This window comes from Pseudoflavitalea sp. G-6-1-2 (genome assembly GCF_012927185.1).
Classification (GTDB): domain Bacteria; phylum Bacteroidota; class Bacteroidia; order Chitinophagales; family Chitinophagaceae; genus Pseudobacter.
Map to the genome: position 1 here is coordinate 1,499,453 of NZ_JABBGB010000001.1, position 57,671 is coordinate 1,557,123.

Here is a 57,671-nt window from a genome sequence, read left to right on the forward strand (position 1 = left end):
ACGGAGGGAAAATATATCGCATACCCGTAGACGGTAGCAAGCCACAACAGATTCCTTTCACTGCCGATGTGCAGGTTGAGATGGGACCGCGCCTGCAATTCAAATATCCGGTTTCCGATACAGCCTATGCACTGGCAACACAGATCAGGGATGCCGTCCCCTCTCCCGATGGAAAGAAACTGGCATTCACGGTGCTGAACAAATTGTACGTGATGGACTATCCCGGAGGAACGCTCAAACGTCTTACCACTAACAATTTCACAGAGGCAGAACCGGTTTGGTCGCCCGATGGCACTCAGCTTGTATTCACTACCTGGACGCCCAACGGAGGACATCTTTACAAAGTAACAGTTAACGGAAAAGCACCCGCACAGCAGCTTACAAAAGTTCCTGCGCTCTATGCAGAACCGGCATGGAGTTCCAGCGGAGATAAGATCGCTTTCATCAAAACCAGTTTCCAACGTTATCAGGAGTCGATCGGGCCATCAGCCAACGGAGCAGAAAACGAAATTGGCTGGATCAGCGCCAACGGTGGTGATGTGAATTTTGTAGACAGAGCGCAAGGCAGATCCAATCCGCATTTCATCAAAGGCGACGACCGGTTGTATCTCAATAACGGCGGAAGCCTCGTGTCGATCAGACTCGATGGAACCGACGAAAAAACAATTGCGCGCGTAAGCGGCATCACTACATACGGCATCAGCAACCTCAACGAACATGGTCACGATCATGCATTCGGTGCAGAGAACAACTGCATGCTGTCCGAGAAAACAGCCGCTGCCATGGAAGTGCAGACACCTGCACCTGCCGCACTGGTACTGCTTTCTCCAACAGGCGACAGAGCATTGGCACAAGTGAACAACGATATCTTCGTTTTCACTATTCCAAAAACCGGTCGCGCAGTGAATGTGTCTGTAGCGGATGCAGCATCATCCAATTTCCCTGCGTGGAAACTGACAGAGATCGGAGGCGAGTTTCCAACATGGGAAGCAGACGGTAAAAAAGTTCACTGGAGCATCGGTAATGCACATTTCGTGTACGACCTCGATGCTGCCAAAAAATTCGAAGACAGTACAGCCCTCGCTAAAAAAGAAGCAGAGAAGAAAAAAGCAGATACCACATCAAAAAAAGACAGCACCGATAAAGCGCTGGCAGCAAAGAAAACACCTGCAGAAGATGCCACCTACAAAGCAACTGAAACACAGGTGAAGATCTATTTTGAAAAAGATATGCCGCAGGCATCTGTTTTGCTGAGCGGCGCACGCATCATCTCTATGAAGGGAAATGAGGTGATTGCCGAAGGTGATGTACTGATCGTAAACAACCGCATCAAAGCAGTAGGAGCAACAGGTACATTGCAGGTTCCTTCGGGCACCAAAGTGATCAATGTAAAAGGAAAGACCATCGTACCCGGATTTGTGGATACGCACTCGCATATGTGGCCGCAATGGGGCATTCAGAAAACCGATTCATGGATCTACACTACCAATCTCGCATACGGAGTAACCACCACGCGCGATCCGCAGACGGCCACCACAGATGTACTCACGTACAGCGATATGGTTGATGCAGGTAAAATTGTTGGTCCCCGTGTATACTCAACCGGCCCCGGTGTTGGCTTCTGGATGTACAATATCAAAGACTCCGCACATGCGAGCTCTGTTCTGAAGCAATACAGCAAGTATTACCATACGAAGTATATCAAAATGTATATGGCTGGTCCGCGTCAGGTTCGTCAGTGGATCATCAAAGCCGCAAAAGATCAGCAGCTGATGCCAACTACAGAAGGTGGATTGAACTACAAGATGAATATCACCAATATGCTCGATGGGTATCCTGGTCATGAACACTCATTGCCGATCTATCCTTTGTATAAAGATGTAACCGGATCGATCGCTGAATCTAAAATGTGTGTTACACCCACGCTGCTGGTGAGTTATGGCGGCCCATGGGCAGAGAATTATTACTACGAAACAGAAGCGCCTTACAACGATAAGAAACTGGCATATTTTACGCCATACGAAGAGCTGGCCGCAAAAACCAGAAGACGCAATGCCTGGTTCATGCCCGAAGAGCACGTGTTTCAGAAGCATGCAAAGAGCATGAAGAGTCTGGTGGAAAAGGGATCACTCGCCGGCATCGGCAGTCACGGTCAGTTGCAGGGGCTGGGTTACCACTGGGAGCTCTGGAGTGTGCAGAGTGGCGGCATGAGCACGCACGATGCGCTGAAAGTGGCTACCATACTGGGCGCTGAAGGATTGGGCCTGGATCACGATCTCGGATCGATAGAGCCCGGCAAGCTGGCCGACCTCATCATCCTCGATAAGAATCCGCTGGAAAATATCCGCAATACCAACAGCATTCAGTCCGTAATGAAAAATGGCAGACTGTACGATGGCAATACCATGGATGAGATCTATCCTACTCCGCGCAAGCAGGTAAGAACCGAATGGAATTATCCTGGTCCCGTTAACAATACAGGTGTAAAAGAATAGCCGTAAACGGCTACCTTTGTTTCCGCTTGTAATTATTCGTTCATTACCTAAAAAATCAATATGCGCAAATTTCATTTCATTCCCGCACTGATGATCCTGGGAGTTGTTGCCTGCAACGATGCAGCAACTGATTCGAAAACTCCGGCCGCAGACACTACCAGCCATGCTGGTCATGATCATGCCAGTGCTCCCGGAACAGAGATTGCTCCAGTACCAGAAATCCCTGCAGGCGCTAAAGTATATTTCAAGAATCTGAAAGATGGCCAGACTGTTACTTCTCCATTCAAAGTTGAATTCGGAGCAGATAACCTGTCTGTAGATACAGCTAACGGAATCATCAAACCCGCATCTGGTCACCATCACGTGCTGATCGGTCTCGATTCGATTGCCTCCGGTACTGTAGTTCCGAAAGATTCAGTTCACCTGCATTTTGGAAATGCTCAGAAAGAAACAGAACTGACACTCGCACCCGGTAAACATAAAATTGCTTTGCAGTTTGCTGATGGTCTTCATCGCTCATATGGTTCAAAACTGAGCGCAACTATTACGGTTGAAGTGAAGAAATAAGCAACCAAAGAAGTCAGACAGCTAATAACAACGATCCCGGTTTTCGAAAGAAGACCGGGATTTTTTTATGGAACCGGCACAGTTACTCAATCGTATATGCCCGATCAGGAAAAGAAAGTATTTTGCTGCCGGAAATTCCCTAATCAACAACCAACATGACAAAGTTCATTTTTCGTACTCTCGTAACCATGGCTGTGGCCTGGTTATTCCCTATGTTCCTCCATGCCCAAAAAACCATCAAACCCGGTATGTTTTGGCGTATCACCGGAAACGGGCTCAGCAAGCCCTCTTATCTGCTCGGTACCATGCACCTGAAAGATAAGCGCATCTTCAACTTCCCTGATTCAATGTATGCAGCCATCGAACAAACAGAAGGGATGGCCATTGAAATGGCGCCTGTAACCGGAACGGACAGTGCTGCGGCAGCGGAAGAAAACCTGCTGCTGAAACCCCTGCTCAGTGCGGCTCAATTCAGACGGATAGAGCAAAAGCTAAAAACAGCCTTTGATAAAAAGCCGGAAGAAGTCACCTTCTCTGAGTTTGAAAGCTATTGCAGGCTGCAGGTGATAAACCTCGATCCCAAAAACAATATGTCGTCTGTGATGGACAACTATCTCTATGCCATCGCTTCGCGGAAAGGCAAATGGATGGGGGCAGTAGAAGAAAGGCATGATGAGGCAAGAAGCAATCCCAAACAGGAAGCCGTTTCCTATATCGATGGATTTCTGAAAACCGATAAAGAACTCAGAGCCGGTATCGACACAATGGTGGAAATCTATAGCAGCAATGATCTGGACAGAATGATGAAACGATATGGCAGTGTTGCTGACGACAAAGTAATGGTGACCAGAAATCAGAATATGGTAAGGAGAATCGATAGTCTGATACGTGTAAGAACCATGTTCTTTGCTGTAGGAGCTGCGCATCTCGGACAGGATGTAGGATTAGTTTCCCTGCTTCGTCATAAAGGCTACACCGTTGAGCCGGTAGTATCAGGCAAGCGTATTCCGATGGAAGAGCACCTGTTCAGTCAGACAGCACTGGCAGAATCCTGGATTACCGTAAATGGATTAGACAGCCTCTACTCAATCAGAATGCCCGGCAAACCTTCCGAGGTGTTGAATAAACCCGATGCGGAAATGCTGGTGTTTGCAGACGATCTCGCAGGTATGGCTTATCTCACCCTCGCTTCAGGCAAAGTATATGGAATGGGAATTGAAACGGTAGCGAAAGGTACATTCAGATCCATGAAGGCAGAAGTGAGATCAACAAAGAAAATAAGCAGATTCGGTGTGGAGGGTATGGAGTTCACTGCATATAATGCTGAAGACAATTCCATGGTGATAATGCAGATGTTCATCATCAATGGACGATGCTTTGCAGTTGGCATGGGATATCCTCAGGGCATGGAAATGCCGGAAGCCAGACTGAAAGAATATTTTGATAGCTACAAAGTTTTCGAGAAACCAGACACCACAGGCAACCAGCTTGTAAAGTCATATGAATTAACTGACAACAAACTGGGCTTTAGCGTATGGTTCCCCGGCAAACCGGTTACCGACAGCGTCAGTGAAACTGAGTCTGCTTATGTGAGGCAGATAATGGTATCGGATGATGCAAACAAGGCGATGCTGATGTGTATGGTTGAAACGCTCAGGAAAGACTATACACGGATATCCAACAAAGATAAATTTGAATCTTATGTAGAAAACCTGAGGAACAATCCCAATATCCGCATAGATTCTACCACAGAATTGCAATGGAACGGATATCCGGCATTCTGGGTAAAGTATCAGCTGACAGCCAATAAAGACAGCATCTTCTGCAATACCCTGAACATCCTGAAAGGCAATCAGAGTTTCTATTTCATGACACTGAATTTTTATGAGCCAGGAAATGGTGAACTGATGAATAAGTATTTTTCATCCGTCAAATTCATTCCTAAAACTGAAACGCCGTGGGGAAACTATCAGTTGCCAGACGGATCTGCTGCCACCTGGGCTCCACAGCCATTCGAAATTTATCAGGATACTGCAAAACAATACAATAGCAGTCAGATCAGAATGCTTTCATATGATAGCATTACACCGGCTACCATTGAAATAGTAAAGGCGAAGCTCAATCCATATTTCTGGGAAAAGAGTGATACGGCAGTACTGCGCAGATCAGCCATGAAGCATGTGCATGAAGTGGATACCTTATTGTCTTACAACCTGAGAAAGCAGGGACCGTTTGATGCGGTTGAGACAATGATCAAAAGCAATGCAACCGGCAACGCAAAGCGAATATTGTATATGTTGCACAGCGATAGCCTGGTTACAGTATTTGTAAATGGCGACAGCAGCACCATATTCAATTCCAATTACAACAAGTTGTATGCATCGTATCAACCGGCTGCAAAAGTGATTGCATCGGGGCTGAGCAACAGAAAACCCGAAGACCTGTTCACTGCACTGAAATCTTCCGATTCTGCAACACTCGGCAAAGCATATGCAGCCATGGAAATGGTTGAGTTCAAAACTGAACACCTGCCATTGCTGCACAAAGCACTGGCTGTTTCTTATTATGAAGGACTAACAGAAAATGCAGCGCCGGCATTGATCTGTGATGCGATAGTTGCGATCAAAGACCCATCTTCATTGAATGAAATGGCCAAAGCCTATGCACAGCTGGCTCCCGCAAATGATAATACAAGGAATGTTATTCTGAACGCGCTGATAAAGTGGGGAACAGACAGCTCATACCAGTTGGTGAGCAAACTGGCGAATCTTAAATTTCCTGCAACGGCAGAACCGTACAGCTGGCTGAGGGGATATGCAGACAGCGCTTCATTGGCAGCAGCACATATTAAAGATCTGTTGCCCTTACTAAAAGATACAATAGCAGCACAGCCGGTGATGCGGTATGTAAATCGTTTACTGGAAGAGAAAGCAATCAACAAATCTATACTTGCTCCATTTAAGGAAAGCATTTACAAATACGCAGACCATCTTGCTTTGAAAGACAAAGATGAGCCCAGAGTTTTCTGGAATCAGTACAATACAGCACAGGTACTGGGAGCAATGAAAGATGCTGGTGCCGTGCAGGGTTTAAGGAAGTTGCTGCAAAATAAATCCACCAATGTAAAGATGCTGGCAGTGAATGCCCTGCTTCCTCTGAATCAGACAATTCCTCCTGCAGAGCTGCTGAAAATAGCTGCGGACAGGAATAGCAGGGTTTTTCTCTATGATACACTGGCTTCACTGAAGAAGCTGGCTGTATTCCCCAAACAATACCTGAATCAGAAAGCAATTGCAGAGAGTGAATTGATTTCAGAGGTTGATGAAGACGAATATGAAATCGATCAGTTTGTATTTGTCGGAGAGCGGGTAGTGAACTTTAAAAATGCGAAGAAGAAATTCCTGCTGTTCAGGTTAACTTTCAAAGGTTCGGAGAGTAGCAGTTATCTGGGAGTTGCAGGGCCGTTTTCTATCACGCCGGGAGCGCCAGTAAAGCGCAGAGCAGAAGCCACATCGATGCTCTACGAAAAAGAATATGATGCCACTACCCTGGATGATGATCTGAAGCAGTGGCTGCAATCAATAGAAGAAGGAGCAAAAGAAGAATAAAGAGCAGTTCATTGTGATGAACGCAAAAAAGAAAAAGGCATTCCGGTAAAGGAATGCCTTTTTGTATGTTGAATGATATCAGTTAGAATGCGAGTTTGAAACTGAAGAACACCCCGAACTTCTTCACCTGTTCTTTCGGCAGCGGTGTGGGTGATACTCTCCAGAGAAAATCTACTCTGAAGAGCTTGAAGATATTATCCACCCCTGTTCCGATCTCCACATAAGGTTTGCCATCGAGTGATTCAAAAATATACGGTGAGCCTGCTGGCATATTGTATTGTCTGTTCTCTTCGCTTAATCCTCCCCACAGTGCTTTGGCGCTCCAGAACTGACGGAACTTGAATTTGCGCGTCAGCGGAACAAAGCGGAAAATGCCGGGACCGATATTGTGCTCCACATTGATACCTGCATAGCGATCGTGCAGATACTCGTAGCGGTTCATGAGGTTGAATGCATACTTGTTGTAGTAGTAGATCTCATTACCGGGAGCTACATCGAGCAGCATGTAAGGAAGCTTACCATAAGTGCGGCCTGCAAACACATTGTAGTACAGGGTGCCGAATGGTGGAATCTTGGTGAAATCAGAAATGCTTGCACTGATCTTATGATAGTCGAAACGGCTGTCGAGCACACCACTCACCCCGCGGGTATAGCGGAACTCAACAATCGGATATTTGCTTCCGAGGCTGAAACGATTGAAAGTGCTTTCGAGGAATTTCTCCAGATAAGCATATCGCAGTTTGATAGTGAACTCAGCAGTTTTGATGCTGCTGTCTGCTGCTGTTTTTGCGAAATGCGTTTTGTATGGCAGGTTCGCTACAGGATCGTAGTCTTTATGAGCTCCCGATACAGAAACGGAGAGCCCTATTTTAGAATCACGGAAAAACTCTACTCTGCGTTCGTCGAGCATCAGGAATTTGATGGGCACACCGCTCTTGCGGATGGCCAATGCAAAGATGTTATCCTGGCTGATCTCATCATAATACTGCTGCCCTCTGTCGAAATCGTGACGCACCATCCATGACACATATGTTCTCGGATTTCTGTTGAAGAAATATTTGCCGTCGAACTGATATTTGAACTCCTGGTCTTTGAATCCGTATGCGAGATAACCGTGCAGGAAGAGATTCTTGTTAAAATGTTTGTTGGTACCGAGATCGAACCTTGTTCTGAAACCTTCCTGCTGGTTGTAGGTGATCCAGTTGTACCATGGGCCAATCTCGAAGTTGCCTACATTGGAATAACCGGTAACCAGGAAATTGATAGTTTTTGTTACGCGTTTGAATGCAGGGAGCGACAATAAGGTATCGATGGTTTTGTAGAGCGCTTTCTCGTTCTTGTTGAGTTCTTCGTGCCTGCTTTCAACCCAGAAAGAATCCGGTTGTTTGGTTACCTGCGGAGGAAGAATGGTCTCTTCGATCAGCGAGTTCTTGGCAAGTTCATTGGTAACGCTGGTATCGTTGACTACAATGTTTTCGTAGGTGGTGCTCTTGCGTCCGATGGCGGAGAGATGTTTGTCGCCGGTGAGACTCATATCCACCACAAACTTATCGCGCGCGAGGAACCAGGTGGTATCGTTGATGAGCTTGAACTCCTGAATGAGACTCAGTTTGTCAACGAAATTGATATTCGCTTCTTTGGTGAGGCGGAGGTTCATTTTCTGAATGGCCCAGGTGGGATCGTGCACCCAGCAATCGCCTTCGAATGTGAGTTCTCCTTTTCTTTTTGGGGTAAAGCTCAGGTGAATCAGTCGCTGCTTGTTCACGTACTGAGTGTCGAGTACGCGGTAGCGATAGTAGTTGTCACCATTATTGCTGATGGGGCTTACGAAGAGTTTGTCGAATACCGGGATGAAGTTTTCGTAGAAGTTGAGGTTCTGATCCATCCCACCCAGGAGTTTGGCCACACTTTCGTTGTTCACACCAAGTGTTTTAACGCCTTTGAACACCTCGCGGCGTTTTTTGGGGCTCGCCTGATAATAGTAATCGGAGATAGCTTCAGTTAAATACACGGGGAGGAAAGTGCTTCCTTCTTCTGTGGTATCGATATTGTTGAGTACAAACTTGAACTGGCGAACAAACGGCAGTTTGCCGAACTTGTCTTTTTTGATGTTCTTGAGATCGATCTCCAGTTTGTTGTACAGTTCGTAGGAATAGTTCTGAAAACGGTAGCGATCATTTTTGGGTTTATGTTTCACTATGCGTTTCCACATGAGGTAACCTCTGTCGATTTTCTGGCGAACAACCACCTCGCCGGTGTATTTGCCCCTTTCGAGTAAAATGGAGAGATCAATTACGCCGTTCTTTTCTTTGCTCACAAGTGCGGAGTCGATAACGAGCAGGAAATCCTGATAACCTACGTAGGTAACGCGGATGGTATCTGCGGGCCATTGATCGAAACGGAATACGAATGCACCGGAGGAGTCGCTCAGGCGACCGGTACCACTTTTAACCAGTTGCATAGACGCAAATGGAATACGTTCATCGCTGTGTACGTCTTTGATAATTCCCTTGAGAACTTTCGTTTGTGCATGGGTAATACCCGGTAAGCACACTAATAAAAGAAATAACAGTTTCCAGCCTCTCATACTGATTTTTTCCACGGACTTGATTTGATCTGTATTCAAAAATACGCCAATGCCTCAAATACACTCCTGTTAAATATTACAGAAGCAGCGCATAGCTTCTTTTAACATTTTGTAAAGAACCGGGCTGAGCCTCTGAACGCTGTGGGGCGGCTTTTAGTATAACAGTTGAGAGCAGCTTTACCCTCACATTCAACAAAAAAAACTTGCAGAAATGAAAAACTTATTGCTACTTTGTAGTACAAAGTGCTTTTTATGACATCGCAAGACCAATCCCTCGATACGATAAAGGACATTAAACGGATGATGGAACGATCTTCCCGTTTTATTTCATTGAGTGGCTGGAGTGGCGTCAGCGCCGGAGTCTGCGCATTGATCGGCGCTTATTTCGCCAATAAGCGCATACATGAAATGTTCAGCAATGGATTGCCGGACCAAAGCTACGATGGCATTGGCATGAGAAGCATCTTTCTGTTCAATGATCTGATCGTAATTGCCGCCCTCACGTTTATCGGCGCACTGATCACCGCCTTTCTGTTCACATTTCTTCGTACACGCAAACATGGAGTTCCATTGTGGGACAGAACCGTGCAGCGGCTGGTGTGGAATACTTTTTTGCCGATTGCTGTTGGCGGACTGGTACTTTTGCGTGCCCTCAGCCTGGGATACTTTGAATTGATTGCACCTGGTTGCCTTATTTTTTACGGACTGGCACTGGTGAATGCATCGAAGTACACACTGGGAGAGATCAGGTACCTCGGGTACGGACAACTGATTCTGGGTATTTTTAATTTATACGATTTTCACAACGGCATTATGTACTGGGCCCTTGGATTTGGGGTACTGCATATTGTGTACGGACTGGTGATGTGGTGGAAATATGAACGTGTAAGTCAATAAGGAATACATGAAGAATCCTATTGAACATCTTAATAAAATTTTTGATAACCGTGTTCGCCTGGGCGTGATGAGCGTGCTGATGGTGAATGAGGAGATCAATTTCAACGACCTCAAGCAAATGATGGATGTTACCGATGGTAATCTCGCATCCCACCTCTCCACACTCGAAGAGCATGCATACATCAGGGTGCATAAGGGCTTCATAGGGCGGAAAACAAATACCACCTATGCCATCACCAAAGCAGGAGAGAAAGCTTTCAAAGAACATATCGAGGCACTCGAAAACATGATCAAAGGCATACGGTAATTTTTTTTGTCTAAACACTTTGAAATACAAAGTACTTTTAAATATCTGAAATGAATTTCCTTCAAAGACTTCGGTCAGACAAACTTTATCTAACAGGGCTGGGACTGCTGGCAGTATCCGTTTTTCTTGCCCTGCTCCCTGAAACTACCCCCGGTTCTGGTTTTTCATTTTTTTTGATGTCTCATGTTGCAGCCACTATTTACTTTATCCTTATCTGGACATTGGGCCGCCTGAAAAAAGGAAGGAACGGATTGCCTTTGATTTTTGTGTTGCTGGTGATGATGCTGAATGGTTGTTATCTGCTTAACCGTGATGCACATCTTTTTTATGAATCCACGGGTTGGCTGACAGTATTGCTGGTGATTTGCAGCATCAACTACCTGCTTGTATTTTTTTATGATCTGCTGCCACGATGGGCACAGGCGCTGCACTTTTTTGTGATTGGTCTCAGTGGCGTCTTATTCTTCTATCTCGTGATGTATCTTTTACCGCTACATTTCTTCAGTGCTCTTTTGTGCTGGTTTTTGGGCATTCCTGTTTACACATTCGTTCCTTTATTCTTCCTGTTGTTTTCCATTCGTTGGATGGTTCGCTCCAATGCAGGATTGTTCTGCCGGATCAGCGCAGGCTGCGGAATGCTTGCCGCATTTGGATTTGTAGTTGCTTACATGATCTGCTGGCAGGTACAGTCCAATAACATCAACAATGCATACAACGATGCAGGAAATACAGATCTTCCCGAATGGGCCAATGCTGCTGCGAAACTGAAGCCAGACCTGTTCACGAAAAAAATACTCAGCGCTGATACCCGTTATCGCACTATCGGTTGGGAAGAAAACCTGAACAACACATTTGGATTTGCAGGAGTGAGAAGAGATCCGGATATGCGGCACGATCCGCTGATCTCCATCGCAACACTGGCAGGGGTAAGATTGCAGCCATCAATGGAAGAAAAACGAAAAATACTCCAGGCCATTTCCGATGTGAAATTGCAACAGGAAGAAAGACTCTGGTCAGGTGACGGATTGTTTACCGAAGACGTCGATACACGCGTACAGATCTGGCCGCAATACAGAATCGCTTACACCGATCAAAAGATCACCATCCGTGCCGGTAATGCAGACAGTTGGTTTAATGATCAGCGGGAGGCCATCTATCAATTCTATCTCCCCGAAGGAGCCACCGTTACTGCACTCAGCCTCTGGATAGATGGGGTGGAAGAACCCGGCATTCTCACTTCCCGATCAAAAGCAGACTCTGCCTATACAACCATTGTAGGCCACGAAAGACGCGACCCATCTGTGCTTCACTGGCAGGAAGGGAACCGGGTTTCTGTAAGAGTATTCCCTGTAGTGGATGGCAGCAGCAGGATATTCAGAATCGGATACACCTCTCCGTTAACACGTAACAAAAACAAACTTTCCTATGCCGCAGGTTATTTTTCCGGTCCTTCTACCAGAAATACAACCGGACCTGTAAGCGTTGAAATAAAGGGAGATGCCAAAGAAGTTGAAACTTACGGAGGCTTCAAAAAACTAAGCAAAAATGAATACCGGCGTTCAGGAGAATACAACACTGCCTGGCGACTGACACTGCAGTCCGATGAAGTGGACACTGCAAGCGGTTTTCAATTCAATGGAAACAATTATCAGGTAAGCGATTACCAGCATCAGCGTTCAGCTTTCAAACCTGGCAGCATTTTTCTCGATATCAACAACAGCTGGTCGGAAGATGAATACAATCAATTACTCAGAATGCTGGCGGCTGAGAAAGTGTATGCTTTTTACAGGAACAACCTTGTTGAGCTCAATAAAGAGAACCAGCAGAAAATATTTGAAGATCTCTCCGAACTACAATTCAGTCTTTTCCCTTTTCATGAAATTGAACGTCCGGATACTGCACTGGTGATCACAAAATCCGGCATCCATTCTCCCAATCTCAATGAGATCAAGGGGTCTGAGTTTCATGATGCGTTGCGCAGGTTCTCCGCTTCCGGCAAAAAGATAAGGGTGTTCAATCTGGGCGATACCTTATCACCCTACCTGGCCAGCCTTAAAGAATACAGATTGTTCAAATACGATCAGGGAAGCCTCGATGATTGCAGTCTCCTGCTTGCACGGAAAGAATTCTCCGATGATACAGAAGATGAAAACAAAATAGTGATCGATCAAAGTGGTATCGTCATCACGCGAAGCCAGAACAGTACTGCAGCGAATGCACCTGATCACCTGATGCGGCTCTTTGTGTACAATCAGTTGATGCATCAGGCCGGCACCGGATTGATGAATGGTGAATTACCCGCAGACAGCCTCGTTGCTCAGGCCGCAGAAGCGCATGTGGTTACTCCGGTGAGCAGTCTTGTTGTGCTGGAAAGAAAAGCAGATTATACCCGATTTGATATTGAACAAAGCAAAAATGCTTTACAGAATGCAGGCCTCAATTCAAAAGGCGCAGTGCCGGAACCGCACGAATGGGCACTGATTATTCTGGCAGTAGTTATTCTCCTCACCTTAAAATTCGGTCCGGTATGGAAAGGAAGATTGAACTAAACAAGAGCCGACAAGTGTTGACTGGTGCAGGAAATATTCCGCTCTGGGTATGGTTGGCGTTCGCTGCCTACGGAGTTATTCTCGTCTGCTTTCTGCAAAACTTTGCCAGCTGGAAATCGCTGAATGTATTGCTGGGGCTGATTGCGCTGCCATTGGTAACCCGCGTGAAGGGTTTGAATGGTGTAGACTACCGGTATGGAATATGCGCTTTTGTATGCGCCCTGCTCACCTTTTTCGCTCCTGCCAATACTCTGCTGTATTGGGCTGTAGTATTTGCGCTGCTCTTTGTGATCGAGGCCGGCATTGGAAAACTGAACGGCATGCCACTGTTGATAGCATTGCTGATGTCGCCGATTGTTCGATATGCTGCAGATGTTTTCAGCTTTCCGATAAGGCTTCAGCTTACACGCCTGGTGGGCAATGCCATGCAGCTCGCCGGAATGGACATCACCGTTCACGGGAACATGATCATGCACAACGATAATGAGTTTGCCGTAGATCAGGCCTGCATGGGATTGAATATGCTGATCACTTCACTCATCATTGGCGTAATGATGCTGGCCATCTGTCAGCAACGATTCAATAAAACACTGGGCAACCGCTGGCTGATCCCTGTGATGCTGATAACACTGGTGCTGAATCTCGGCTCCAACGTAGTGCGGATGATCTGTCTGGTGGCATTCAACATACTTCCGGAGAATCCTATGCACGACTGGATCGGCATTCTCTGCCTCATTGCCTATGTGCTGCTGCCTTCCATCTGGTTAATGGGCTGGCTGGTGAAGCGATATGGTTCCGAAAGATCAGTTGCCATGCCTGTTGAGATTTCAGCCAGATTAAGCAGTCCGTTTATGCTGCTCGTACAACTGGCATTGCTGATCACTGTTTTCTTTGCTGCAACTGTTGTGCGAAAAGAAAAGGCAGCACTGCCCGATGATAGCAGTCCTGTACCTGCTGTAGCGGGTTTCACTGCATCCCGTTTCGATGCGGGCATCATCAAATTGCAGAGCCAGCAATCACTGGTTTACATCAAACATATTCCGGGTTTCTACAGTGCCGAGCACAATCCCATGATCTGCTGGCGCGGAAGCGGCTATGCATTCCGAAAGATCGAAAAGAAAAAAATTGCAGGCCATGATGTGTACACTGCGCTTCTCGACAATGGAAGCCATCAACTGTACACAGCGTGGTGGTACGATAACGGACAACGATCTACCATCGATCAGCTCAGCTGGAGATGGGATAACCTCAAGGGTAGCCATGATTACTCCTTGCTTAATGTGACGGCTGCCTCAACATCAGACATGATGGCGGCCGTCACCAATATCCTGAACCAAAAACCTTTCAACCATATCCTCAGCGGCATGTGATGCCCTGAGCCACCAAAAGAAAACACTGCCGGTGCGGCATGGCCGGCAGTAACTTTTAAAACCATCATTATGCAAAATAATTCTTCCCGGCTCCGCTGGGTGATCGCAGGCGGTGTTCTTTTCAGCCTCTTTTTCTATCACGAAAACATCGCTGTAAACCTCGCCATGTTCAATCTTTTTATTCTGGCAGCATTCTTCTATCTATACGCCGATGCCAGGCAAAACACTGCGGTGAGATGGCTTGCACTTGGCCATCTTACCTGCCTGGCGATGGTGGTGCTGCACAATACCGACCTGAGCATTCTTGCTTCCTGGGCTACACTCTGGTTAACGGTTTCCTATGGAATGTATGTGCATCGGTCGCCTTTGTATGCGGGTGTGTCGGCTGCTGCCAATTTTATTCTGAGCCCTTACCTGCTGGTGGTCTCTTTCTTCAGCTTGTCGAAAAAAGGGATGAAGAAAAGAAGGATAACAGGAAGGATTATACGCTTCATGCTTTTTCCCGCGGCTTTACTGCTGATCTTTACGATAGTGTATGCAGTAGGCAACAGCGCTTTTCAGGATGTGTTTGAGAAAGTTGCCATGAAGGTGGAACGAATACTGAATTATTTATTCCAGACTCTTTCATGGGGCAGGTTTGGTTTGCTGCTTCCCGGATTGTTGCTCAGCGCTGGTTTGCTGGTGCGCAGAAAGAGTTCATTCTTCAGCGATCTCGAAAGTAAAAAAACAGACAATCTGCAAAGAAAGCGCATCAGCTGGGTTGAAAGAAGTCATAATATATTGTACAATCTGCTGGAGACTTTCATGGGAAAGCTCACCACAGGAATGATGGCGCTGAAGAACGAAAACATCACCGGACTGATCAGTCTTGGGTTGCTGAACCTGCTGCTGCTGGTGGTGAACTTTCTCGATGTGAGCAATCTCTGGTTCGGTTATGAAAATGTGAAATCAAACATGCTGGTGAAGTTGCTGCACGACGGAACGGGCATTCTTATTTTCTCCATCGTGCTGGCGATGGCGGTGCTGATGTTCTTCTTCAAAGGAAACCTCAATTTCTACTCGAAGAACAAGTGGCTGAAATACGGCGCTTATCTCTGGATCTTGCAGAATGCAGTACTGGTTGTTTCTGTATTCCTTCGCGACTACTATTATATTCAGCATTACGGACTGGCACATAAAAGGCTTGGCGTGCTTTTCTTTCTCGCCATGGTAATTGTAGGATTGTTCACTGTTTATGTGAAGATCAGAAACAGAAAAACAAATTACTACCTGCTTCGCGTGAACTCCACAGCAGCAGTGGTTTTGCTGGTGTTGTCGACCACTGTTCACTGGGATGAACTGATTGCACGGTATAACCTCAGCCGCAGAGCAACCGTACCTGTGGATATGAATTTTCTTTTGTCGCTTTCCAACAAAACCATTCCACTGCTCGAAAAAAATATAACAGCTTTCGACAATGCGTTGCCGGCAAATAAGCATGATTCTTCTGTGAATGATGCTTTTCTGCAAAAGGATTTTTATCAATACGACACTATCGAAAATTTTAAGCGAAGATTGAAAAACAAGGAGCAACGTTTTTTGGAAGAGCAGGCGAAGTTTACGTGGCTTTCCTGGAACTATGCAGACCATTACGTGAAGCAATATTTAGCTTATCTTCCATGACACATTGTATCATTTCCTCAAATAATGTTGAATCATGAGAAAACACGTATGGCTGTTCACATTATTGGCGGGCGGTTCAACGGGCATGATGGCGCAGGAAAGCGCCCGGCCCGTTTTCCAGTCTATCAATACTGAAGTACTTGCTAACTCCAAAGCGTATGAAACGCTCAAAGAATCTTCCATCAAAATCGGTCACCGGTTAACAGGTTCTGCCAACGGAAAGAAGGCGGAACAATATGTATTCGATCTGCTGAAATCATATGGATACAGCAATGTAAAATTCCAGCCTTTTGAAGTGGAAAGCTGGAGCCGCGGACACGTGCATGTAGATTTGCTGGATGCATCGGGCAACAGGCTCGAAGAACTGAAAGCAGTGGCACTCGCGCATTCACCCGTGAAGGTGAACGAAACTGCTGAGGTGGTAGATATGGGCAATGGACTCGAAGAAGATTATCTCGCCAATCCTGAAAAAGCAAAAGGAAAAATTGTGCTCGCTTCATTATGGCTGCTGCCCGGAAGCAAGCAGGGAGCCCAGAATCTGCATCGTTCAGAAAAAACAGCGTTGGCCATCAAGTATGGTGCAAAAGGCATTTTGTTGTTCAATGGCGTGAAGAATGGTGTGCTGCTCACCGGAACTGCATCGGTAACAGGAAAGCTGAATCCGATTCCCGCAGTCTGCATCACCAACGAAGACGGACTTCGTCTGAAAGAGCAGCTGAAAGAAAAATCCTATTCGGTAAAACTCAGCATGCACAATTTCAGTGGGCCTATCAAAGCCAGAAATGTGATTGCTACAGTGCCTGGTACGAAGTATCCGAATGAGAAGATCATTGTTTGCGGTCACCTCGACAGCTGGGATCTGGCAACGGGGGCAACGGATAACGGACTCGGATCATTTGCTATCATCGATATGGCACGCACCTTCAAAAAACTGAATCTGCAAACCGATCGCACCATCGAATTTGTATTGTTCATGGGAGAGGAGCAGGGATTGCTGGGATCGCGCGCGTATGTAGAGCAGGCAGTGAAGAACAAAAATCTCGATCAGGTAAAATATGTTTTCAACTTCGATATGGCCGGAGCTGCCATCGGCTTTACTGCAGGCGGAAGAAAAGAAGCGGAAGAGTTTTTCAAATCAACAGGAGAAAGTATCAAAGCAATGGATACTGTTTTCGTAAACAAATCCAGTGCAGGCGGAGCGGGATTGCACAGCGATCATCAGCCGTTTATGCTGCAGGGAATTCCTACGGCTACTTCTGTGGGCAATATTCCTTCTGACGTGTATCGCTGTTATCATGCGGATTGTGATGGTATCGACCTGATCAACCGTCAGTGGATGGTCGACCAGGTTCGTTTCAGCGCTATGATGATCTATGCAATGGCAAATGTGCAAGTGCTTCCTGCGAAGCGAATGGACGATGCCAGTACCAAACAGTTTCTCATCGATAACAAGCTTAAAGAAGCTTTGCAGATCGCGGGAGACTGGAGATGGAAGGGTGAATAATTTTTAGAAATCGATACCCATCGCAAAATGCAGCATGGGTTTGCCCGCGAAAATGCGGCCCATTTCCCAGCCCGCATCGAGGCGAAGGAAATATCCCAGCAGCGTGCTGCGAACACCGAAACCATAGGAGCCTGCAAATGGTCCGATACCGCCAGCTTTGGTTTTTACGAATATCTCATCCGGCAACTGTTCATCAGGAACGTAAGTGATCTGTGGTCTGGCCATCTTGGAGATCTCTCCGCTCCAGGCTGTTCCCAGATCGAAGAACTGAATCAGCTGGAAGTTGCGCAGGAAGGCATTGTTGATCGGTTTGTTGAACAAGGTGGTGAATACCGGGAACCGGAACTCACTGTTCAGCACCAACGCATTGCTTCCGTTTGCGATATTCTGTCTGAAGCCACGCAGGTTAACTGCGAGCGACTGATAGGCGTAGGTAGGATCCTCTGGTTGAGGTCTTGTATAGTACTTGGGGAATAACCAGCCATCCTGGCCCCCCAGATAGTAGACGATCTTCTGATCTCCGAAACTCATATCTCCCGCGGCACGGCCTGCCCAGATGAAGTTTCTGAAGATAGGATAGTAGTATCGTGCATCGAAGCCGATATTGCTCATGAACCTTCCGGTTTTCTGCGTAGCAGTGGCCGTTGCGTTCGGCTTACTCACCATGGCGTTTGCATCGATATACAATTTGTAACGAAGACCATTCAGAATGTTCATTGCTTTCTGAACGGTATTGTCGTACACGTATTCCAATCTCGATACAACATAGTTCTGTTTGGATATCTCCGGTGAATCGAGTACGAACTCGTTATCGTATCTCCAGTCGGTTCTCAGCATAACCCTGTCTGTACGGAAACCAGCTGACAAACGCAGGCTGCGAACTCTGTCGAAGGGATATTTTACAATCGCCTGATACAGGTTGGTGAAAGATTTAGCTTCGAAGGTTCCGGATTTTCCGTAAGGATTGGGAACTGCTACCAGTTCGGTTTTGCGATAGTAAAGCAAGGAATAATCCAGTCGTTTTTTGAGATAGTCTATGCGACCGAACCATTCACTCCCTCCATCGAAAAGGCTTTGGTTTACGGGAGTGTAGATGGCTGCGCCGCCTGTTCCGATGCCCACGCCACCACCTGAACCGATTCCTCCGATCAGTGGAAGACGCATACCGCCGGTGAAGCGGATATCTTCAAAGAGATCGAAGATGGAGGCTTTGATCATTCCATTGAAAGAGCTTCCGTTCTGGAGGCTTACCGGCAATGATCCGGTGAATGGCTGATAACGGCTGATCAGTACATCGTTGTTGAAACCTCCGGAGAAATTGTCTACAGAGAATTTCAGTTTATAATCGAACAGTTTTGCTTTTCTGAGAATAGGTTCTTTGCCGGCAGGTGTTTCTTCTGCTGGCTCAAAGATATTGGCGATGCGATTGGCCGCTACTGCACTGTCTGTGGGGGTGATGGCCTTCTGTGGCTCAGTAACCGGAGGTTGGTTCTGCTGCTGAACCGGTGGCTTTTCTTTTTCGAAACCTGTTTCGAATGCATCGTTGTTGGTAGTGTCGCGGAGAGCCGGGTTCTTGGGAACAATGGCATGTCCGGCAGTGGACTTGGTTACATCCAGGCCCAGAATTCTTTTGCGGTAATCAGTTGGTTTAGGATTAATGTTTCTGCGTTTGAGCGCAACTTCATCTATGCGGAGACGATAGAGAAATTTGAGATTGCCCTGTTGACGGGTTTCGCTGATCAGTCCTTTATTGCCTGCGATCTTTGTTTCGAGCAGATTGCTGGCGTAGTTGGTGATGGGGAAGACATAGGCCGAATCGCTCGTCATGGAGAAAGAGAACATGCTGTCTGGCTGGCTCTTGCCCCATGCTTTGAGGGTAGAGTCGAGATCAGACGGATCGGGGTTACGGAGAATTTCATCTCCTACCATGTACACAGTGTCTACTCCTCTGCGTTGCGTATGGAAGAACCCGGCGAAGCGGTTGGCGATACCGGTCTGATCGCTCACGAAAGTGAAGTGAGATGTGTTGTATTGCATGGGATAGCGGGCATCACCATACTTCATGTTGGTGAGCTGGCTGATCTGCCTGAATTCGCTTTTGTTGAAATTATCTGCAAGGAAGATATTGTAACGGCTGTTGGGAACGGTGGTATCGTCAGACACTGCGTCTCCGCTGGGTCTGTTGGATGAGAAGATGATACCTGTTTTGCTTGGGAAAGCTACAAAGCTTGGATCGAGATCGGAGTAAACGTCGTTGGTTACCTGCTCGTAGCTGTCGGCATCGATCTTGTAAATGTAGATATCGGATTGTCCTTTTCTTACGGCGCTGAGAAGAAGGGTATTGTCGTCCAGACCGAATTTCACATCCACAATCTGTTCGAACGGCGTTATTTCCTGCTTAACTCTTTTGCGTTTGGTGATGAGGTCGTACACGAAGATATTCACTTTTCCTTCTTTCCAGTATACGCAGGCGAGTTTGAGGCCTTTGCCATCCCAGGCGAGGAGCGGATAGTTTGGATTTACTTCGTTCTCGTTGCTTTTTACACCACTTTTCAGCAGTACGTATCTGTCTACCATATTGTCCCAGAGAACAACCTGATGCAGACCACGCTTGTATTCTACCACAGCATAGGTCATGCTGCGGGGAGCGGGGTTGGGTGCAAAGCGGAAATAGTCTCTGTTGTTTCTGATTTCCTCCACCACGGTAGCATTGCCTTTGGGGGCGTCGCGGCGACCTTTGATGTCGGCGTAATATTTTTCGGAGGTTTTGGTCATGAAATCGCTGAGCACATCTTTGAATTTCTTCTTGCAGATGCGTTGTGAAGCGGTATTGGTGTTGCGGTATACGCGGGCGAGGTATAAAAAGTAGGTAACGTTCTCTTTTTTATAGTTCTCTGCGATATAGTTCCAGAAAGCATGGCCTGCCAGTTGTGGCTTCTCGAAAGCGAACCCATAGAAGTTCTTGTAATCGCCGGAGAGCATGGCAAGCTTGAGATCGTTGTCGAGTGAAGTGTTCCAGTTGTCGGCTGCGTAGGCAACATAACCGTCTGTGAGCCATTTGGGGAGATCGAGCAGGGCCTGATTGGCAGCGAATTCGCCGAGATCATCGCCGAAAAGGAGGTTGTCTACGAGAATGCGTGCGATACCCTGACGGATCTGTTTACGGAGATTTTCGAGATTGCCATCGTAGTACAATACCATTTTGTTGTTCACCAGTTTGGTGAGACCACCGGAAGTCTGCCAGTCGAGCGAGAGCCCGATATTGGACTGCTGCATTTCATCGAAAGTATTGTAGAGGGCTATATTGGCTTTGCGCTGAAGGCCATATTCAACAAATTGTTCCAATTGGGGAAGTTCTTCTTCAGCTACCTGAGCTACAAAATTGGCAATGGTTTTTCCATTTTCGTAGAAGTAAGTGTTGAAGTTATTTGATTGGTAGTATTGCCATTTGAATTTCCTGAACTGAACCCGGTTTTTTCCAAACTCCACGGTATTGACCTGAGCGGTCAGATTATCACACAGCAGCAAGGTTGCAAGGAATACGAAAAATACTTTTATCATTGGCTTAATCTGTTGAAATTCCATAGCCTCTCATTAATCTTTTAAAGTTAAAACAATCCGTATTACCGAAAAAAAATACAATTTGCGCAAAACCGCGCCCATATGCTTACTGTGAAAATGTTCACATTCAATCCGATTCAGGAAAACACCTATGTTGTTTACAATGATCAGCTCGACTGCGCAATTGTCGATCCGGGTTGTTATTTCGCCGATGAAAATGATGAACTGAAACAGTTTATTGATAAAAAGGGTCTACAGGTCAAATATCTGTTAAATACACATGGGCATTTAGATCATGTGTTTGGCGATCAGTTCGTGTTCGATACCTGGGGGCTTCAGCCGCATCTGCACGAAACCGAGAAGCAGGTATTCGACTATGCGCCGGTGTCTGCTCTGCGGTACAATCTGCCTTTCAAAGCCTATACGGGTTCCTGTATCTTTTTACGTGAAGGAGACACCATAAGGTTGGGTGAAGATAACTTAAAGGTGCTGTTTACCCCTGGTCATTCTCCGGGTCATATCAGCTACTGGTGCGAGGCGCAGCATTTTGTGCTGAGCGGGGATGTGCTTTTCCGTCAGAGCATCGGCCGTACCGACCTTCCGGGAGGAGATTATGAAACCCTGCTGAACAGCATCCGCAGTGAGTTGTTCGTAATGCCCGATGATACGCTGGTATACTCCGGGCATGGCCCGTCCACCACTATCGGATACGAAAAAAGGAACAATCCGTTCTTCAACCGGTAAGCGCCCGGCTATTACAGGAATTTGCCGATAAAGGGCAGCCGTTTCATTTCTTTCCGCTCCACTTTCAGGATCAGCAGGGTAAAGAGCCCGAAGAACAGCAGGCTGGTGCCATAGTAAGTTAATTTGTAATAAGAAGCTGTTTTGGAAATATTGCGAACGATCAGTTCGTGGAAGATATAGAACAGCGTTACGATCACGAGGTAGGTGATCAGCTTCTTTTTCGCATATGGGATGGGATAATATTTTTGTCCCAGCACATAACTGATGATCATCATAAATGCATAACAGCAGAAAGTGGCCCATGCGGCACCGGTATAATGGAAGGCTGGTATGAGTACTATGTTGAGTATGATGGTGATCACTGCTCCGGCAATGGTGATATACGCGCCGGTCATGTTTTTGTTGGTGAGTTTGTACCAGACGCTCAGGTTGTAGTAGATGCCGAGGAATACGCTGCCCATGCTGAGGATGGGTACAATATGGATGCCTTCGGCATATTCCGGATGTTTGGAGGCAATCAATCCCTGCCAGATTTCCAGAAACAGCGATACGCCGAGGAACATAAAGCAGCAGGCGATCACAAAGAATTTCATTACCCTTGCGTACATGCGCTGCGCGCCTTCGTGGCGGCTCTGATTGAAAAAGAAAGGTTCTGCCGCCAGCCTGAAAATCTGAATGAAAATGGTGATCAGTACTGCCAGTTTGTAGTTGGCCCCAAATACACCCAGTTCATATTCTTTCTGTTTAACCGGTGCATCCAGTACGTGCTGGTACACCAATCTGCTGAGCATTTCATTGATCATGCCACCCAGGCCCACAATGATGAGCGGGTAACTGTACTTCATCACATCCTTCCATAATTTGAAATCGAACTGGAACCTGAATGAGATGAACTCTTTATACAACAGCAGCAGGCTCACTGCGCTGGCAATTACGTTGGCTATGATGAAGTACCCGATGCCGACTTCGGGTCTGTACAATTGGGCCAGAAAAGTATAAGGATCGTGCTCGCGCGCGGGCTTGGCCACAAAATAGAAAAACAGGATGATGGCCACATTCAGCAATGCCGAGAACATATTGATGAATGCATATTTCCGGGGCCTTTCTTCCTGCCGGAGGCGGGCCATTGGAATGGTGTAGAGCGTGTCGAAGAAAACGATCCAGATCATCCAGGTTACAAACTCCGGATGTTTTTCCATGCCGATGAAACTGGTCATCGGTCCCTCGAACATAAACAGCAGCGCCGTTAAGAGGATAGTGGAAACGATAACGGAAATGTTGAGCGTGTTGTACAGTTTCTGACGGTCATGGTCCTGCGCAAACCTGAAATAACTGGTCTCCAGGCCATATGTAAATAAGATGTTAAGGAAGGGAATCACCGCATAGATCTGCGTGAAAGCATAAGAACCATTGGGGTCAAACAACCGGAATCCCAGCAGGCTTACACCAAAGCTGAGAAATCTGCTGAATATCCTCGGAACGCCATACCACAGGGTTTGACCGGCTAATTTCTTAATGCTCAAAAATCAAAATTTTTAGAAGTCAGCACCAAAATTAAGGTTTCAGTGATGATAATCTCGACGAACATACAATTGAATCTATTAATATTGTAACACGTTACTGTATTATTAACCGCTAACCCCAGTAGAAAGACTATGAAAAAACGATTACCCGTAATGGGCCTGATCGCAGCATCCCTGGTTATCAGCGCCGCTGCCAACGCACAAAGTGCTTCGGAAGGCAAGGTGGAACATTCGAATGGAAAGAAAGCTGCAGCTGTTATCGAGCTGCCTTATCCCGAAGATGAAGTAAGTGATGTAGTGGCAGATGCACTTGCCAGCAGAGGAGTGAAAGGAGAAAAGTCGAAAGGCTTTCAGATCTATCGCAATGTAAAGTTCAACGACAGAGATGCCGACCTCAACGATCTCCATTTTAAAATAGAGCGCAAAAGCCGCAAAGAGAAAGATATCACACTCGTTTATCTGCTGGTTGCCAAACCCAACGAGAACGTGGGTGCGCGTTCAGAATCCGACTATCATAAGATCGAGGAAGCCAAAAGCTACCTGAACTCCATGATCCCAAGACTGGAGGCGCATCATCTTGAGCTCCAGATCAAAGATCAGGAAGGCTCCGTGCAGAAAGCAGAGAAAAGATTTCAGTCGCTGGTAGAAGATTCCGTTTCTTATGTAGACAAGATCAGAGCGCTGGAGCAGAAAATGCAGACCAACAGAACTGACAGAGCTGCCCAGACTGAAGAAGTAAAAAAACAAAGGGCAACGCTGGAAGCAATGAGATCCAGAAGAAAGCCTTCACACTAATCAACTTATGGCTACACCTCGCGCTTCGCCTCAACGGTGAAGCCGATGGTGGTGCCGATATCGGGCGTGCTTCGGGCATGGATGCTCTGTCCATGCGCTTCGATGATATGCTTGCAGATGGCCAGTCCCAGGCCGGTACCGCCCTTGTCTCTGCTTCGCGCCGAATCGGTTCTGTAGAAACGTTCGAAGATGCGGCCGAGATGTTCTTCCTCGATTCCGATACCATCGTCTCCTATTTCAACCAGTACGTGTGAGTCGTCTGTTTTGTAGATGCTTGCTACGATGGTGCCATTGGGTTTTCCGTATTTGAAAGCATTCTCCACCAGGTTGATCAGTACCTGCTTTATCTTTTCCTTGTCTGCAAATACAGTGATGGGCGCTTCGCAACCTTTCTTGATGGAGGTTTTGATATTCTTTGCCTGTGTTTTGATGGAGAGTGAGTCGTATACTTCGCGGATAAGATCCTGAATAATGAAATTCTGCTTGTAGAGCCGCTGTGCGCCGCTTTCGAGGCGGGAGATCTCATCGAGATCGTTCACCAGGTTTACGAGGCGGTCTACGTTCTTGGCGGTATTCTCCAGAAACTTCTTTCTGATCACTTCATCTTCCATGGCGCCGCCGAGAAGGGTATCAACATATCCCTGGATGGCGAAGATGGGCGTTTTGAATTCGTGAGAGAGGTTCTGGAGGAATTCTTTCCGGAATGCTTCGTTCTTGCGGAGCGATTCGATCTCGCGGTTTCTTCTTTCACCCCATGCTTCCACATCTTCCCTTACCTCATCGATACTTTTCTGAGGAAGGATGTATTTGAAGTAAACCTCTTCTTTTTTAGTGGCCTTGGTTTGATAGATGAGCTTATAGATCAGCTTAATCTTGCGGTAGATGAACCGTTCGAGTGTGATGATGATCAGCGAATAGCTGCCGCCAAAGACCACACCGAGGGAGATCAGTCCGATCTTCCAATCCCGGGTGAGCAGTGCGATGCCGATCGCTACAGGAACGGACAGAATAGTTGCGGTGTAGGCGGCTAATTGCCGCGGAGAAAGGTTTTTCGTGGAAAGCATACCACAATATTACAGATCAAACTTATAACCTACGCCCTTAACAGTGGTAATGCAATCAACGCCGAGTTTCTGGCGAACTTTTCTGATATGCACATCGATGGTGCGATCGCCAACGATCACATCATTCCCCCACACATGATTCAGGATCTCATTCCGGAGAAATACACGTCCGGGACGGGATGCAAGCAGGTACAGCAATTCAAATTCTTTTTTAGCGAGTACGATGGAGTTGCCATCGACCTTCACCTCGAATTTTACGGGATCGATTTCGAGATTGTCGATACGGATCACCTTGTCTTCGGGCTCTTTGTTCACTCTTCTGAACAACGCATTTACCCGGCTCACCAGTACTTTGGGGCTGATGGGCTTGCTTACGTAGTCGTCCGCTCCTGTTTCCAGTCCTTTAATATGAGAGCTTTCATCGTTGAGCGCGGTGAGAAAAATGATCAGGGTGTCTTTGAAAGCAGGCTGGGCGCGAAGGATCTCGCATACTTCCACTCCGTTTTTCTTAGGCATCATAATGTCCAGTACAATCAGCTGAGGCTGTGCGGTTTTTGCCTTGGTGAGCGCATCATCCCCGTCTTTTGCGGTGATCACATCGTACCCCTCGCGGGCCAGATTGTATTGAATGATCTCCAGGATATCCGGTTCATCGTCAGCAATTAAGATCTTCTTTCCTTTAGAGTCCATGTTAACAATTAATTTACGCAAAGTTAATTTTCCGCCGCAAGCTGCATGTAGTTAAACGATTATGAAATTGTTAACTGATGTTATACCTCACATATTGATTTTCCGTTCTATACGGGCAATTGGTCGTATTTTTGCACTGTATCAACGGAGTATCCACCGTATGAAATCATTAATACCTATTTTTTTCTTACTGAGCCTGATCTGCTGCGCCTCTTTTGGCCAGGGACAGGTAGCCGCTAGTTATCAGATAGCCAAGGAACGTTCTCTATGGCACGATAATATCGATAAGGCCCAGCAAAAACTGGAGCAGCAATTCATTCGTGCACGCAATGGAGTAGATACTTCGTTGAAGCTGCAGATCGAAGATGCCATGGTGCGCAGGGTAGACGAAATTCAGCAGAACATAGAGCTGGATTCCAATCTCAACAATAACGACAAGGTTAAATATCTCCGGACGCTGGAATACATGGTGCGTGGTTACAACGACCGCCGTGGAAAGAAAGATTTTCCTGTTGCCATCGCACCCGCACTGGTGAAGGGTTTTGCTGAATGTCTCGATCTCGACATAAAAAGACAAAGTTTCAAAGATGTGATCGATAACGCAGAGTACGGAGTAGGAAAAATATTGGTGGATTGCTTCGATTTTTACTCATCCGACAATCCCGGAATGGCGGGAGCCAAAACAGCGCTGCTGCGAAAATATTGCGGCCTGCATCCCGAAGATATTCTCTCGTCGCTTCGCGACAATCCCAACGTATATTTTGCGGATAGCCTGATCTCTGTAGTGGCCAAGAACGATACCCGCAGGCTCTACGATTTTGCTGCCGCCCGAAACAAGCTGGGAGAGCGGATCCGCAACCATCCTGATACATTCGTGAACATGGTGGCAAGGATGGCCAACAGCAAAAGCGGTCAGTTGTATTTCCCCTTCCTCGATAATCTGCTCAAAGGAAAGATCACCATCGAAGAGATCGATGCGGTGAAGGAAGATGATTTCAAATATTTCCGTCTCATGGTGAAAACCCGGATCGATTATGCAGGCCGGCTGCTTCCGCCCGCACGCGATACCGCCCATGAGATGCGCGCCCTTCAGGCAATGATGGCCAGCAAAGCCAAACAATATTTCGTTCGTGAGATCAATGCCCTTCACGATGTGAGCAGCTCTGCTGTTCGTTTCAAAAGACTGGAAGGACTCACGCCGCAGGAGCTCTATTACATTGCAGTGCTCAGCGAAGACGAACTCTATACATCGAGCTACGTGAGTGGCGTGTATCCGCGCATATTCGAGCGTATGGCCACTCCGCGTGGTGATAGTCTGCTGATGAGCGTGAACGGAGATTACTTCCGCAAGTTCATCAAGATGGCCGCGGGGTACAATACCCTCAGCAATTTCCTCGGAACAATGGGTAAGGAAAATGCGGAGACCCTGATGCAGAGCTTTGTGATCGGCCTCGAAAAACCCAAAGCAAAAGACGATCTCGAAGATGCGGTGGATGTGGCAGACAGCTACAGCAGCATCATGGATAAAGACAAACCACTGGCGAGTTTCATACTCAATCAGGTCCGCTGGAGTTACGAAAAGAATGTGCGCGAGAACAACAAGCGCGGCATCGTGATCTACAACCTGCTCAAGATACTTTTCCAGAGTGCAGACACCACCACCAAAACAGACCTGAGTTCGCTGCTCGGCATTCCGAGCATCTACGATCAGAACTACAGAGATCTCACAGACGACAGTGGCCGCGTAATTCAGCAGGTGTTTTTTTATGGGGATGAAGACAAAGACGGACAGCTCAGCTTCATCAACTTCATGAATATGTTCCGCGGCAAAGCCGAGTGGAAGATCAACGAAAAGAATCCTGACTGGGTGACCATCACCTCTGCGAAAGGAAAACCGGTTTGGATCTTCGCCAACCGTCCGCTCCTCGGAGATGATGATCCGGACGATAAAGCGCAGAACAAACTGATCGACTATCTCTACGAACGCAATCTCAAACCAACCGTGGTGATCCACCGCGGGCATAGCTATCACCTCAATTCCACACTGAAAAAACTGCCGCCAACGGCTAAGATCGTAGTGCTGGGGTCCTGCGGAGGTTATAATAATCTCAATGAAGTGTTAACTATTTGTAAGGATGCGCATATCATTTCGTCCAAGCAGGTAGGTACAAAAGTGGTAAATGAACCTATCCTGCAGGCCATCAACAAGAACCTTGTGGCGGGCCAGAATATCGACTGGATCAGCATGTGGCGCGAACTGAGCGGACGATTCAGAAATGATGCCGCCGCCAAGGAAAAATTCGACGACTACATCCCCCCATATAAGAACCTCGGCGCCATTTTTATCAAGGCTTATCGTAATGCGATGGGAGAAGAGTAAAATTGAACTATTCTCTGCCTATCTTTGTTCCCTTGTATGCCAGAAAAAGGGAAGGAGAAAAAAATATTCAACGTTGGTTTGCTCCGCAGGGTGTTTCAGTTTGCAGCTCCCTACAAGAGAAGATTCTACATATCACTGGGACTGGCCATTCTCCTGGCCATATTGTCTCCCATCAGACCATATCTCATTCAGATCACCATCAATGATTTCGTAAAAGATGGCGCTGCCGCCGCATTGGTGGACAAGATAAAATTCATCGACATCGTAATCTGGGTAACGGTGATTCAGATAGGACTGCTGCTGATTGAGTCGGCATTCCGTTTCTGGTTCACGTTCCTCACAGCATGGCTCGGCCAGACGGTGGTGAAAGACCTGCGCGTGAAAGTGTATCAGAAAGTGCTGGGGCTTAACCTGAGCCAGTTCGATAAAACGCCGATCGGAACGCTTACCACCAGAACCATCAATGATATCGAAGCCATCAACGATATTTTCGCGGATGGACTGATCCCCATTATTGCGGATCTGTTGTCGATCATTGCGATACTGATATTCATGTTCGTTTCGGACTGGAGACTTACACTCATTAGTCTGGCGCCGTTCCCCATTCTGATAGCAGCTACTTATGTGTTCAAAGAGAGCGTGAACAAATCATTCATCCGCGTGCGCAATGCCGTGGCTGCGCTCAATGCATTTGTGCAGGAGCATATCACCGGCATGCCGGTAGTGCAGGCGTTTGCAGCGGAAGACCGTGAGTTCAGCAAATTCAAAAAGATCAACCGCGAACACCGCAATGCCAATATCAAAGCCATCTTCGCTTATTCTGTTTTCTTTCCCGTAGTGGAGATTGTACTGGCAGTGGGCACCAGCTTGCTGGTGTGGTGGGCAGCTACCCATGCCATGCAACTCGAAGGCAAGGCCGCGGAGGATCTGATCGGAAAAATGATTTCTTTCTATCTCTGTCTGAACCTGTTGTTCCGTCCCCTTCGTGTAATTGCTGATAAGTTCAACGTATTGCAGATGGGCATGGTGGCGAGTGAGCGTGTATTCAAAGTATTGGATAATGATGATTACATCAAATCCGACGGCGATTTTGCTCCGGCTACAGTGAAAGGAAAGATTGAATTCGATAAAGTTTCGTTTGCGTATGTAGATGATCGTTATGTGCTTAAAGATGTGAGTTTTAAAGCCCAGCCTGGCGAGACAATTGCGATAGTGGGGCATACGGGAAGCGGCAAAACCACCATCATCAGTCTCATCAATCGCCTGTATCATATTCAGAAAGGCGCCATACGTGTGGATGATGTGAATGTGGAAGAGTTTCAGCTCGATGCCCTCCGCAAAAATGTAGGCGTTGTACTGCAGGATGTATTCCTCTTTTCCGGATCGGTGCTGGATAATATCACGTTGCGTAATCCTGAGATATCGAGGGAGCGTGTGATAGAGGCCGCGAAGCTGATCGGCATGCATGATTTTATTATGCAGTTGCCGGGCGGGTACGATTACAATGTGATGGAGCGGGGAAGTTCTTTGTCGCTGGGGCAAAGGCAGCTGTTATCGTTTATCAGAGCGTTATTGTATAATCCTTCTATATTGATTCTGGATGAAGCCACTTCTTCGGTGGATACAGAAAGTGAACTGCTGATTCAGGAAGCGATCGATAAGCTGATTGCGGGTCGCACTTCGATAGTGATTGCACACAGGTTGAGTACTATCAGAAAGGCGAGTCAGATAATAGTGCTGGATAAGGGCGAGGTGAAAGAGGCGGGTAATCATGAGGAGCTGATGAAGTTGCAGGGCTGGTATTATAAATTGCATCAGATGCAGTTTGAGAAGCAGGTGCAGGGGTGATTTTTTCTGTTTGATTTATGTCAAGTGAATTTGTAACTTTCAAAAATGAAAGAACAGATTTCAGATGATAAAAGTGAAGCGCTTGACTCTGCAGTAAGACAAGTATTTCTGGAAGATTGGGAAGAAGTTCGTTTGCGTCGGAATATGAATCTGTCTGACATGGAAAAGCTCCGGCAATTTACTCGTATGCTTCGTCGCTCAAAGATGTTTGCTTCTGCAAAAATTACACATCATCCAAACTTGCCTGATCGTGGAATATAGTAGTGATGAATTGTGCAAGCTATGGAAAGAGTTTAGCGCGAAGGAAATTCAATATATAATAACTGGTACTGTTGCCATTCATTTTCATGGGTTCCCTATGGCCGACTCTTTTATAGAATGCTGGATAAAAGATAGCGAAGAGAATCGGAGGAGACTTGACGATGTTTTTCATACTTTGGGTTATACAACCGATTTCAGATTGAAGAAAGAGAAATTGCCTCCGGGAGCCGGGTATTTGGTTCCGATGGAAGATCTGGAGGTAATAATTTACACAGACGCCGATGGTGTGAACACTGATTTCGATAATTGTCTGAAACTATCCTCGGTTGCTGAAATTCAAGGAATCAGAATTCCGTTTCTTCATATCGACCACCTGCTTGATAGTAAGAAAATTTCCAAAAGAAGAAATGGTGACGCTATAGTCCGTGAGCTCGAACGCATCCGCAAAATCCGTGAACAAGAGGGGTGATTCCACACTTTATCCTTTATTTTAATAGGAGCTAATATCTTTCTAACACACTGCCGCTCATTCAAATCGCCCTCTTTTCCCCCAAATTCGCCCGATTTTTCGCCACTTTCAGCAAAATACTTTCATCACTCCTTCTTTTTTGACCGGCCCCGACGTATCTTTGCGGCAAATTTAACGATAGGTATGAAGGTTAGCAGTCTCAAATCCTTTGCTGTAGCGAGTTTCAGCCTTTTTATGATCCTTTTTTCTAATGTGTCGCTTGCAAATGACGACCAGCACGGCGATCAGGGCCATGCCGCTACTGAAGAAAAGAAAGGATTCGACGCCAATAAGGTGATCTTTGACCACGTACTGGATGCTCACGAATATCACTTTCTTGACATTCCCGGTGAAAATGGTCATTCTAAACCCGTGACCCTTCCTCTTCCTGTTATTCTCTATTCTCCACAGCGTGGATTCGATGTGTTCATGAGCTCTAAATTCGAGCACGGACATGCCATTCACAACGGATACAAACTGGTAGACGGCAAAGTGATCGCAGTAGATGCGGCCGGCGCAAAAGACGAATCAGTAAAAGTATTCGATATCTCCCTCACACGTAACGTAGTGCAGATGCTGGTTGCACTGATTGTGCTGGTATGGATCATGACCAGTGTTGCTAAAAAATACAAAAAAGGAATTGGTGTTAAGAAGGCACCTACCGGTTTGCAGAACGCGGTTGAACCTGTAATCACTTTCGTAAGAGACGAAGTAGCCAAGCCAAATCTCGGCCACAGGTACACTAAGTTCCTGCCGCTGTTGCTGACCATTTTCTTCTTCATTCTTATCAACAACATCTTTGGTCTGATCCCCGGATCTGCCAACGTAACCGGAAACATCGCTTTCACTGCAGTACTGGGAGTAATTTCCTTCCTGGTGATCATCTTCAGTGCCAACAAGCATTTCTGGAGCCATATCTTCAACCCTCCGGTGCCTGGTTTCGTGAAACCGATCATGGTACTGGTAGAGTTCCTCTCCATCTTCACAAAACCCTTCGCCCTCATCATTCGTCTTTTCGCGAACATGCTGGCGGGTCACATTATCATTATCTGTCTTATTTCACTGATATTCATCTTTGGTGGATTGAAAGCAGCGATCGGCTGGGGATTCTCACCTATCTCTATCGGATTCTCTGTATTCATCTTCCTGATCGAAATACTGGTAGCATTTATCCAGGCGTTCATCTTCACTAACCTGACAGCTGTGTTCATTGGTCAGGCTATCGAAGAAACACATCATGATGGTGAGCATCATGATCTGCCAGATGATGCAGTGATCATTTAATAACGTAGTTCATTTATCAATTCTAATAAAAACAGAAACATGGATTTTTTAAGCATTATGTTGAGCGAAGTAGCCTGGGCTAACGCCGGAGGCGCTATCGGTGCAGGTATGGCTGCAATCGGTGCTGGTATCGGTATCGGCCAAATCGGTAAAGGTGCAGTAGAAGCTATCGCACGCCAACCGGAAGCTGCTAACGACATCCGCGCTAACATGATCCTGACAGCTGCGTTCGTAGAGGGTGTTGCCCTGTTCGCGGTTATCGCAGGTATCCTGGCTATGTTCGTTTAACCAACATTATTACTGCATCCGGAGCAAAGGGCCGAGGATGCAGTAATACCTTTTACCCTTTGTATTAATTGTTGCTATTATAAAGCATAAGCATATATGAAATTACTTACTCCCGAATTTGGTTTGTTACTCTGGACGGCACTGGCCTTCGTAATTGTGTTGTACATTCTGGCGAAGTTTGCCTGGAAGCCCATTCTGAAATCTCTGAAAGAAAGAGAAACAGGCATTGCCGACTCTCTGGCTACTGCTGAGAAAGTGAAAGCTGAAATGGCACAATTGCAGAGCGAGAACGAAGCACTGCTGGCAAAGGCACGTGAAGAAAGAGCTCAGCTGCTGAAAGAGGCGCGCGATACCAAAGACAGGATCATCGCTGAAGCAAAAGAGCAGGCGAAAACCGAAGCCAACAAAATTGTAGCTGATGCACAAGCTGCTATTCAGCAACAGAAAATGGCTGCACTCACCGACGTTAAAAATCAGGTGGGTAATCTGGTGATCGAAGTAGCAGAAAAAGTACTGCGTCGCGAACTGGCCAATAAAGGCGAGCAGGAAAACTATATCAAGCAATTGGCAACAGAAGTGAAACTGAACTAATTTAATCTTTATTATGCCCAATCCACGTTTAGCATCTAGATATGCAAAGAGCCTGGTTGATCTGGCGCTCGAAAGAAATGCACTGGAGGAAGTATATAAAGATATGCTCTTCCTGCAGAAGGTCTGCAAGTCAAGCAAAGACTTTGTAACCCTCCTGAAAAGCCCTGTGATCAAGGCCGATAAAAAGGTGGCGATCCTCGAAGCAGTAACCGGAAGTGAGATCACTGAGCTGACTGCCGCATTCAACCGTTTGCTGGTGACCAAAGGCCGTGAATCAAATCTGCCTGAGATCATCGCTGCTTTCATTGAGCAGTACAAGCAACACAAAGGAATTCAAACTGTACGTCTCACCACGGCAACACCTGTAAGCGATGCGCTGAAACAGCAGATCGTAGATCAGGTTCAGAGCCAGATAGCTAATAAAACTATCGACCTTACTGCTGTAGTGAACGAAGATATACTCGGTGGATTTAAACTGGAGATCGGCGATACACTGGTAGATGCCAGCGTAGCGTATGATCTGAACAAGATCAAGGCCCAGTTCATGAACAACGACTTTATTTATAAAATCAGGTAAGTAGCAACTTACACACTCAATACAAACAATAAACAAGGTTATCATATGGTAGAAATTAAACCCGATGAGATTTCAGCGATACTGCGCCAGCAGTTGAGCAATTTCAACGCCGCCGCTGATCTTGAAGAAGTGGGTACTGTATTACAAGTGGGTGATGGTATCGCCCGTGTATACGGATTAAGCAATGTTAGCTCTGGTGAGCTGGTGGAGTTTGAAAATGGCGTAAGAGCCATCGCCCTCAACCTCGAAGAAGACAACGTGGGTGTGGTATTGATGGGAGAGAGCGGAGACATTAAAGAAGGCGCCAAAGTACGTCGTACCGGCAAAATCGCTTCTATCAATGTAGGCGAAGGAATGCTGGGCCGTGTTGTAAACACGCTCGGTGAAGCCATCGACGGTAAAGGCCCTATCACAGGTGAAAGATATGAGATGCCCCTGGAGCGTAAAGCACCTGGTGTTATCTTCCGTGAGCCTGTAAAAGAGCCACTGCAAACCGGTATCAAAGCTATCGACGCGATGATCCCTGTGGGCCGCGGTCAGCGTGAGCTGATCATCGGTGACCGTCAGACCGGTAAAACAGCTATCGCAATCGATACTATCATCAACCAGAAAGAATTCTACGAAGCTGGTAAACCTGTATATTGTATTTATGTAGCGATCGGCCAGAAAGCATCTACCATTGCCGGTGTGATGAAAACGCTGGAAGATGCAGGTGCAATGCCATACACTACCATCGTGGCGGCTTCTGCTTCTGATCCTGCTCCACTGCAGTTCTACGCTCCATTCGCTGGTGCTGCCATCGGTGAGTTCTTCCGCGATACCGGACGTCCTGCACTGATCGTATATGATGACCTTTCAAAACAAGCGGTAGCATACCGTGAGGTATCTCTTCTGCTCCGTCGTCCGCCAGGCCGTGAGGCTTATCCTGGTGACGTGTTCTATCTCCACAGCCGTCTGCTCGAGCGCGCAGCGAAAGTAATCAATGACGATAGCGTGGCTAAGAACATGAACGACTGCCCTGATTCTATCAAACACCTCGTTAAAGGTGGTGGTTCTCTGACGGCACTGCCGATCATCGAAACACAGGCCGGTGACGTATCTGCATACATCCCAACAAACGTGATCTCCATCACCGACGGACAGATCTTCCTCGAAGGTAACCTGTTCAACGCCGGTATCCGCCCTGCGATCAACGTAGGTATCTCGGTAAGCCGTGTGGGTGGTTCTGCTCAGATCAAGTCGATGAAAAAAGTATCCGGTACCCTGAAACTCGATCAGGCCCTCTATCGTGAGATGGAAGCCTTCTCTAAATTCGGTGGTGACCTCGATGCTGCTACCAAACTGGTACTCGACAAAGGTGCACGTAACGTAGAGATCCTGAAACAGCCTCAGTACACTCCATTCAAGGTTGAAAAGCAGGTTGCTATCATCTATCTGGGTACACAAGGTCTTCTCCGCGAAGTTCCTGTTAAACGTGTACGTGAGTTTGAAGATCATTTCCTCATGGAGATGGACAACAAACTGCCTGATGTTCTCGCTGAGTTCAAGAAAGGACAACTGAACGACGACAGCGTGAAGAAGATGGTTGATCTCGCAAACAGCATCATCCCTCAGTACAAATAAGCAGACAGGAAACTGTCTCAATCATAAAAAAAATCCTTCCGGTTAATTCCGGAAGGATTTTTTTATGCGCTGGAAATCAGTGTGGAATAAGCTTTTTAACGATTCCTGCACAAAAAACTTTCTGTAAGCACTTGCACAATTCAGATTTTGTCTTTTACTTTGCTTCACAATTCAGAACACACTCTCCAAATCCCCTGTAACAACCGTACTCTTTTCTCCATCCAATTTGTCTTTTGTAATCCACGATTACCAATTCCTCCGAAAATGACCTTTTAGGTTCCAAATTTCCTGTGGGCTTCCGCATTCATTTGTTATCCCTTTAATAGAAAATATATGAAAGCGTACCCAATGGCAATCGTATTGCCAAAATTAAACACAATTAAATCAGTTTTATTTGGTTCAATTTTTACTCTGATTTCATTTTTCGGTTATTCTCAAGAGTTAGTATTTAAGAACGGAGCACTCGATGTTACTTCCCCTGTTACTGCAGGAAAAGACGGAGCTATCTATCGCTTCCCTAAAGTAACGGCAAAAGGTGATGTAGATGCACTGGTAACAATCATTGGCCGTTATGCCAATGGTGGTAATTCAAGCAAGGTGGTACTGAAGAGTATCGACTATACTCAATCCGGCTATGACGTTGCGTTTCAGCCTCAGGTAATCTTCAACGGTGGTGAAACTCCCAAAGGAAATTCAGACTGGTATATGGAGTTCGACATCACGTTTGTGCAGAATGGAAAGAACATTCCTGTTGCTGTAGAAACTGCTGATGTAACAGCACTGGATATCGACGGTAATGATGAGTCTCTGAAAGAATCTGTTACACTCTATGCCCTCAGTACTTATGTTGTTGCAAAGAACACAAGGTTGACTGTATCTAAAGTAACTGATGTTCTGAGTGGTTTCACTGCACCGGCAGAAGGTGTTAAGTTCCTGGGAACCTCCATGGATTATCCCGGTATCAACACCAGTTCACAGCGTGTGAGAGCAACTGTTACCTACAAGAATTCAAGAAGAATCCGTTTCCGCGCAGGTGGCGAAAGTGGTTCAAAACAAAGCACCTCAGACAGATTGTACTCACTGTACTTCAAGTCGTTCACTTACGATGATCCCAACGAAGGATCACTGCCTGTAAAGCTTGCCTCTTTCACTGCTGCAAAGAAGAGCGACAAAAGAGTGGCACTCGACTGGACCACATCGCAGGAGCTCAATACAAGTCACTTTGTGATCGAGCGCAGCTATGATGGCAAAACATATGAAGATGCAGGTATCGTGTTCGCAGTAGGAAACTCAAACGTGAACAATAATTACAAATTCACCGATGAGCCTAATTCAAAATCTGGTGTAGTGTATTATCGCCTGAAGATGGTAGATGTAGATCAGTATGCTGAACGTTCTGCCATCAAAGTTATCCGAACTTCGGAGATCAGCGGAGAAGCAAAGATTCTCACCTATCCGAACCCTGTGGTGAATGAGCTGCGTGTTCAGCTTCCTGTAAGCTGGCAGCAAAAGCAGGTGAATATCGAAGTGTATAACAGCAATGGTCAGATAGTAAAACGTTCAAGTGTAAGCCGCGCCAATCAGAATGAATCTGTAGGTGTAAGCGAACTGAGCAGCGGCGTATACATTGTGAAAGCAAGCAACGGTACTGAAGTGGCTACACAGCGTATCGTTAAAACAAAATAATTAAGACAACAATATTTTTAAAGGGTACGATCAACAAAAAATTCGTTCTGTGTCTACAGAATGATTTTCAGGAAAGTTCAGCATCAACAGCGTACCAGCTGTACACTTTCAAGATCGGTAACTCCAAACGGTTTTTATTTAAAGGGTACGATCAACAACAGCCGGGCTTTTCCAAGCCTGGCTTTTTTGATTAAAAAAACCGGGCCATCTGGCCCGGCGCTTGTTGGTGTATGATTAAAAGAAACTGCCTGTACTAAATGCGTTCTTAACGCTTCACCAATTTCTGGCGTATCGCCTGATTGTCCGATGCTGTATAAATTTCCAGCACATATACTCCCTGCGATAAATTGGCTCCGATATTCAATGTAATGCTATGGCTGCCTCTGGCAAGTTGTTTTGCCTGATTAAGCAGTTCTTTGCCCGACAGATCAACCAGTCTGAACCTTACCTGCTCCGGATTTCTCAGCTCCATACGTACCGTGATGTCTTTCTGGAATGGATTCGGTTGCACATGAATATCCTGCAGATTGTTCATGCTTAATCTGATGATCTTGGAGAGCGTCTGGTCTTCCGGTCTTACTCCTACTGCACGTATTCTGTAATACCTGTTCACTGCCTGCGTATTCTGTGCGTCTGTGTATTTGTAGGTCTGTGTGCTGAGTGAATTTCCTTTGCTGTTTACTTTTCCGATTGTTTTGAAGTTAATGCCATCCGCTGCATACAATACTTCGTAATGGCTGATATCCTGCTCCTCTCTTACTTCCCATTGCAGCAGCGATTGATCGTTCTGCATTATTCCTTTCAGTTCGAGACTCTTTAAAGGCAATGTACCGTCCGAGAAGAAGCAGGTTGGGTTGCCTGTACCCGGTATTGTAGGATCATTGGAATTGATGAAGATGGTGTTGCCATTTACATCGAGCAGTGTAATTCGGCTCTGATTGCAGATGGTAACCATGGGCTGAACCTTGGCTCTGAAAGTGAGCACCGCTTTGCTGGCAACGCCGGGTCTGATGATACCAGGATATTCATTGGGAGAATGGATCTCACGGCCACCGGGAATGGAGAAAGGCATTTCTCCTGCATCATCTGCTACAGGTACACCATTCAGGTAAGTAGAACCTGGAATGTATACTGTTGAAGAAGGGATGGCATCATGGAGCTTCACACCGGCTGCATTGATATTGCCGGTATTGATCACTTCAATTTTGTACTCCACTGTATCACCTCCGAAAACTATATTGCTTCCATTGATATTTCTGTACGTTTTGTTGGCTGTTAGTGCCGGAGCCAGAACGGGGAAGGCGCAGCTTGTGTAGTCGCCGGTTGTCCATACGTTGCTGGTACCGCTTGTGATGGATGAAGCGGCCATGGTGAGCAGGTTAACCGTGTACACGTTCTGGTATGCACCACCGATATACACTGTACCTGATGCATCCACTGCAATGGCATTGGAAGAGGATGCAGGGTTTGGGTTAACACTTCCCAGGAAAATGGCATTCTTTGTATTGGGATTGATTTTGTAAAGATTGCTTGAGTTGGCTATCAGGTAGAGATTGCCCGATCCATCACCGAAAATATCACCACCGCTTTCATCGAGAATGTCCATTCCGCTGCTGGCGTTGGATGGATCGTTGATCAGCGCTCCCATTCTTGTGATGGTAGGAATATTGGTTGAAGGATTCACTGAGAATTTGATGATATCCTGCCCGTTCTGTGTGATGGCATAGCCGAATCCATCAGAGGCAAAGGCCATACGGTTGATATTCCAGCCATCTTCCAATGTAGTTTCCATGGTATAGCCCACATATCTGTAAGCTGTTTTTACTGATTCATTGAGGTTGATATAGCAGAGATCCTGTTTGGAATTGCTGTAATTGTTTACAAAATAAATGCGGTTGCTTTTCTTATCATAAGCAATGGCAGATGCATATTTAAGAACACTGCCGGCAGAAAGCAGCGCACCGGTGAGTGCATTTTTACTAAGACCGGTAGCTCCATTATACAGCAACGGCCCTGCTGTTCCGTTAACAGTGCTCAGCGTTCTGATATATCGATAATCGTTGCCGCTGGAAGGCGTTCCTCCCTGACTTGATGCGGTGGACTGATAGATCACAGAACAGGTAGCGTCTGCTGTAAGATTGGTGAACACCGTATTGGTGTTTTGATAAATGGTATTAGGACCATTATGTGTTTCCACCATAGCGTAATTGGTGATGTTACCGCCATTGGCAGTCACTTTCACTCTGAACGCAATAGTAGCCGAAGCTCCCGGCGCCAATACACCTGCCGGCCGCAATGGTGAATTCACCAACGAACCCGAACCGGTGTAAGGCATATTGCCTGAGGCATCTGCAACTGCGCCCGTATTGAGCGTAGTAGATGCAGGTACATACGAAGAACCTGCAGGAATATTATCGATCAGTGTTGTTCCCGTAAGGAGCACCGATGTAAGATTCCTCACAATGATCGTGTATTCCAGAATATCCCCTTCCTTCGCAAGATTACCAGCCGACGATGTGGTAACGTTCTTCACTGTTTTGCTAAGGTCGAGGCTTTGGGCTTTCACTCTGTCCCGAATACCAAAGATGGATGCTGATATCATCAACACTACCAGAAGGTATTTTCCCGTTTTCATAAAATTTGGATTTACATGGTTTGTAACTCAGTGCCTGCTGTTTTATCAACAGCATACCTGGTTTGCTATCATTTCTTAACAATTTTTGTAATAGTTTCTTTTCCGCTCTTCAGATCTTTCAGCATAACAATGTAGAGCTGCGGTTTCCAGGTGCCGATGTTCAGCTGCCTGTAACCCGCTCCACCGGCGGTATGCAGCATTTGCTGGTGCAGCAGTCTGCCTGCAACATCCGTTATGCGCAAAAGAAAACTGGTTTCTTTAGGTGTTTCGTAACGGATCACCAACGACGCTGAAGCCGGATTAGGCGATACCGATACCAGCGCAGAGAGCTGATAATCGAGTCGCACCGTTCTGCTGTACGCAGATCGTTTGTCTTTGCTCACTGCCCTGATGCGATAGTAGTTCACTGCCTGAGGCTCTTTGTCTGTAATCTGATATGGTAGATTGTTCACCACAGCGATTGTGCTGAACTGCTTTCCATCTGAAGAACGTTCTACTTCAAAATGAGAAAGGTTAACATCTTCCGCTATCTTCCAGCTTACCTCAATTCCATTCGCCGATTTTCTTGCCTCCACATTGATGAACTGCAGCGGAAGTACTTCCAGTGTAGATTTCACCAGTTCTACATTATCGATATAAAAGCCGTCGTCGGTTTTTGAGCTGTTTGCAAAGAATCCGAACCGGAGGCGCACATTGCTTTTGCCGAGATAATCTTTAAGGTCGATCACTTCCTGATTCCAGATAACTCTGTTCCCTGTGATGGCGGGCTCATTGCCGATGGTCCCTACATTCTCTTTGATGGTGGAAGTAGCGCATACAGGTTCGAAACCCGATCCGTCGGAGAGTTGCACCTGCAATTTGTCGTATCCGTTTTGCGCACGATGCCTTACTCTGAACACGAGATGCGCAGATACTGCATCGGAGAGATCGATGGCATTCCCGTAAGTGGCATAGGAACTTTCTCCTGATACATAATTGCCTGTTGGTGATTCGGAGATCGATCTGCTTCCTCCGAAAGCCGCTGCTGTACTCGATCCCCAGTTGCCGGTGAACTGCCAGTTGCTCACGGTTTCCATATCCTCACTCATCAGCTGAACGGGCTGATAATATTTTACGATGGTATCTGTTGTGGTAATGCCTGCCGATACTGTTCTGCGAAGGAACCTGATTCTTGTTCCGGCGGCTATGCTTGCAGGCAACTGATAGGCGATGCTTTGATTCTGTACATTGAAGTACTGGGGCATGCTGCTGATGGTTACCGGTGATCCGGTGAACGTAATATTTTCAAGTGGTTGAAATGAAATGGTTACGGGTGCATCTGTAAGCCCGATGCGGCGTACAGAGAAATGATGCGTGCCACTTGTGGCAGTGAAATTGATGGCATCGAGGTCCTGCAATTCAAAATATGATCCGGCCATGTATGCCATCTGGATATTGGCGAAGAACATTGTTTTCGCTATCGGGATGATCATGGAGTTGTCTGGCCAGAAGCCCTGGTTACCCGGACCAATCTCTACCGTGTAGCCATATGTTTTTTGTTTGCTGCCTGTGCCGATATCTCCGATCATATACCAGTCGCGCGAATTGCCTACGGCATAATATCCTACAGTGGCCAGTCCGTCTCCTGCCGAATAGGCGTTGTATTTGCCCATCAATGCAGATGCATACGTATAGAAGTCTGTATCCTGCGGAGTGAACGGATGTTGAGCGGGGCGTCCGAAAGGCGTTACGTAATAATTTCCGTATGCGTGATGGTCGATTGCGATGGTAAAATGCCTGCTTTGTCCAAACGCCCTGATGGCGCGGGTTTCAGGCTCCGACCATGGAGCCGATCCGATATAGTCTTCATCATTCGGATTGGTGGAGATGCTTACATCGGGACCATTCTCTCCCCAGTCTTCTCCATAATTTCTGTTGAGGTCCACACCGCGTGAACCGCCATTGTTTCTTCTGTTCTTTCTCCACATGCCACCGCCGCCGGGTGAGCTCGTTTCGTTGTAAACATATCCATCGGGGTTAACGCATGGAATGAAATACAACTCGCGGCTGTCTACGAGGTCTTTTATTCTTGCATCGGTATTGTAGTGTTCGAGCAGATAGTTCATGAAGAAGAAGAGATTCATCATGCTCATGCCTTCGCGTGCATGATGGAGACCGGTGTAGAGCGCTTCCGGTTCATTCTCATCTGTACCTGCATTATCGGAGATCTTAACAGCAATAAGGGGGCGGCCTTCGATACTTTTGATGGGAAGAATAATGGTGTCTACCAGATCAGGATAGGTATCTACCATGTATTTGATCTTCGCCTGCATTTCGTTGAAAGTGTAGTAACCTGCATAAGATCCTTCGGTGAAAGCGGCAGGTACATCCACCGACTCGATGGCCGATGCGCAGGACTGCTGAAACTGCAGTTTGCCATCCACCATCAGTGCATTAGAATTGCGATAGAAGTTTCCTTTTTTATATTGACGAACAGCAGCTGCTTCTTCATCTTCTACCAGTACGGAATAAGATGTGCCGGTAGCTTTCAGTGCTGCCAGCTGTTTTACGCTGAGTGTTGTAATGAATGTATTGTCCGCTTCATTCAATTCGCCATGATCGAATGAAACACCCCGTGATGCCAGCCAGGAAAGACCCTGTGCCGGAATCCGGATGCTGACCCTGCTGTACCGGTTTTGTGCAAACGCAGGTACGGACGCAGACAGCAATAATACCCAAAGCAGATTATTTCCCGTTCTCATAATGCTTGTGTTGAAGTATCAATGCGGTATGGTCAGTGAGGTCACTGGTTCCGGAAGATATTGCGGTAAGAACGGGTAATTGCGGAGATGTAAATAGCGTACAGATGTTTCATGCACCTTGGATTTTCAATGGTTTGGATAATAAATTTTTAAAGCCGGACCAGACGAATCACACACCAGATGGGCTGGTCAATTTTTGATGCTCAGGGTCCAGCATTATTTAAGTAACCAGAGAGGGCTAAGGGTTCATGTTACAGAGGGTAAGTAAAATTGATTTACTGGATACTCGTTTTTGTTGGACCTGTTGCAAGTGTAGTCAATAATCCAGAGCGATGCAATAGGGTTTTTCCTATCATGATTTACGTTATCCACATTTCGTCGAAAGAGCCATCTGGTTTAGCTTTAAGCAAAGGGGAAAAAAATAAAGATGCTGTGCAACACAATAAAAAACTTGTTGAGAAAGGTCAAAAAACATTCAAAATGGAGGTTGCAGATTTGCAAATGAGAGTGGGTAGCAGCAAAATTGCCGGCCTCATCCGCTTTTTTACCGAGACGATAACCGGTTTCACCGAAAGGTTACATGAATGGTTTAGTTTACATCATAAACTACTCTAGTTTTGCTGCATAAATTATCTGCTATGCTGAAAGTAATTCCCCTTATCCTGATTACAATGACCAGTTTGCTGGTAAATGCACAGACTGTTTTACAGGGAAAAATTAAAGATGGAAGAGGAAGGGGAGTTGGCGGGGCAAGCATAGCAATTAAAAACTCTTACGACGGAGGAACTACCGACTCACTGGGCAATTACCGTTTCCGCACATCAGAAAAAGGAGAGCAAACCATTATTATTACCTGCATCGGTTACAAAATGCTGGAACAGAAATACACACTGCAGCCCGGTACTCAATCGCTCGATCTGGTGCTGAAGGTAGAACCGAATGAACTTACGGCCGTTACCATTACTGCTGGTACATTTGAAGCCAGTGATACAAAACGCGTAACAGTACTGGGTCCTATCGATATTGTAACCACCGCAGGATCAAATGGCGATGTAACCGGAGCGCTCAAAACCTTACCCGGTGCGCAGCAGGTAGGGGAAAAAGAAGGTTTGTTCGTTCGCGGAGGAAGCGCGGAAGAAACCAAGGTATTTATCGATGGAACGCTCGTGAACAATTTCTTTCTGTCGAGCGCGCCTGATCTCGCTTCGCGCGGACGCTTTTCGCCATTCATCTTCAAAGGAACAGTTTTCAGTACGGGTGGATATTCTGCATTGTATGGAGGAGCGCTTTCCTCTGCACTGATACTTGAGTCGATCGATCTTCCTGAACGTACTTCAGCCGATATCGGTCTTTCTCCCATTGGCGTAAATGCAGGATACAACCATCTGGCAAAGGATAAGAAGAGCAGCTGGGGCATCAGTTATTCCTACACCAACCTGGCCGCTTATTTCGGTATCGTAAAACAAAGGCCGGATAACTTCATCATGCCGGAATATCATAACAGTGAAGCCAACTTCAGGATAAAAACTTCCAAAACCGGCATACTTAAGTTCTATGGTTACTTCAACTACGGCCAGTTTGGTATTCGCAGACCCGATGTGGATTCAACCGGACTGAAGAATGCATTCTCTCTTTACAACTTCAATGTATACGCCAACCTGAGCTGGAAAGAGAAGATAGGAAAGAAGTGGAAGATCTATCTCGGAACATCTTACAGCAACAACATAGATAAGATCAGAAATGTACTGGAGAACAGCGACGAGAAAGAACAGTTTCTCAATGATGTTCCCTACAATACAAAGACCTTCAACCTCAAATCCACAGCAGATCTTGCACAGATCAAAGCCGTGCTGGAACGCAGATTGTACGGATTGAGCGCTATCCGTTTCGGAGGCGAATATCTCTATTTCACAGACAAAAGCGATTTTACCAACCGTTATGTACAGAACGGAAAAATCACTGTGAACGATCACTTCAAAGCAGGTTTTGCAGAAGCGGATATTTACATCACCAACGATCTGGCAGCGAAGCTGGGCACAAGAGTAGAACATTCATCCCTGCTCGATAAAGCCAACATTGTACCGCGCGCTTCACTCGCCTACAAACTGGGGAAAGACGATCAGATGTCGGTTGCTTATGGCATCTTCTATCAACGGCCGGAGAAGACCTTCTTTCTGCAGAATTATGTGCACAACGATCTCGCATATACCCGCGCTTCGCACTACATTGTGAACTATCAGCGCGTAAGCAAAGATTACACGCTCCGCCTCGAGGCCTTCTACAAAAAATACGATGAGCTGGTGAAAACCTACTCCACCAAAGGCAACTACATCACAGACAGTGCTGGCAACGGCGGATACGGAAAAGCGCAGGGATTTGAATTGTTCTGGCGCGACAGAAAAACCCTGAAGGATGTTGACTACTGGATTTCTTATTCCTATCTCGATACAAAACGCGATTACCTCAATTACCCTTATGCCATTCAGCCTGGATTTGCGGCCAATCACACAGTGAGCCTGATAGTGAAGAAGTTTGTAACCAAACTCAAAACCGGATTTAATGCCTCTTACTCATTTGCAACCGGCAGACCTTACTATAACATCCGGTACAACGAAGGGCAGAATAAATTTACGATAGCCGAGCAGGGTAAAACAATTACGTACAATAACCTTAGCTTTAGCGTAAACTATCTTCCGAGCATCGGTAAGAAAGATTCGAAGAAATTCACGGTATGGGTTTTTTCAGTGACCAATGTGCTGGGGAGCGATCAGATTTTCGGGTACAATTATTCATTTAACGGAAGCAGAAAAGATCCGATACTGCCTGCGGCACGCCGTTTCTTTTACCTGGGATGCTTTATTAGTTTTGGAATCGACAGAACACAAGATGTTATCAATGGCAATTTATAAAAACAACAATATGAAACAGATCCTGGTACTTATTGCTGCGGTTACCTTTTCCGCAGCTGCAATGGCTCAGAGCGACAAATTCAACAGCGCAATGAGCGGCAAGATTGCAGAGATCGATTCAGCAAAAACAGCTGATGATTTTCTGGCATCTTCAGCGGGTTTCGAACGCATTGCCGACGCAGAGAAGAATCAATGGTTGCCTTATTACTATGCTGCGTATACACAAGCGCTGTATGCACTGATCAAGAATGATCAGCCGAATAACGATCAGTATGCAGATAAAGTAGATGCGCTGCTTGCAAAGGCCGATGCACTGGCTCCTAACAACTCAGAGATCAGTGTGATCCGTTCTATCACGGCTACACTGCGCATGCTGGTTGATCCGATGAGCAGGTATCAGGTGTATGGTCCGGCTATCGAAAAAGCGCTGGGTGAAGCAAAAACGCAGGATCCTTCGAATCCCAGACCTTATTTTATTCAGGGACAAAACCTGCGTTACACACCAGAGCAATTCGGTGGTGGATGTGGAGTTGCAAAGCCCATTCTGGAAGAAGCCATTAAGAGATATGATGCCTTCAAACCCGCGTCAGCACTGCATCCTCATTGGGGAAAGAAACAAGCGAGTGATCTGATTGCAGGTTGCAAATAGATTAAAAAGCAAAGCAGGGTTTTTAATCCGGACAATCCGGTTAAAGCCCTGCTTTGACTGTATATTTGTTACTGTTAATTTTAAAAGCAGTAATGGAATTTCAGCATCTCGACCCCATCTTGCACTCACAGTTGCGTCTCGCCGTAATCAGCCTGCTGATGCAACAGCAGGAAGCTGAATTCACTTTCATCCGCGAGAAAACCAATGCCACTGCCGGCAACCTCAGCGTTCAGATCAACAAACTCCGCGAAGCAGGTTATATCGACGTTCAGAAGCAGTTTCACAATAATTATCCTCAGACCGTTTGCAGGATCACCGAAGAAGGCAAAGCTGCTTTCAATAAGTATGTGAAGAATCTTCAGTCGTATTTGAGCATTAAGCAAAAGTAATCCCCATCACTTTTTACAATGGGAGAAGTGAATCTTTCCGACCCCATCTTTTTAATTTACTATGATCTGATTGTACGCTATAAAAAAAATCCCCGTTCCAAAGAACGGGGATCGATATTACCTCTGAAAAAACCTTTTATTCTTTAACCAGCTTCACTACCATTCTCTCATTGCCGTTGATGATCATATCCAGCACATACATGCCTGGTTTGAGCATGCTGGTACCATCGAGTGTAACTGAGCGGGTTCCTGCTTCGAACTTCACTGTTTTGCGCATTACTTCTGCACCGAAAGCATTTACCACTTTCATCACTGCCAGCGATGATTCGCTCACCTGAACATATACCACAATGTCGTTCTTAACAGGGTTTGGCGTTACGCTCACCATTTTAAGTGTGGTGTTGTTGTACACGCGAACCACCAGAATTTTAGTTACATGCGGTGTGCCATCTTTATCGAGTTGACGAAGACGGTAGTACAGATCTTTCTTCGCAGCTCTCTTGGGCTTATCGGTGAATGCGTAATTTACCTTGCTGTTCGAATTTCCCTGTGCAGCTACTGTTCCAACTTTTTCCCAGTCGGTTCCATTGGAGCTGCGCTCTACTTCGAAACGGTCGCTGTTGATCTCGAAAGTGGTGATCCAGCTGATTTCTACGTCTCCGTTAGGTTTGGAGATTCCTTTGAAATCGATCAGTGTTACGGGAAGCGGACCTCCATCAGGGAAGTTGATGGTAACGGTGATGGGATCTGAGCAGAGCGGTGTAACACCCTGATCGCATACTCTGTAGGTGAAGGTAGTGTGGTCGCCTCTGAATCCGATTTTTGGTTTGAATGTAAAGTCTCCATTGCCGAAGAGCTCTACTGTTCCGTCCGCAGAATTCTGTTCGAGTTTGGCGTAGATGACGTCATTGTCAGGGTCGCTGTCGTTCAGCAACACTTTTCCTTTGGCTTCATATTTTGAATTGCCCTGTATTTCGTCTTCTTCACCAACCGGAGGCTGGTTGCAGCCGGTGTTGTAGCGCTTGTTCTGGCTTGCCCAGAATTTATCTACTTCGAGTGTTGAGGTAGAGTTGATTCCCTGGAAATTTACATACACTTTGTAGCTGCCGGAACCGATTTTCGGGAACTCGAAAATTCCGCTGTATTCCTGATCTACGTTGTGGGGTTTGCCGGTGAGTTCAACACTGTCGAGGTAAGACCCGATGATATTGTTCTCGCCGTCGGTTACGAAGATCTTCATCCATTTACGGGCTCCGTCTGTAGATGGACCAGTGAGTTTGTAAGTGAAAGTTACTTTCAGGTATCCCCACATTTCGAGAACGGGGGTGTAAAATCCTGTTTCCTGCGTAGGTGAAGTGGCAGGGCCGAATACGGTGGTGCCATCGCCTTCAATTGTTGGGGTAGTGCCGCTGTTGATCTGAACATTTTTGAAGATCCAACATTGACCGGTGAGATGAGGTTTAACTTGTTCAAGCGTAACGTCTGTACGTGAATTGAAGTTCTCATAAGTTTGAGCGGATGCGCTCACTGTGATGAATGCCCAGAAGAGAGCAACAAGGGTAAAGTTCTTTTGCATACTGTCAACAAGTTTCAGAGTTTTGAAAATGTGTTAGGTAGGGACACGGATTGCCTGTACGATGGGGCATTCAAAGGAAGTAGACTTGAAAGTTGTTGGACAAACGGATTCAATTAGCTTACATAGCTATTGGACAGTACAAAAGAGTCTTGTATAGGTTCAAAAAACGATTAGGCAAAGGGGGGTGGAAATTGGTGCAGTATAGGCTGTAACTGCCGAATGGAATTATCGTAGGATCACCAGAATTGAAAGCAAATATAATCAGACCAGAATTATTATGCAAGTATTATGTAAGGAAGGAGCCAAAAAAATACTTGCCTGAACCGGAATCTCACCATAATTGTATAGTAATTTGCATCAGTAAATCAGACTATGTCTCCACTAATATCTGTATCGAATCTCAGCAAGTATTATAAAGATATTAAAGCTGTTGATGATATATCTATCACAGTAAATAAAGGAGATGTGTATGGGTTCCTTGGTCAGAATGGCGCAGGAAAATCCACTACCATCCGGATGCTGCTCTCACTCATACAGCCAACCGAAGGCACAATTGAAATTTTCGGGATGGATCTCCGGAAACACCGGTCCGAAATTCTGCGACAGGTGGGGGCGGTAATCGAAAGGCCGGATCTCTACAAATACCTTACAGCGCTCGAAAATCTGCAGCTCTTTGCAAAACTGAGCGGCATGAAATTATCCAAACAGACCCTGCTCGATCAGTTGGCCCGTGTAGGCCTGCAGGAGCGGGCAAACTCCAAAGTGCATACCTTCTCACAGGGCATGAAACAGCGGCTGGGCATAGCTGTGGCACTGGTGCATAACCCTCAGCTGGTGATACTCGACGAACCTACCAATGGCCTCGATCCACAGGGCATTGCAGACATCAGGCAGCTGATACTCAGGCTCAGCAGGGAAGAAGGAAAGACAGTAGTGGTAAGCTCGCACCTGCTCAACGAAATTGAGATGACTGCCAATCGCATGATCATCATCAATAAAGGAAAGAAGATAGTAGAAGGAGCGCTCCGCGATCTGTTCGATTCTTCAAAAATGCTGATAGAACTAAGGGTAGCTAATCCCGAACACAGTTTGCAGCAACTGCAGGCATCACCCTGGAACACTTATCTGCAGCATCATCATGATGATGTGATCAGCTTACAGATGAATGTGAAAGAAATTCCCCAACTCACTGCAGACCTGGTGCAGATGGGAGCAGCTGTTCTCGGTATACAGCCGCGGCATTCGCTGGAAGCTTATTTTCTGTCACTAACAACATCCAATCCGCATGTGGACCATCCTGCAAATTGAACTGTTTAAAATATTCAAGAAGCCACGCACCTATATTTCGTTTGTGGCTATCACGGTAATTGTGTTGCTGATTCAGACTGCCTTGTACTCAGATGGACAGGTATACATGGATTTTCTGTTGCAGAGTGTGGGCGGCGATTTTGTGATCGAAGGGAAAATGCTGAACGGATACTTTGTTTGTTATTTCATTCTGCAGACACTGCTGATTCACGTGCCTCTTCTGATAGCGCTGGTTGGCGGTGATATGATTGCAGGAGAAGCCAACAGCGGAACACTTCGCCTACTGGTGAGCAAACCGGTTAGCAGAGGATCGCTGATCATGGGTAAATTCGTTGCTTCTACAGTATATACTTTGTTGCTGCTGATCTGGATGGCCTTTTTGTCGCTCGGCCTCAGCATGCTGTTGTTCGGCGTAGACGATCTCGCTGTTTTCAAAGCAAAGGAACTGGTGGTGATATTGAAAAATGATGTACTCTGGCGGTACCTCGCTGCATTCGGATTTGCAGCCATTGCGATGGTGACGGTAGCGGCGCTTTCATTTTTTCTCTCGATGTTCGCGGAGAACAGTATCGGCCCGATCGTGAGCACCATGAGCATAGTGATTCTGTTCACCATCCTCACCACCATGGATCTTCCATTGTTCAATAGTCTCAAACCTTTTCTCTTTACCTCGCATATGCTGGGATGGAAAGGTTTCTTCGACGATCAGATTTTTTACGACAGCATTTTGAAGTCGGCCATCTTTCTGTTACTGCATATAGTGCTGTTGATAGGCGCTTCGTGGATGATCTTCAAAAAGAAAGATGTATTGAGCTGATAAAACTTTTATGTTGTTAATCTAAAATATACTCAAGTGAAACGTAACATAACTTCTCTGCTGGCGATGATGATAATGGTAATGTGCGGAACAACGCTCCGGGCACAGGACGCTGCTGCAGCATTGCTGAAGAAGGTAAAAGCAAAACTGGAAACAGTGAATACCTATGAAGCAAACGGACAGATGAAGACGAATGTTTCGTTCATCAAAGTACCCGATTCGAAGATCACGGTGTATTTCAAAAAGCCGGGAAAGTTCAGGATCAAAAAAGAGAATGGTATCAGCATTATGCCGAAAAGCGCTGGTGGCCTCAATCCTGGCACATTGCTTTCGTCGGAGAACTACACGGCAGTGGCTGCAGGCACTTCAAAAGTTGCAGATAAACCGGTAACCATTGTAAAGTTGCTGCCGCTTGATGAAAAAAGCGACGTAGTAGTTTCCACACTCTATATCGATGAAAAGGAAACTGTGATCAGAAAAGCAGTAACCACCACAAGAAGTGGAGGCACTTATGAAATAGAGATGAGTTACGGAAAATTCACATCATGGGGTTTGCCCGATAAAGTGGTATTCCTGTTCAATACAAAAGACTATAAATTACCCAAAGGCATTACGTTTGATTATGATACAGGTGAGAAACCTGCCACCAATGCATCTGACAAAGATCAAAAAGGTAAAGTAGAAATCACATATACAAACTACATAATCAACAAGGGGATTCCTGACAATATCTTCCAGTAGATTTCCTCCGTCTTTTTACGTTTCAGTTTTCATTCACCTGCTGTACTTTGCCGGCTGATTCATCTTGATGTTAGTCAAGAATATTGACATCGGGGTGCCCTGACCGTATTTATTTGGCATTCAGGTATACTATTTATTTACTATACCCGTTTGCTAGTCTGTACCTTAAACCCTTTTCGAAAACCCAATGTTTCCAAATCCTAAGAAAGCCCTTTGCGCTTTATGGGTTTCTATGCTCATATGCTTCAAAGGCTTTAGCCACACCCCAGGTTTTTGCCAGATGGGTAGTAATATCGATCAGAATTACTACCGGTGCAGCTGGCATGCGAACACCGGTAATGCCGACAAGGCAACCGGAAGTTTGGCAACGATTCATTTCGTTACAGTACGCCATGATGGCGGAGCTATTGCTATTGCAAAGCTTTCTGCTGCTGTTACCGATCAATCCCCAATTATTCTTTCCAACAATATTTGTGGTTCGCTTACCCCTGCGAATCATAAAACAGTGTTCTTATCTCCACTCGTTTCAGGGCCTGAAACGAAAGCAAACACTGTGACCATACCATCAGGAACCTATGTAATGCAACTCAAATGTGCAGAGCAATATCGTTGCTGCACAACGGATTTTATTCCAGCATTGAACAGTTATGAAGAACGGTTACCCTTTAACGCCTAAACCGATGAGCATGAAAGAAACTTTACTAAAACAGATCGTAAAATGGTTCCTGATACCGGCACTGATGGCAGTTTCTGCCAACGCCGCTATGTCACAGAGTGCAACCGTTAGCCGCCCGTTTGCAATTGGTACGGGTACATGTAATGTTGCAGGCAGTTTGCTTCACTATTACTCGTATAATCCGAATGCTAACACGTTGCAGAGTACGCCGAACCTGGATTGTTTCGCGAAATTGGCTGATGCTTCGGGTGCAGCTATTTCGTTTTCGGCAAATAATGCAAGTGTTGCATACAACCCGAAAGATCAAAAAGTGTATTATCTCTGGCTGGATAATTCAAATACAACTAATGTGTGGAGCTGGCCGGTAGGCACTTGCCCAAGTTCAACATCTTCGAGGCCGAGACCGATCGCTTCTTTCCCTTCCGACATTCTTGCTGTAACATTTGATGCGGATGGCAATGGATGGGTAATAGAATTTACAGGCTCAAGTCCAATTAAAGCCTGGCTCCGTAAGGTTGATTTTGCTACCGGAACAATAGGAGCGGCTGATGAGTTGCAACTGACAGGAGGCGCAACAATCACCAACTCAAGTGCAAAAGACATTACCATTTCTCCCAGTGGTCAGATGTTTTTTGTGGTGAACAATAAATTGTTTACGCCTGACTATAAAAGTTATGCAGGCACAGGAAAGAAGCTAACCTGTACTTATATCGGGCCTGTTAATGCAAGCGGCGATGTTGTAGGGCTTACTTATTCTGATGGAGAAATGGTGGCAGCATGGAACGGAACCGGATGCCCATTCTATGAGATCAACCCGCTGACCGGAGTTAAAAATACTGTTACAAAAACCGGTAGCATTAAACACGCAGCGAATGACCTGGCAACAGTAGCCAGTGGTATTGGTACAGCAAAAGAGTTGTCGAGTCTTACACCAACAGGAGTGGCCAATCAGTATACTGTTACGTATGATGTATATGTACATAACTATGGAAACTATCCGTTGGATAGCGTTGTGATTACAGATAATCTTGCTAATATCAATGGAGCAGCAAATGTGAGCGGTGTGAGTGTTCAGTTTCTTTCAAATCCTGATGGGCTCACATTGAACCCCGGTTTCAATGGTGTATCCAATATTAAGTTGATCGATTTAGCCAATTTAAAAGCATGGCCTGTAGCTAAAAGCAGCTTCTCTGTAAGAATTACCTGCACTTTGTCCAATATTCAACCGGGCGTAATTTATAAGAACAGCGCCAAAGCAGCAGGTAAGGGCTTTGAAGGTCAGGTGGTAATTGATTCATCTACCAACGGAAATGAACCAGACCCTAACTTCAACGATAAGCCGGATGATATTGGTGAGAATCAGCCAACACCACTGCTGATTGCTGTAACTGCTACAACCCCTCCCTGTACTTCATTGCAACGTGTGCTTTATACAGAAACATTCGGCACAGGAGCCACCACCATAACTTTCCCCGGACCCAATACAGTTGGAACTGATTATGTTGGTAACATCACTCAACCACTGGGCGTAGACAGATACATGCTGACATCCAGCCCATACAATGGTGATAACGGACGATGGCTTGTAATGGGTGACCATACAACAGGTTCCGGACGAATGATGATTGTGAATGCTGATGCCGATTCGAAAGTATTCTTCAAGGATACTGTTTCCGGACTCTGTGCAGGTCAGCAATACTCCATGTTCTTTTTCGCTTCCTACATCGGAAACCCGGCATATAAAACTATCTGTGATGGGTTCGGCGGAACCAAATTTCCGCGAGTGATGATGACCATCCGCGATGCGGCAACCGGTCTTGTGATTACCCAGATCTCTACCGACTATATCACCAATAACGGCACCTGGCAGCAATACGGCCTCAAATGGGTAATGCCTTCTGGTTACTCCAATATTGTGTTTGAGCTTGCCAACAATGCACAGGGTGGTTGCGGAAACGATATCGCTATCGATGATATCAGTTTCGGATCCTGCGACCCTATGCCTACTGTATCTGCTGCTGTTCCTACCGCAGGTTGTATCGGTGGCATCACTACACTCCGCGCTATTCCTATGGATCCGGCAGTAATTCCCGGACCTAAAGAATACCAATGGCAGATCAGCAATGATGGTGTTACAGGCTGGACTAACCTCGGCTCCGTAACTACCAATCAGGATTATACTATCAATCCGCTGGCTGTTGCCAATACCAACAAATACTATCGTGTGATCATGGCTGCTCAGGGCAATTTCGGTTCTGCTCCATGCCGCGATACTTCTGATGGATTCAGACTGCTGGCCAAAACGCCTCCAACAGCTCCCACTGCTGCTGCGAAGAACAAATTGCGCATTTGTCCTGGTGACGCTGTAACGCTTCGTGTTACCGGCGGTACACTCGGCAGCAATGGCGTGTACACCTGGTATGCAGGTGGATGCGGAACCGGTACCGCAGTAGGAACCGGCGCAACCATCACCGTAAACCCAACTGTTACCACTACTTATTATGTAAGGATAGAAGACGATTGTACAGTTACCTCCTGTGTTAGTGTAGCCGTTACTGTTAGCTGTGATATCGATCTCGATGATGATGGTATTATCGATAGCGACGAACTCGGCGGCCTCGATCCGATGCTCGACGACGATTTCGATGGTATCGAAAACTATAAAGACAATAACACACCCGGTTTCGTGGATGCCAATGGCGACAACGTAGACGACCGCTACGACTTCGATCGCGATGGAGTTATCAATTGCTTCGATCTCGACAGTGATAACGACGGCATCCCCGATGTAGTGGAAGCAGGCGGTGTAGATGCAAACGGTGATGGCAAAATCGATAACTACACCGATACCGATAATGATGGCCTGTCTCAGAACGTAGACAAAGCAGTTGGTGTAGCCGGTTCACTCGGTCTCGGTATTCCGGATTTCGATGGAGACGGCATCCCCAATATGTTTGATCTCGACAGCGACAACGACGGTATCCCCGATATCCGCGAAGTGCTAGGCGCAGACAGCAACAACGACGGAAAGGTAGATGCAACAACAGATGTTGATAAAGATGGTCTGATGGATATCTACGATCAGGATACCAATAACGATGGTGTGATGGATGCCGCTCCGAAAGCGCTGCTGCGCACCGGTGCAGATACAAACAGCGACGGAAAGCCCGAAACTTATCCATTCAAGAACCTTGATAAAGATGCGAAGCCTAACCCTTATGATCTCGACAGTGATGGCGACGGTATCCCCGATGTTGTTGAAGCAGGATTCCCCGATGCAGATCATAATGCCCTTTCCGATGGTGCACGCGGTGCCGTTACCGGATGGAGCACTGCCATCGATGGAATGGCTGGCCCGCTGGTGTTCCGCAATTCCGATACAGACCCGGCAGGCGCTACCAACCCCGACTTCCTCGACATCGATTCAGACAACGACGGTATTCCGGATAACGTAGAAGGACTGCCTACCACCAACTATCGTTTGCCTACCAACACCGATACAGATGGTGATGGTATCGACAATGCCTATGATAGTCCGGGTAACGCATTCGGCGGAGCCGGTATAGAACCTTTCGATAAAGATGGAGATGGTACACCCGACTGCAGAGACCTCGATTCTGACAACGATACTGTACCTGATGTTGTAGAAGGGAACGACTTCAACAACAACCATAAAGCAGATGATGATGTAACGCTCACCAACAGCGATGCCGATGGTGATGGACTCGATGATAAATTTGATGCAGACAATACAAGTGCGAGAGGTACATCCAGATACATGGGTGTTGCCGGATCTCTCTCTGGAGATGCTTCTCCGGGAAGCCGCACAATGTTGCAATCTACTTACACTCCGCAACCGGACCGCGATTGGCGTTATATCGGATCTACACTCAATGTGAACTTCCTCAGCTTCACTGCTAACCGTCAGGGTGAAACCGTGAAACTCTACTGGAGCATCACTTCCGACAAACCGGTAGCTCATTTCATTGTGGAACGCAGTTCAGATGGAAGAAACTTCACCAGCATCGGAACAGTTGCTGCGGCAGCTGATCTCAGCAGACCAAGTTCTTACAACTACAGCGATAATATCAGCAATGCAAATGGCAGAGTTATTTACTATCGCATCACGGCTGTAAGTCCGGTGGCAGCACCGAAATCTACACAGGTGATCAGCGTGAAACGTCAGGCTGTAGGTAGCCTGTCGCTGAATCCGAATCCAGCATCGACCAACGTAAGCATCAGCCTTGGTGTGCAGCGCGATGGTGTAGTGGAGATCCGTGTACTGGATGCCACAGGCCGTGTGGTGCTGCAACAACAACAGCAGGTGTATGCAGGAAGCAACAACTTCCAGCTGCAGGGTGTTGAGAAATTGGCAGACGGCTTGTATAATGTGATGGTGAAAACTGGTGATGATATTCATTACAGGAAGCTGATAAAACAACGATAACCATTATTCATAGTTCCCGTGAAAAGGGTGTCTCAATAACAGCGAGACACCCTTTTTTTATTGCTGTCAGTTGCTTCTACTGCTGACTTGTTTGTTTTCATTACTTTTAGTTTTCAACAACCTCTGGAATTTATTGGGCGCCACTGCTGAAAAAACTGTTTGCATTTGTTTGAGATGGCTGGTGATGATCATCATTACCAGCGTCGGTTGTCCGTTTACGCAGGCGCAATCTTTCAATACTCAGGAGCTGATCAGCATCATGGCATCGGACCATGCCGGTCATGCGCAGGAAGAAGTGGCCAAAATTCCGGTAAGCGGATCATCAGAACCTTTCCTTTTCGATACGTTATTGCCGGCTGCCATTGCATATCAGCAAAAGCACCCGAGCCGGATATTGCAGATACATATCCTGCGCCTTCAGGCGAATGCTGCATCGAATTACCGGAACTTCGATCCCGTCCGGCGCATACAACCAGCGTCGATAATTTGCCTCGAAGAAGCGGTAAGGCTTTGTTATGAAGAAAAAAATGATGTATTGCTGGCAGAGGTTTTCTTCGATCTGGCGGAGCTCTACAATCTCTACGGCAGGTTTGAGGAATACATGATCATGCTCTCCAGAGCATTCGATATTAGCAGTCGCCTCGAAGCAGGTACTTTCCCTTTATCGCTCCGCTACAATAAATATGGAGGCATGTGCAAAGCAGCTTACTACCTGCACAGTTATGCGGAGGCCATTCAATATGGGCGGCTGGCATTGGCTTCGAAGCCATCTTCCGGAGATACTGAAAATGATATAGGAGAGATTTACCTGCTCGATCTCATCGGCGCATCGCATAAGAAACTGAATCAGCCAGACAGCTCCATTAGTTGCTATGAACAACTGCTGGCAAAACTGCCTCCATTTACCAATCGCCGCGATTTTCATGTTTTGTGGACTGCTATCGCCAATGGCAATATCGGAGAAAACAAAGTGTATAAAGGCGACTATGCAGCTGCACAACCGATGCTGGATCAATGGTTGCAAAGCGCTCTGGAGTTTAGGGATGATTTCAATGCCAGCCTTGCCCGCAATGCATTGGCAGCGCTTGATTTTCATACAAAGCGCTTCGACGCTGCATTGGAAAGCTGGAAACAAAATTTCCGATGGGCAGTAAACGTACGCAACAATGAGTATGCATTCAATGCTGCTAAAGGCATGGCAGAGATATATCGCCTGAAAAAAATACCAGACAGCGCCTACCATTATCTCGAACAGGCGGCTTTGTTCAACGATAGCCTTCAGTCGTTTATCAGTCAATCGGGCCTGCAATCGGTAAAGGCCAACGTTAAACTCGATGAACTTCAGTACTCTCTCGAAAAATCAACCTTGCTGCTCAGAGAAGAAAAACAACAGAAATTGCAGATACTGGTAACAGTTGCTTTGCTGGCCATTATCGGCTTGTTACTGTACAACAGAAAGCGACTGCAAATGCGCAGCAAACTGCAGCAAACCCGCGAACGGCAACTGGCAGCAGAGCGGGAAACCAATGAAGCCAGAAATCAGGTGGATGAATTTATTCAGCGTCTCAAAGAAAAAAACGACCTGATCGAATCTCTGAAACTAAATCTCACAGCAGCGGAAAGCCTGAAAGAACGGCAGGATATTTACGATCATCTCTCCAGTTACACCCTGATGACGGACACCGAGTGGATAATCTTCAAAGATCGTTTTACCAGAGTGCATCCCTCATTCTTCTCCAATATAGCAACCCGTTTTTCCAAAATCACTCCTTCGGAAGAACGCATGGTTACCCTCATTTTTCTTGGATTGAACA

General features: G+C 46.3%; 39 protein-coding genes (2 of these 39 running past the window's edge). 31 read left to right on the top strand and 8 right to left on the bottom strand.

Annotation, left to right across the window (positions count from 1 at the left end):
• The 3 genes from HHL16_RS06290 to HHL16_RS06300 form a co-directional block, all read left to right on the top strand.
• On the top strand, window positions 1–2,495 hold the 3' portion of the coding sequence (locus tag HHL16_RS06290) for an amidohydrolase family protein (protein WP_206022266.1). The gene continues 958 nt to the left of window position 1, outside the view; 2,495 of the gene's 3,453 nt are visible here — the last part of the coding sequence; the start codon falls outside the window, past its left edge; its stop codon occupies window positions 2,493–2,495.
• Between the two features lie 60 nt (window positions 2,496–2,555).
• Complete coding sequence (locus HHL16_RS06295) at window positions 2,556–3,062, top strand: DUF4399 domain-containing protein (protein ID WP_169424279.1); 507 nt, start codon at window positions 2,556–2,558, stop codon at window positions 3,060–3,062.
• A gap of 155 nt (window positions 3,063–3,217) precedes the next feature.
• Window positions 3,218–6,670: a TraB/GumN family protein gene (locus HHL16_RS06300; RefSeq protein ID WP_169424280.1), complete on the top strand. Its 3,453-nt coding sequence runs from the start codon at window positions 3,218–3,220 to the stop codon at window positions 6,668–6,670.
• Between the two features lie 82 nt (window positions 6,671–6,752).
• Here HHL16_RS06300 and HHL16_RS06305 read toward each other — a convergent pair whose 3' ends face one another.
• Window positions 6,753–9,131 carry a DUF5686 family protein gene (locus HHL16_RS06305; protein WP_240965865.1) on the bottom strand — a complete coding sequence of 793 codons (2,379 nt, stop codon included), beginning with the start codon at window positions 9,129–9,131 and terminating at the stop codon, window positions 6,753–6,755.
• Window positions 9,132–9,509: 378 nt separating this feature from the next.
• Here HHL16_RS06305 and HHL16_RS06310 point away from each other — a divergent pair, with 378 nt between their 5' ends.
• From HHL16_RS06310 to HHL16_RS06335, 6 genes are all read left to right on the top strand, one after another.
• On the top strand, window positions 9,510–10,154 hold the full coding sequence (locus tag HHL16_RS06310; RefSeq protein ID WP_169424281.1) for a hypothetical protein: 645 nt from the start codon (window positions 9,510–9,512) through the stop codon (window positions 10,152–10,154).
• A 7-nt stretch (window positions 10,155–10,161) separates the two neighbouring features.
• Window positions 10,162–10,461 (top strand): transcriptional regulator, encoded by a 300-nt coding sequence (locus HHL16_RS06315; RefSeq protein WP_169424282.1) that lies wholly within the window; start codon window positions 10,162–10,164, stop codon window positions 10,459–10,461.
• Between the two features lie 50 nt (window positions 10,462–10,511).
• Window positions 10,512–13,010 carry an XrtN system VIT domain-containing protein gene (locus HHL16_RS06320; RefSeq protein WP_169424283.1) on the top strand — a complete coding sequence of 833 codons (2,499 nt, stop codon included), beginning with the start codon at window positions 10,512–10,514 and terminating at the stop codon, window positions 13,008–13,010.
• Window positions 12,989–14,380, top strand: coding sequence for an exosortase N (xrtN, locus tag HHL16_RS06325; protein ID WP_169424284.1), 1,392 nt, complete (start codon window positions 12,989–12,991; stop codon window positions 14,378–14,380). Before HHL16_RS06320 ends, xrtN begins: the two co-directional genes overlap by 22 nt.
• 69 nt (window positions 14,381–14,449) lie before the next feature.
• Window positions 14,450–16,042, top strand: a complete 1,593-nt coding sequence (locus HHL16_RS06330; RefSeq protein ID WP_169424285.1) for a DUF4173 domain-containing protein — start codon at window positions 14,450–14,452, stop codon at window positions 16,040–16,042.
• Between the two features lie 34 nt (window positions 16,043–16,076).
• Window positions 16,077–17,546: a M20/M25/M40 family metallo-hydrolase gene (locus HHL16_RS06335; protein WP_206022268.1), complete on the top strand. Its 1,470-nt coding sequence runs from the start codon at window positions 16,077–16,079 to the stop codon at window positions 17,544–17,546.
• Between the two features lie 3 nt (window positions 17,547–17,549).
• On the opposite strand, the gene HHL16_RS06340 is transcribed toward HHL16_RS06335, so the two are convergent.
• Entirely contained in the window at window positions 17,550–21,107 is a 3,558-nt protein-coding gene (locus HHL16_RS06340; protein WP_240965867.1) for a hypothetical protein, read from the bottom strand.
• 102 nt (window positions 21,108–21,209) lie between these two features.
• On the opposite strand from HHL16_RS06340, the gene HHL16_RS06345 reads away from it, so the two are divergent.
• Window positions 21,210–21,851, top strand: coding sequence for an MBL fold metallo-hydrolase (locus HHL16_RS06345; protein ID WP_169424287.1), 642 nt, complete (start codon window positions 21,210–21,212; stop codon window positions 21,849–21,851).
• A gap of 11 nt (window positions 21,852–21,862) precedes the next feature.
• Here the strand turns inward: HHL16_RS06345 and HHL16_RS06350 are convergent, their stop codons facing one another.
• Window positions 21,863–23,374, bottom strand: a complete 1,512-nt coding sequence (locus tag HHL16_RS06350; RefSeq protein WP_169424288.1) for a polysaccharide biosynthesis C-terminal domain-containing protein — start codon at window positions 23,372–23,374, stop codon at window positions 21,863–21,865.
• A gap of 132 nt (window positions 23,375–23,506) precedes the next feature.
• Here HHL16_RS06350 and HHL16_RS06355 point away from each other — a divergent pair, with 132 nt between their 5' ends.
• A complete protein-coding gene (locus HHL16_RS06355) occupies window positions 23,507–24,169 on the top strand; it encodes a hypothetical protein (protein ID WP_169424289.1) in 663 nt (220 codons plus the stop codon).
• Between the two features lie 11 nt (window positions 24,170–24,180).
• Here HHL16_RS06355 and HHL16_RS06360 read toward each other — a convergent pair whose 3' ends face one another.
• Together HHL16_RS06360 and HHL16_RS06365 are read right to left on the bottom strand one after the other, a co-directional pair.
• A complete protein-coding gene (locus tag HHL16_RS06360; protein WP_169424290.1) occupies window positions 24,181–25,233 on the bottom strand; it encodes an ATP-binding protein in 1,053 nt (350 codons plus the stop codon).
• 9 nt (window positions 25,234–25,242) lie between these two features.
• Complete coding sequence (locus HHL16_RS06365; RefSeq protein WP_169424291.1) at window positions 25,243–25,923, bottom strand: response regulator; 681 nt, start codon at window positions 25,921–25,923, stop codon at window positions 25,243–25,245.
• 160 nt (window positions 25,924–26,083) lie between these two features.
• On the opposite strand from HHL16_RS06365, the gene HHL16_RS06370 reads away from it, so the two are divergent.
• The 10 genes from HHL16_RS06370 (at window position 26,084) to HHL16_RS06415 (ending at window position 36,969) form a co-directional block, all read left to right on the top strand.
• On the top strand, window positions 26,084–28,303 hold the full coding sequence (locus HHL16_RS06370) for a hypothetical protein (RefSeq protein WP_169424292.1): 2,220 nt from the start codon (window positions 26,084–26,086) through the stop codon (window positions 28,301–28,303).
• A 36-nt stretch (window positions 28,304–28,339) separates the two neighbouring features.
• A complete protein-coding gene (locus HHL16_RS06375; RefSeq protein WP_169424293.1) occupies window positions 28,340–30,151 on the top strand; it encodes an ABC transporter ATP-binding protein in 1,812 nt (603 codons plus the stop codon).
• Window positions 30,152–30,196: 45 nt separating this feature from the next.
• Entirely contained in the window at window positions 30,197–30,412 is a 216-nt protein-coding gene (locus tag HHL16_RS06380; RefSeq protein WP_169424294.1) for a hypothetical protein, read from the top strand.
• Window positions 30,402–30,881, top strand: a complete 480-nt coding sequence (locus HHL16_RS06385; RefSeq protein ID WP_169424295.1) for a hypothetical protein — start codon at window positions 30,402–30,404, stop codon at window positions 30,879–30,881. The genes HHL16_RS06380 and HHL16_RS06385 overlap by 11 nt, the downstream gene beginning before the upstream one ends.
• Before the next feature lie 183 nt (window positions 30,882–31,064).
• Window positions 31,065–32,204: a F0F1 ATP synthase subunit A gene (gene atpB / locus HHL16_RS06390; RefSeq protein WP_169424296.1), complete on the top strand. Its 1,140-nt coding sequence runs from the start codon at window positions 31,065–31,067 to the stop codon at window positions 32,202–32,204.
• 57 nt (window positions 32,205–32,261) lie between these two features.
• Window positions 32,262–32,492, top strand: coding sequence for an ATP synthase F0 subunit C (gene atpE, locus HHL16_RS06395; protein WP_240965869.1), 231 nt, complete (start codon window positions 32,262–32,264; stop codon window positions 32,490–32,492).
• A 96-nt stretch (window positions 32,493–32,588) separates the two neighbouring features.
• Window positions 32,589–33,083, top strand: a complete 495-nt coding sequence (locus HHL16_RS06400; RefSeq protein ID WP_169424298.1) for a F0F1 ATP synthase subunit B — start codon at window positions 32,589–32,591, stop codon at window positions 33,081–33,083.
• Between the two features lie 13 nt (window positions 33,084–33,096).
• The gene (gene atpH, locus HHL16_RS06405; RefSeq protein WP_169424299.1) at window positions 33,097–33,660 is read left to right on the top strand and encodes an ATP synthase F1 subunit delta; all 564 of its coding nucleotides are present in this window, start codon (window positions 33,097–33,099) and stop codon (window positions 33,658–33,660) included.
• A gap of 45 nt (window positions 33,661–33,705) precedes the next feature.
• On the top strand, window positions 33,706–35,283 hold the full coding sequence (atpA, locus tag HHL16_RS06410) for a F0F1 ATP synthase subunit alpha (RefSeq protein ID WP_169424300.1): 1,578 nt from the start codon (window positions 33,706–33,708) through the stop codon (window positions 35,281–35,283).
• 333 nt (window positions 35,284–35,616) lie between these two features.
• Window positions 35,617–36,969, top strand: coding sequence for a T9SS type A sorting domain-containing protein (locus tag HHL16_RS06415; protein ID WP_169424301.1), 1,353 nt, complete (start codon window positions 35,617–35,619; stop codon window positions 36,967–36,969).
• 265 nt (window positions 36,970–37,234) lie between these two features.
• Here HHL16_RS06415 and HHL16_RS06420 read toward each other — a convergent pair whose 3' ends face one another.
• Both HHL16_RS06420 and HHL16_RS06425 read right to left on the bottom strand, forming a co-directional pair.
• A complete protein-coding gene (locus tag HHL16_RS06420; protein ID WP_169424302.1) occupies window positions 37,235–39,604 on the bottom strand; it encodes a T9SS type A sorting domain-containing protein in 2,370 nt (789 codons plus the stop codon).
• Window positions 39,605–39,672: 68 nt separating this feature from the next.
• Window positions 39,673–42,345 (bottom strand): M14 family zinc carboxypeptidase, encoded by a 2,673-nt coding sequence (locus tag HHL16_RS06425; RefSeq protein WP_169424303.1) that lies wholly within the window; start codon window positions 42,343–42,345, stop codon window positions 39,673–39,675.
• A 354-nt stretch (window positions 42,346–42,699) separates the two neighbouring features.
• Between HHL16_RS06425 and HHL16_RS06430 the strand changes: the two genes are divergently transcribed.
• The 4 genes from HHL16_RS06430 (at window position 42,700) to HHL16_RS06445 (ending at window position 46,292) form a co-directional block, all read left to right on the top strand.
• On the top strand, window positions 42,700–42,960 hold the full coding sequence (locus tag HHL16_RS06430) for a hypothetical protein (RefSeq protein WP_169424304.1): 261 nt from the start codon (window positions 42,700–42,702) through the stop codon (window positions 42,958–42,960).
• Window positions 42,961–42,983: 23 nt separating this feature from the next.
• A complete protein-coding gene (locus HHL16_RS06435) occupies window positions 42,984–45,254 on the top strand; it encodes a TonB-dependent receptor (protein ID WP_169424305.1) in 2,271 nt (756 codons plus the stop codon).
• 10 nt (window positions 45,255–45,264) lie between these two features.
• A complete protein-coding gene (locus tag HHL16_RS06440; protein WP_169424306.1) occupies window positions 45,265–45,903 on the top strand; it encodes a hypothetical protein in 639 nt (212 codons plus the stop codon).
• A gap of 92 nt (window positions 45,904–45,995) precedes the next feature.
• The gene (locus tag HHL16_RS06445) at window positions 45,996–46,292 is read left to right on the top strand and encodes a transcriptional regulator (RefSeq protein ID WP_169424307.1); all 297 of its coding nucleotides are present in this window, start codon (window positions 45,996–45,998) and stop codon (window positions 46,290–46,292) included.
• 136 nt (window positions 46,293–46,428) lie between these two features.
• Here the strand turns inward: HHL16_RS06445 and HHL16_RS06450 are convergent, their stop codons facing one another.
• Complete coding sequence (locus tag HHL16_RS06450) at window positions 46,429–47,868, bottom strand: Ig-like domain-containing protein (protein WP_169424308.1); 1,440 nt, start codon at window positions 47,866–47,868, stop codon at window positions 46,429–46,431.
• Window positions 47,869–48,240: 372 nt separating this feature from the next.
• On the opposite strand from HHL16_RS06450, the gene HHL16_RS06455 reads away from it, so the two are divergent.
• From HHL16_RS06455 to HHL16_RS06480, 6 genes are all read left to right on the top strand, one after another.
• Window positions 48,241–49,176, top strand: coding sequence for an ABC transporter ATP-binding protein (locus tag HHL16_RS06455; RefSeq protein ID WP_169424309.1), 936 nt, complete (start codon window positions 48,241–48,243; stop codon window positions 49,174–49,176).
• Window positions 49,154–49,993 carry an ABC transporter permease subunit gene (locus HHL16_RS06460; protein WP_169424310.1) on the top strand — a complete coding sequence of 280 codons (840 nt, stop codon included), beginning with the start codon at window positions 49,154–49,156 and terminating at the stop codon, window positions 49,991–49,993. The genes HHL16_RS06455 and HHL16_RS06460 overlap by 23 nt, the downstream gene beginning before the upstream one ends.
• A gap of 36 nt (window positions 49,994–50,029) precedes the next feature.
• On the top strand, window positions 50,030–50,734 hold the full coding sequence (locus tag HHL16_RS06465; RefSeq protein WP_346766825.1) for a hypothetical protein: 705 nt from the start codon (window positions 50,030–50,032) through the stop codon (window positions 50,732–50,734).
• Window positions 50,735–50,921: 187 nt separating this feature from the next.
• The gene (locus HHL16_RS06470) at window positions 50,922–51,410 is read left to right on the top strand and encodes a hypothetical protein (RefSeq protein WP_169424311.1); all 489 of its coding nucleotides are present in this window, start codon (window positions 50,922–50,924) and stop codon (window positions 51,408–51,410) included.
• A gap of 10 nt (window positions 51,411–51,420) precedes the next feature.
• Window positions 51,421–55,857: a T9SS type A sorting domain-containing protein gene (locus HHL16_RS06475; RefSeq protein WP_169424312.1), complete on the top strand. Its 4,437-nt coding sequence runs from the start codon at window positions 51,421–51,423 to the stop codon at window positions 55,855–55,857.
• A gap of 169 nt (window positions 55,858–56,026) precedes the next feature.
• Window positions 56,027–57,671 carry the 5' portion of a hypothetical protein gene (locus tag HHL16_RS06480; RefSeq protein ID WP_169424313.1) on the top strand. Its footprint extends 125 nt past the window's final position, so 1,645 of the gene's 1,770 nt are visible here — the first part of the coding sequence; it begins with the start codon at window positions 56,027–56,029; the stop codon falls past the right edge of the window.

Bases quoted from the DNA above. Each gene is read 5' to 3' on its own strand.
- HHL16_RS06295 (WP_169424279.1), top strand. From the start codon at position 2,556: ATGCGCAAATTTCATTTCATTCCCGCACTGATGATCCTGGGAGTTGTT.
- HHL16_RS06300 (WP_169424280.1), top strand. From the start codon at position 3,218: ATGACAAAGTTCATTTTTCGTACTCTCGTAACCATGGCTGTGGCCTGG.
- HHL16_RS06305 (WP_240965865.1), bottom strand. From the start codon at position 9,131: ATGCAACTGGTTAAAAGTGGTACCGGTCGCCTGAGCGACTCCTCCGGT.
- HHL16_RS06310 (WP_169424281.1), top strand. From the start codon at position 9,510: ATGACATCGCAAGACCAATCCCTCGATACGATAAAGGACATTAAACGG.
- HHL16_RS06315 (WP_169424282.1), top strand. From the start codon at position 10,162: ATGAAGAATCCTATTGAACATCTTAATAAAATTTTTGATAACCGTGTT.
- HHL16_RS06320 (WP_169424283.1), top strand. From the start codon at position 10,512: ATGAATTTCCTTCAAAGACTTCGGTCAGACAAACTTTATCTAACAGGG.
- xrtN (WP_169424284.1), top strand. From the start codon at position 12,989: ATGGAAAGGAAGATTGAACTAAACAAGAGCCGACAAGTGTTGACTGGT.
- HHL16_RS06330 (WP_169424285.1), top strand. From the start codon at position 14,450: ATGCAAAATAATTCTTCCCGGCTCCGCTGGGTGATCGCAGGCGGTGTT.
- HHL16_RS06335 (WP_206022268.1), top strand. From the start codon at position 16,077: ATGAGAAAACACGTATGGCTGTTCACATTATTGGCGGGCGGTTCAACG.
- HHL16_RS06340 (WP_240965867.1), bottom strand. From the start codon at position 21,107: ATGATAAAAGTATTTTTCGTATTCCTTGCAACCTTGCTGCTGTGTGAT.
- HHL16_RS06345 (WP_169424287.1), top strand. From the start codon at position 21,210: ATGCTTACTGTGAAAATGTTCACATTCAATCCGATTCAGGAAAACACC.
- HHL16_RS06355 (WP_169424289.1), top strand. From the start codon at position 23,507: ATGAAAAAACGATTACCCGTAATGGGCCTGATCGCAGCATCCCTGGTT.
- HHL16_RS06360 (WP_169424290.1), bottom strand. From the start codon at position 25,233: ATGCTTTCCACGAAAAACCTTTCTCCGCGGCAATTAGCCGCCTACACC.
- HHL16_RS06365 (WP_169424291.1), bottom strand. From the start codon at position 25,923: ATGGACTCTAAAGGAAAGAAGATCTTAATTGCTGACGATGAACCGGAT.
- HHL16_RS06370 (WP_169424292.1), top strand. From the start codon at position 26,084: ATGAAATCATTAATACCTATTTTTTTCTTACTGAGCCTGATCTGCTGC.
- HHL16_RS06375 (WP_169424293.1), top strand. From the start codon at position 28,340: ATGCCAGAAAAAGGGAAGGAGAAAAAAATATTCAACGTTGGTTTGCTC.
- HHL16_RS06380 (WP_169424294.1), top strand. From the start codon at position 30,197: ATGAAAGAACAGATTTCAGATGATAAAAGTGAAGCGCTTGACTCTGCA.
- atpB (WP_169424296.1), top strand. From the start codon at position 31,065: ATGAAGGTTAGCAGTCTCAAATCCTTTGCTGTAGCGAGTTTCAGCCTT.
- atpE (WP_240965869.1), top strand. From the start codon at position 32,262: ATGTTGAGCGAAGTAGCCTGGGCTAACGCCGGAGGCGCTATCGGTGCA.
- HHL16_RS06400 (WP_169424298.1), top strand. From the start codon at position 32,589: ATGAAATTACTTACTCCCGAATTTGGTTTGTTACTCTGGACGGCACTG.
- atpH (WP_169424299.1), top strand. From the start codon at position 33,097: ATGCCCAATCCACGTTTAGCATCTAGATATGCAAAGAGCCTGGTTGAT.
- atpA (WP_169424300.1), top strand. From the start codon at position 33,706: ATGGTAGAAATTAAACCCGATGAGATTTCAGCGATACTGCGCCAGCAG.
- HHL16_RS06415 (WP_169424301.1), top strand. From the start codon at position 35,617: ATGAAAGCGTACCCAATGGCAATCGTATTGCCAAAATTAAACACAATT.
- HHL16_RS06420 (WP_169424302.1), bottom strand. From the start codon at position 39,604: ATGAAAACGGGAAAATACCTTCTGGTAGTGTTGATGATATCAGCATCC.
- HHL16_RS06425 (WP_169424303.1), bottom strand. From the start codon at position 42,345: ATGAGAACGGGAAATAATCTGCTTTGGGTATTATTGCTGTCTGCGTCC.
- HHL16_RS06430 (WP_169424304.1), top strand. From the start codon at position 42,700: ATGATTTACGTTATCCACATTTCGTCGAAAGAGCCATCTGGTTTAGCT.
- HHL16_RS06435 (WP_169424305.1), top strand. From the start codon at position 42,984: ATGCTGAAAGTAATTCCCCTTATCCTGATTACAATGACCAGTTTGCTG.
- HHL16_RS06440 (WP_169424306.1), top strand. From the start codon at position 45,265: ATGAAACAGATCCTGGTACTTATTGCTGCGGTTACCTTTTCCGCAGCT.
- HHL16_RS06445 (WP_169424307.1), top strand. From the start codon at position 45,996: ATGGAATTTCAGCATCTCGACCCCATCTTGCACTCACAGTTGCGTCTC.
- HHL16_RS06450 (WP_169424308.1), bottom strand. From the start codon at position 47,868: ATGCAAAAGAACTTTACCCTTGTTGCTCTCTTCTGGGCATTCATCACA.
- HHL16_RS06455 (WP_169424309.1), top strand. From the start codon at position 48,241: ATGTCTCCACTAATATCTGTATCGAATCTCAGCAAGTATTATAAAGAT.
- HHL16_RS06460 (WP_169424310.1), top strand. From the start codon at position 49,154: ATGTGGACCATCCTGCAAATTGAACTGTTTAAAATATTCAAGAAGCCA.
- HHL16_RS06470 (WP_169424311.1), top strand. From the start codon at position 50,922: ATGTTTCCAAATCCTAAGAAAGCCCTTTGCGCTTTATGGGTTTCTATG.
- HHL16_RS06475 (WP_169424312.1), top strand. From the start codon at position 51,421: ATGAAAGAAACTTTACTAAAACAGATCGTAAAATGGTTCCTGATACCG.